This is a genomic window from Caballeronia sp. LjRoot31 (assembly GCF_964253885.1).
GTDB lineage: Bacteria > Pseudomonadota > Gammaproteobacteria > Burkholderiales > Burkholderiaceae > Caballeronia.
Genome location: NZ_CAXURX020000001.1, coordinates 2,063,581 through 2,120,026, shown reverse-complemented (window position 1 = coordinate 2,120,026; position 56,446 = coordinate 2,063,581). Strand labels below are relative to the sequence as shown.

The 56,446-nt window shown below is 61.5% G+C and carries 54 protein-coding genes, 1 tRNA gene and 1 pseudogene (2 of these 56 running past the window's edge); 9 read left to right on the top strand and 47 right to left on the bottom strand.

What is annotated here, in order from left to right:
• The 4 genes from ACSQ8V_RS09390 to ACSQ8V_RS09375 form a co-directional block, all read right to left on the bottom strand.
• On the bottom strand, positions 1-1,770 hold the 5' portion of the coding sequence (locus ACSQ8V_RS09390) for a SurA N-terminal domain-containing protein (RefSeq protein ID WP_436205541.1). Its footprint begins 159 nt before the window's first position; 1,770 of the gene's 1,929 nt are visible here — the first part of the coding sequence; its start codon is at positions 1,768-1,770; its stop codon lies off the left edge, out of view.
• 90 nt (positions 1,771-1,860) lie between these two features.
• Positions 1,861-1,937: transfer RNA gene (locus ACSQ8V_RS09385), tRNA-Asp, on the bottom strand.
• A 393-nt stretch (positions 1,938-2,330) separates the two neighbouring features.
• Entirely contained in the window at positions 2,331-3,623 is a 1,293-nt protein-coding gene (locus ACSQ8V_RS09380; RefSeq protein WP_436205540.1) for an MFS transporter, read from the bottom strand.
• 298 nt (positions 3,624-3,921) lie between these two features.
• Positions 3,922-5,169 carry an NAD(P)/FAD-dependent oxidoreductase gene (locus ACSQ8V_RS09375; protein ID WP_436205539.1) on the bottom strand — a complete coding sequence of 416 codons (1,248 nt, stop codon included), beginning with the start codon at positions 5,167-5,169 and terminating at the stop codon, positions 3,922-3,924.
• Positions 5,170-5,332: 163 nt separating this feature from the next.
• Between ACSQ8V_RS09375 and ACSQ8V_RS09370 the strand changes: the two genes are divergently transcribed.
• The gene (locus ACSQ8V_RS09370; protein ID WP_436181723.1) at positions 5,333-6,070 is read left to right on the top strand and encodes a class I SAM-dependent methyltransferase; all 738 of its coding nucleotides are present in this window, start codon (positions 5,333-5,335) and stop codon (positions 6,068-6,070) included.
• An 84-nt stretch (positions 6,071-6,154) separates the two neighbouring features.
• On the opposite strand, the gene ACSQ8V_RS09365 is transcribed toward ACSQ8V_RS09370, so the two are convergent.
• From ACSQ8V_RS09365 to ACSQ8V_RS09205, 33 genes are all read right to left on the bottom strand, one after another.
• Positions 6,155-7,399 (bottom strand): beta-ketoacyl synthase N-terminal-like domain-containing protein, encoded by a 1,245-nt coding sequence (locus ACSQ8V_RS09365; RefSeq protein WP_436205538.1) that lies wholly within the window; start codon positions 7,397-7,399, stop codon positions 6,155-6,157.
• Entirely contained in the window at positions 7,396-8,622 is a 1,227-nt protein-coding gene (locus ACSQ8V_RS09360) for a beta-ketoacyl-ACP synthase (protein ID WP_213763878.1), read from the bottom strand. Before ACSQ8V_RS09360 ends, ACSQ8V_RS09365 begins: the two co-directional genes overlap by 4 nt.
• Complete coding sequence (locus ACSQ8V_RS09355) at positions 8,622-9,347, bottom strand: 3-ketoacyl-ACP reductase FabG2 (RefSeq protein WP_436205537.1); 726 nt, start codon at positions 9,345-9,347, stop codon at positions 8,622-8,624. The genes ACSQ8V_RS09360 and ACSQ8V_RS09355 overlap by 1 nt, the downstream gene beginning before the upstream one ends.
• A complete protein-coding gene (locus ACSQ8V_RS09350) occupies positions 9,344-9,841 on the bottom strand; it encodes a hotdog family protein (protein ID WP_436205536.1) in 498 nt (165 codons plus the stop codon). The genes ACSQ8V_RS09355 and ACSQ8V_RS09350 overlap by 4 nt, the downstream gene beginning before the upstream one ends.
• Positions 9,842-9,849: 8 nt before the next feature.
• Positions 9,850-11,034: a beta-ketoacyl-[acyl-carrier-protein] synthase family protein gene (locus ACSQ8V_RS09345; protein WP_436205535.1), complete on the bottom strand. Its 1,185-nt coding sequence runs from the start codon at positions 11,032-11,034 to the stop codon at positions 9,850-9,852.
• Positions 11,031-13,439, bottom strand: coding sequence for an MMPL family transporter (locus tag ACSQ8V_RS09340; RefSeq protein ID WP_436206628.1), 2,409 nt, complete (start codon positions 13,437-13,439; stop codon positions 11,031-11,033). The genes ACSQ8V_RS09345 and ACSQ8V_RS09340 overlap by 4 nt, the downstream gene beginning before the upstream one ends.
• Positions 13,439-14,086 carry a LolA family protein gene (locus ACSQ8V_RS09335; protein ID WP_436205534.1) on the bottom strand — a complete coding sequence of 216 codons (648 nt, stop codon included), beginning with the start codon at positions 14,084-14,086 and terminating at the stop codon, positions 13,439-13,441. Before ACSQ8V_RS09335 ends, ACSQ8V_RS09340 begins: the two co-directional genes overlap by 1 nt.
• Positions 14,074-14,511, bottom strand: coding sequence for an acyl-CoA thioesterase (locus tag ACSQ8V_RS09330; RefSeq protein WP_436205533.1), 438 nt, complete (start codon positions 14,509-14,511; stop codon positions 14,074-14,076). The genes ACSQ8V_RS09335 and ACSQ8V_RS09330 overlap by 13 nt, the downstream gene beginning before the upstream one ends.
• Complete coding sequence (locus tag ACSQ8V_RS09325; protein ID WP_436205532.1) at positions 14,504-16,093, bottom strand: HAL/PAL/TAL family ammonia-lyase; 1,590 nt, start codon at positions 16,091-16,093, stop codon at positions 14,504-14,506. The genes ACSQ8V_RS09330 and ACSQ8V_RS09325 overlap by 8 nt, the downstream gene beginning before the upstream one ends.
• Positions 16,080-17,819: a glycosyltransferase family 2 protein gene (locus tag ACSQ8V_RS09320; RefSeq protein ID WP_436205531.1), complete on the bottom strand. Its 1,740-nt coding sequence runs from the start codon at positions 17,817-17,819 to the stop codon at positions 16,080-16,082. The genes ACSQ8V_RS09325 and ACSQ8V_RS09320 overlap by 14 nt, the downstream gene beginning before the upstream one ends.
• Positions 17,816-19,504, bottom strand: coding sequence for an AMP-binding protein (locus tag ACSQ8V_RS09315; protein WP_436206627.1), 1,689 nt, complete (start codon positions 19,502-19,504; stop codon positions 17,816-17,818). The genes ACSQ8V_RS09320 and ACSQ8V_RS09315 overlap by 4 nt, the downstream gene beginning before the upstream one ends.
• The gene (locus ACSQ8V_RS09310) at positions 19,501-20,175 is read right to left on the bottom strand and encodes a hypothetical protein (RefSeq protein ID WP_436205530.1); all 675 of its coding nucleotides are present in this window, start codon (positions 20,173-20,175) and stop codon (positions 19,501-19,503) included. The genes ACSQ8V_RS09315 and ACSQ8V_RS09310 overlap by 4 nt, the downstream gene beginning before the upstream one ends.
• The gene (locus ACSQ8V_RS09305) at positions 20,175-20,426 is read right to left on the bottom strand and encodes an acyl carrier protein (protein ID WP_031359256.1); all 252 of its coding nucleotides are present in this window, start codon (positions 20,424-20,426) and stop codon (positions 20,175-20,177) included. Before ACSQ8V_RS09305 ends, ACSQ8V_RS09310 begins: the two co-directional genes overlap by 1 nt.
• Positions 20,423-20,728, bottom strand: a complete 306-nt coding sequence (locus tag ACSQ8V_RS09300; protein ID WP_436205529.1) for a phosphopantetheine-binding protein — start codon at positions 20,726-20,728, stop codon at positions 20,423-20,425. The genes ACSQ8V_RS09305 and ACSQ8V_RS09300 overlap by 4 nt, the downstream gene beginning before the upstream one ends.
• Entirely contained in the window at positions 20,703-21,512 is an 810-nt protein-coding gene (locus tag ACSQ8V_RS09295; protein WP_436205528.1) for a lysophospholipid acyltransferase family protein, read from the bottom strand. The genes ACSQ8V_RS09300 and ACSQ8V_RS09295 overlap by 26 nt, the downstream gene beginning before the upstream one ends.
• Positions 21,496-22,224 carry a beta-ketoacyl synthase chain length factor gene (locus tag ACSQ8V_RS09290; protein ID WP_436205527.1) on the bottom strand — a complete coding sequence of 243 codons (729 nt, stop codon included), beginning with the start codon at positions 22,222-22,224 and terminating at the stop codon, positions 21,496-21,498. The genes ACSQ8V_RS09295 and ACSQ8V_RS09290 overlap by 17 nt, the downstream gene beginning before the upstream one ends.
• 663 nt (positions 22,225-22,887) lie before the next feature.
• Positions 22,888-23,790, bottom strand: a complete 903-nt coding sequence (locus ACSQ8V_RS09285) for a polysaccharide deacetylase family protein (protein WP_436205526.1) — start codon at positions 23,788-23,790, stop codon at positions 22,888-22,890.
• A 170-nt stretch (positions 23,791-23,960) separates the two neighbouring features.
• Positions 23,961-25,019 carry a HoxN/HupN/NixA family nickel/cobalt transporter gene (locus ACSQ8V_RS09280; RefSeq protein ID WP_436206626.1) on the bottom strand — a complete coding sequence of 353 codons (1,059 nt, stop codon included), beginning with the start codon at positions 25,017-25,019 and terminating at the stop codon, positions 23,961-23,963.
• 57 nt (positions 25,020-25,076) lie between these two features.
• Positions 25,077-26,027 carry a hydrogenase nickel incorporation protein HypB gene (gene hypB / locus ACSQ8V_RS09275; protein WP_436205525.1) on the bottom strand — a complete coding sequence of 317 codons (951 nt, stop codon included), beginning with the start codon at positions 26,025-26,027 and terminating at the stop codon, positions 25,077-25,079.
• Positions 26,028-26,065: 38 nt separating this feature from the next.
• Complete coding sequence (hypA, locus tag ACSQ8V_RS09270; RefSeq protein WP_213763891.1) at positions 26,066-26,395, bottom strand: hydrogenase maturation nickel metallochaperone HypA; 330 nt, start codon at positions 26,393-26,395, stop codon at positions 26,066-26,068.
• A gap of 37 nt (positions 26,396-26,432) precedes the next feature.
• Positions 26,433-27,479, bottom strand: a complete 1,047-nt coding sequence (gene hypE, locus ACSQ8V_RS09265; RefSeq protein WP_436205524.1) for a hydrogenase expression/formation protein HypE — start codon at positions 27,477-27,479, stop codon at positions 26,433-26,435.
• The gene (gene hypD, locus ACSQ8V_RS09260) at positions 27,476-28,660 is read right to left on the bottom strand and encodes a hydrogenase formation protein HypD (RefSeq protein ID WP_436205523.1); all 1,185 of its coding nucleotides are present in this window, start codon (positions 28,658-28,660) and stop codon (positions 27,476-27,478) included. The genes hypE and hypD overlap by 4 nt, the downstream gene beginning before the upstream one ends.
• Positions 28,657-29,364: a D-sedoheptulose-7-phosphate isomerase gene (locus ACSQ8V_RS09255; RefSeq protein ID WP_436205522.1), complete on the bottom strand. Its 708-nt coding sequence runs from the start codon at positions 29,362-29,364 to the stop codon at positions 28,657-28,659. Before ACSQ8V_RS09255 ends, hypD begins: the two co-directional genes overlap by 4 nt.
• Positions 29,357-29,686, bottom strand: a complete 330-nt coding sequence (locus ACSQ8V_RS09250) for a HypC/HybG/HupF family hydrogenase formation chaperone (RefSeq protein ID WP_436205521.1) — start codon at positions 29,684-29,686, stop codon at positions 29,357-29,359. The genes ACSQ8V_RS09255 and ACSQ8V_RS09250 overlap by 8 nt, the downstream gene beginning before the upstream one ends.
• Positions 29,677-32,091 carry a carbamoyltransferase HypF gene (gene hypF / locus ACSQ8V_RS09245; RefSeq protein WP_436205520.1) on the bottom strand — a complete coding sequence of 805 codons (2,415 nt, stop codon included), beginning with the start codon at positions 32,089-32,091 and terminating at the stop codon, positions 29,677-29,679. Before hypF ends, ACSQ8V_RS09250 begins: the two co-directional genes overlap by 10 nt.
• Before the next feature lie 11 nt (positions 32,092-32,102).
• Positions 32,103-32,207, bottom strand: coding sequence for a DUF6893 family small protein (locus ACSQ8V_RS09240; RefSeq protein ID WP_419178007.1), 105 nt, complete (start codon positions 32,205-32,207; stop codon positions 32,103-32,105).
• The gene (locus tag ACSQ8V_RS09235) at positions 32,204-32,767 is read right to left on the bottom strand and encodes a hydrogenase maturation protease (protein WP_436205519.1); all 564 of its coding nucleotides are present in this window, start codon (positions 32,765-32,767) and stop codon (positions 32,204-32,206) included. Before ACSQ8V_RS09235 ends, ACSQ8V_RS09240 begins: the two co-directional genes overlap by 4 nt.
• Positions 32,764-34,170: a hypothetical protein gene (locus tag ACSQ8V_RS09230; RefSeq protein ID WP_436205518.1), complete on the bottom strand. Its 1,407-nt coding sequence runs from the start codon at positions 34,168-34,170 to the stop codon at positions 32,764-32,766. Before ACSQ8V_RS09230 ends, ACSQ8V_RS09235 begins: the two co-directional genes overlap by 4 nt.
• Positions 34,167-34,862 carry a DUF6084 family protein gene (locus tag ACSQ8V_RS09225; protein WP_436181702.1) on the bottom strand — a complete coding sequence of 232 codons (696 nt, stop codon included), beginning with the start codon at positions 34,860-34,862 and terminating at the stop codon, positions 34,167-34,169. The genes ACSQ8V_RS09230 and ACSQ8V_RS09225 overlap by 4 nt, the downstream gene beginning before the upstream one ends.
• Positions 34,855-35,511 (bottom strand): DUF5947 family protein, encoded by a 657-nt coding sequence (locus tag ACSQ8V_RS09220; RefSeq protein WP_436205517.1) that lies wholly within the window; start codon positions 35,509-35,511, stop codon positions 34,855-34,857. The genes ACSQ8V_RS09225 and ACSQ8V_RS09220 overlap by 8 nt, the downstream gene beginning before the upstream one ends.
• Positions 35,508-36,047, bottom strand: coding sequence for a hypothetical protein (locus tag ACSQ8V_RS09215; RefSeq protein ID WP_436205516.1), 540 nt, complete (start codon positions 36,045-36,047; stop codon positions 35,508-35,510). The genes ACSQ8V_RS09220 and ACSQ8V_RS09215 overlap by 4 nt, the downstream gene beginning before the upstream one ends.
• Positions 36,044-37,870: a nickel-dependent hydrogenase large subunit gene (locus ACSQ8V_RS09210; protein ID WP_213763902.1), complete on the bottom strand. Its 1,827-nt coding sequence runs from the start codon at positions 37,868-37,870 to the stop codon at positions 36,044-36,046. The genes ACSQ8V_RS09215 and ACSQ8V_RS09210 overlap by 4 nt, the downstream gene beginning before the upstream one ends.
• Positions 37,871-37,959: 89 nt before the next feature.
• Entirely contained in the window at positions 37,960-39,018 is a 1,059-nt protein-coding gene (locus ACSQ8V_RS09205; protein WP_213763903.1) for a hypothetical protein, read from the bottom strand.
• A 765-nt stretch (positions 39,019-39,783) separates the two neighbouring features.
• On the opposite strand from ACSQ8V_RS09205, the gene ACSQ8V_RS09200 reads away from it, so the two are divergent.
• Together ACSQ8V_RS09200 and ACSQ8V_RS09195 are read left to right on the top strand one after the other, a co-directional pair.
• Complete coding sequence (locus ACSQ8V_RS09200) at positions 39,784-40,692, top strand: glycosyltransferase family 9 protein (protein WP_213763904.1); 909 nt, start codon at positions 39,784-39,786, stop codon at positions 40,690-40,692.
• Between the two features lie 4 nt (positions 40,693-40,696).
• Positions 40,697-41,629: a glycosyltransferase family 9 protein gene (locus ACSQ8V_RS09195; protein ID WP_436205515.1), complete on the top strand. Its 933-nt coding sequence runs from the start codon at positions 40,697-40,699 to the stop codon at positions 41,627-41,629.
• Positions 41,630-41,675: 46 nt separating this feature from the next.
• On the opposite strand, the gene ACSQ8V_RS09190 is transcribed toward ACSQ8V_RS09195, so the two are convergent.
• Positions 41,676-42,476 carry a winged helix-turn-helix domain-containing protein gene (locus ACSQ8V_RS09190; RefSeq protein ID WP_436205514.1) on the bottom strand — a complete coding sequence of 267 codons (801 nt, stop codon included), beginning with the start codon at positions 42,474-42,476 and terminating at the stop codon, positions 41,676-41,678.
• 957 nt (positions 42,477-43,433) lie between these two features.
• Complete coding sequence (locus ACSQ8V_RS09185; protein WP_436205513.1) at positions 43,434-43,799, bottom strand: DUF2866 domain-containing protein; 366 nt, start codon at positions 43,797-43,799, stop codon at positions 43,434-43,436.
• A gap of 200 nt (positions 43,800-43,999) precedes the next feature.
• On the opposite strand from ACSQ8V_RS09185, the gene ACSQ8V_RS09180 reads away from it, so the two are divergent.
• Together ACSQ8V_RS09180 and ACSQ8V_RS09175 are read left to right on the top strand one after the other, a co-directional pair.
• Positions 44,000-45,772 carry an ATP-binding protein gene (locus tag ACSQ8V_RS09180; RefSeq protein WP_436205512.1) on the top strand — a complete coding sequence of 591 codons (1,773 nt, stop codon included), beginning with the start codon at positions 44,000-44,002 and terminating at the stop codon, positions 45,770-45,772.
• A complete protein-coding gene (locus ACSQ8V_RS09175) occupies positions 45,769-46,461 on the top strand; it encodes a response regulator (RefSeq protein WP_436181695.1) in 693 nt (230 codons plus the stop codon). Before ACSQ8V_RS09180 ends, ACSQ8V_RS09175 begins: the two co-directional genes overlap by 4 nt.
• 47 nt (positions 46,462-46,508) lie before the next feature.
• Here the strand turns inward: ACSQ8V_RS09175 and denD are convergent, their stop codons facing one another.
• From denD to ACSQ8V_RS09145, 6 genes are all read right to left on the bottom strand, one after another.
• On the bottom strand, positions 46,509-47,474 hold the full coding sequence (gene denD / locus ACSQ8V_RS09170) for a D-erythronate dehydrogenase (RefSeq protein ID WP_436205511.1): 966 nt from the start codon (positions 47,472-47,474) through the stop codon (positions 46,509-46,511).
• A gap of 7 nt (positions 47,475-47,481) precedes the next feature.
• The gene (gene otnI, locus ACSQ8V_RS09165; protein ID WP_436205510.1) at positions 47,482-48,279 is read right to left on the bottom strand and encodes a 2-oxo-tetronate isomerase; all 798 of its coding nucleotides are present in this window, start codon (positions 48,277-48,279) and stop codon (positions 47,482-47,484) included.
• A 189-nt stretch (positions 48,280-48,468) separates the two neighbouring features.
• Positions 48,469-49,122, bottom strand: coding sequence for a 3-oxo-tetronate 4-phosphate decarboxylase (otnC, locus tag ACSQ8V_RS09160; RefSeq protein WP_436181692.1), 654 nt, complete (start codon positions 49,120-49,122; stop codon positions 48,469-48,471).
• 2 nt (positions 49,123-49,124) lie between these two features.
• Positions 49,125-50,417, bottom strand: a complete 1,293-nt coding sequence (gene otnK / locus ACSQ8V_RS09155; RefSeq protein WP_436205509.1) for a 3-oxo-tetronate kinase — start codon at positions 50,415-50,417, stop codon at positions 49,125-49,127.
• The gene (gene ltnD / locus ACSQ8V_RS09150; RefSeq protein WP_436205508.1) at positions 50,414-51,319 is read right to left on the bottom strand and encodes an L-threonate dehydrogenase; all 906 of its coding nucleotides are present in this window, start codon (positions 51,317-51,319) and stop codon (positions 50,414-50,416) included. The genes otnK and ltnD overlap by 4 nt, the downstream gene beginning before the upstream one ends.
• Positions 51,320-51,343: 24 nt before the next feature.
• The gene (locus tag ACSQ8V_RS09145) at positions 51,344-52,048 is read right to left on the bottom strand and encodes a FadR/GntR family transcriptional regulator (protein WP_213763914.1); all 705 of its coding nucleotides are present in this window, start codon (positions 52,046-52,048) and stop codon (positions 51,344-51,346) included.
• A gap of 321 nt (positions 52,049-52,369) precedes the next feature.
• Here ACSQ8V_RS09145 and ACSQ8V_RS09140 point away from each other — a divergent pair, with 321 nt between their 5' ends.
• On the top strand, positions 52,370-53,308 hold the full coding sequence (locus ACSQ8V_RS09140) for a DMT family transporter (protein WP_436205507.1): 939 nt from the start codon (positions 52,370-52,372) through the stop codon (positions 53,306-53,308).
• A 48-nt stretch (positions 53,309-53,356) separates the two neighbouring features.
• Here ACSQ8V_RS09140 and ACSQ8V_RS09135 read toward each other — a convergent pair whose 3' ends face one another.
• Positions 53,357-53,710 (bottom strand): DUF1428 domain-containing protein, encoded by a 354-nt coding sequence (locus tag ACSQ8V_RS09135; protein ID WP_213763916.1) that lies wholly within the window; start codon positions 53,708-53,710, stop codon positions 53,357-53,359.
• A 552-nt stretch (positions 53,711-54,262) separates the two neighbouring features.
• Here ACSQ8V_RS09135 and ACSQ8V_RS09130 point away from each other — a divergent pair.
• Entirely contained in the window at positions 54,263-55,159 is an 897-nt protein-coding gene (locus tag ACSQ8V_RS09130; protein ID WP_436205506.1) for a hypothetical protein, read from the top strand.
• Between the two features lie 13 nt (positions 55,160-55,172).
• Here ACSQ8V_RS09130 and ACSQ8V_RS09125 read toward each other — a convergent pair.
• Positions 55,173-55,334: pseudogene (locus ACSQ8V_RS09125) on the bottom strand (MFS transporter); the annotation flags it as partial.
• A gap of 20 nt (positions 55,335-55,354) precedes the next feature.
• On the opposite strand from ACSQ8V_RS09125, the gene ACSQ8V_RS09120 reads away from it, so the two are divergent.
• On the top strand, positions 55,355-55,921 hold the full coding sequence (locus tag ACSQ8V_RS09120; protein ID WP_436205505.1) for a LysR substrate-binding domain-containing protein: 567 nt from the start codon (positions 55,355-55,357) through the stop codon (positions 55,919-55,921).
• A gap of 322 nt (positions 55,922-56,243) precedes the next feature.
• Positions 56,244-56,446: the beginning of a glycosyltransferase family 2 protein gene (locus ACSQ8V_RS09115; RefSeq protein WP_436205504.1), read on the top strand. The gene runs 568 nt beyond the window's last position; 203 of the gene's 771 nt are visible here — the first part of the coding sequence; it begins with the start codon at positions 56,244-56,246; its stop codon lies beyond the right edge, outside the window.

Here is a 56,446-nt window from a genome sequence, read left to right as displayed (position 1 = left end):
TTCGATACCATTCACGCGATAGATAGCGTACCCGTCCGCGCCAAGATCGACGCCAACATAAGCCGGCAGCTTCGACGAATCGGCCTTGAAGATAGCGGCAAGCGCGGCGGGCGGCATGCCCTGCGCGTCGTTACGCGACACCTTCGATACCGACGAAAAACCGGCAGTCGAGTTCGACTTCTGCAACTCGGCCAGCTTGGCTTCGCCATCTTTGCGAGCGGCCTGGGCCGCTTCTTCCGCCACAACCTTCGTGCGCACCGCGTCCTTGATGGTGTCGAGTGCGGGCACGGCCGCCGCTTTATAGTCCGTCACACGGCCTGCGATCAGCGTGCTGTTGCCGATATCGATAGCCTGCGTGTTGTTGTGCTGCTTCACCGCGTCCGGCGCGAATATGGCCGCGAGGAACTTCGAATTGTTCAGCGGGCTGTCAGGCGGCAGCTTCGGATCCGGCTTCGATCCAAGCGTCGCGGTCTGGATTTGCAGCTTGTATTTGTCGGCGGCGGGTTGCAGCGACTTCGACTGTTCGTACACCGTCGAGGTGAAGCCTTCCGCGTCGTCAGCCAGGCTTTTCGCCGCTTGCTGCGCGACGACTTCCTTCGTGATTGCGTCCTTCACTTCGTCGAATGGCTGCGTGACGGACGGCTTCACGTCGGTTGCTTCGATGATGTGATAACCGAAATCCGTCTGCACAATCCCGCTGATTTCGCCCTTCTTCAGGCCGAACGCGGCGTCGTCGAATGCCTGGCCGCCAGCGATCATGCCGCGGCTGAAATACCCCAGGTCACCGCCTTTTGCCGCCGATCCCGGGTCCTGCGAATTCTTCTCCGCAATCTCCGCGAACTGGTCCGGATGCGCCTTGACTTGCGCGAGCAGTGTTTCGGCTTGTTGCTTGGCCTTCGCTTTGTCGGCGGCGCTTGCGTCTTTCGGCGCCGTGATCAGGATGTGGCTGACCCGCACTTGCGCCTGCGTCTTGAAGCGCGCGATGTTGTCGTCGTAGTACTTCTTGAGGTCCGCGTCAGACGGCTTGAGCGCTGCCGACAACGTCGCCGGCGACATCACCAGGTACTGGATGGTCGCAGATTCGGGCGTGGCGAACTCCGCACTGTGCGCGTCGTAATACGACTTCACTTGCGCGTCGGTGGGCTGGATCTTTGCGGTGTAGTCGACGGTACGGAGCGCGAGACCTTGAACGTCGCGGCGCTGCTCGGCGATCTCGGTCAGCGTTTGCGCCAAGGTCTTCGACGTGAACGCCGTGGACTGGATACTCGCCGGAATCTGGTCCGAAGCCAGGCCATAACGTACGCGCTCGTCGTACTGCTCAGGCGTCATGCCCTGCATCGCGAGCAATTGCTTGTACTGGTCCACGTCAATGGAGCCGTCAGGCTTGCGCAGCGAAGCGATGGTCGGATCGGCCAGCAATGCGCGGCGTACCGCTGCGTCGGAGGCGGTCAGGTGAAGGCGCTGGGTTTCGTCGGCGAGCATGCGCTGCTGCACGAGGCTGTCGATCAGCGACGCGCGCATTTCCGGCGTTTCGAACATCTTCGGGTCGAACTGGGCGCCGAGCATCTGCCGCGCGCGATCGACTTGCTGACGCATCGCGCCGTCGTACTCGACACGCGTGATCTTGTGGCCGTTGACGCTGGCGACATTGGCGTTTTCGTCGAAGAAACTGCTGAAGCCCTGGATACCCACAATTCCCAATCCTGGCACGACGATCAGGATCAACAGGGCCATCATCAGGCGTTGGTGATTACGGAAAAAGTCGAGCATGCGTGACGATTCTGCCTAATACGAAACGCCCGATGTTACAGCAGCGGGCAATAAAAAAGGCGAACCGGAGTTCGCCTTTCTCGTGAATGCTGGCGGAGTGGACGGGACTCGAACCCGCGACCCCCGGCGTGACAGGCCGGTATTCTAACCAACTGAACTACCACTCCTTTTTTACATCTTTTGCAACGATCCAGGCCCGAGTCCGCGCAGCCGATTATTTCAATCATTTGCAACAACCCGCGGGCCGATTGAACTGGAAAGCGGTGTGCCGGAAGGTTTGATCAACACCCTGCCAGCCTTGTTCCACAACCGTTTGCTCAATCGGGGACGAAGTATACAACGAAAAATCATACGATGCGAAATTTTCTCTCGCGACGCAGCAAAGACCGCTTCCGCGAGAATTGCTCCAGCGGGATTCCACTTGGCCGCGAAGCTAATCACCGTTGGCACCCGCTGAGCCTTTGAAGCCCATAGCGACGGTGAAAAGAGAAGATTCCAATTAGCTCGCGGGGGGGCATTTCATGGCCATCGCGAAATGCACCCCCGGCACGACCGTTGCGTCAACGTCCCCCCACTCCCTGCGATGCGGTTACGTCGAGCGATGGGGCGCCCGGAATCTGAAGCGGCTCGATCTTGCCCACGATCACCAGATAACTGAACGCGCCGAGGAAACAGAAACCGCCCGCGACGATCAGCGGAATGGTGAACGACCCTTTTGTGAGTGCCAGCATGAGGCCGGTGAACGTGGTGATCACGATGCCCGCTAGGTTCGATGCAAAGTTCTGGATGCCACCGATAGACGCGACGTAATCCGGCGTGGGCGCCACGTCGCCGGGAAGCGACCAGATGCTCGCAGCGGCGAATGCGAGGCTGCCATACGCAATTCCAAACGATGCAAGCATCACATACGTGCTGGTCGTGAACGCCGAGAGCGTGATGATCGACGAAAGCAGCATGCCGCCGACCATGCAGGTCTTGCGCGACTTCGTCAGGCTCCAGCCGCGCTTATAGAGCGCGTCCGAAACGATGCCGCCCAGCCAGCCGCCCGGAATGGAAATGAGCGCGGGAATCATGCCAAGGGTGCCGAGCGACTTGAGCGAAAAACCGCGCGTCTGCACGAGATAACTCGGGAACCACGTGATGAAAAAGTAGATCACGAAGTTCAGGCAGAAGAACCCGAGCATCATGCCCCACAGCGTGCGATGCCTGAAGAGCGAGGCCCACGTGACGTTCTGGCCAGACGCTTTTCCACGCGGCGCAGGCGTTGCGTTTTCCGCGCCGGTCAGATCTCCACGCGACGGATTGCGGTAGATCAGGAACCAGCCAAGCACCCACAGCAGGCCGACCGCGCCCGTCGCGACGAACGACACTTCCCAGCCGAAGCCGCTGATGATCAGCGCGACAATCGGGATGGAGAGCGCCGAGCCGACCCGCGAACCGCTATCGAAGATACTGGTGGCGAACGCGCGCTGCGCCGGTTTGAACCATTGCGCGACCAGCTTCGTACACGCGGGATAAGCGCCCGCTTCACCCATGCCGAGCATCAGGCGGCAGCCGAACATGCCCGCCACGCTCGTGGTCGCCGCCGTGAGCGCGGTGAACACCGACCACCAGCCAACCGCAAGCGGCAATGCAATGCGCGCGCCGGCTTTATCGACGAACCAGCCGAACGGCATTTGCATCAGCGCGTAGGTCCAGAAAAAACCGCTCATCACGAGGCCCATTTGCGCCGGGCCAATGTTGAGCGCCTTCTCTATTTGAGGGGCGGCAACTGCGAGGTTCGCGCGATCGACATAGTTGATCGCGATTGCCAGGAAGCATAGAAATATGACCATCCAACGCATCTTGCGCATGCTTTGTCTCCTCCGGTACGGCTCGTTTTTTATCTACGATGCTCGGGTCTTGGCGATGCTGCGAGTAAGCGCAGCATCGGCCCGGTCAAGCATGGTGTGTGCGCTTGGCCGGGGCGTTACATGCTACTCGTTAAATGCGGGTGTTTGCACGGTCGGCGCTAACGGTCAGGGTGTTCCCTGACCGATGCCCGAATTCTTACAACAAGAAAGCTTCATTGCATGGCAATGGCTGTTCGCGCCAACAAGACCCATGCATGGCGACAACGGACGTCCTGATTTCGGTGCGATTTGTGTCCCCTCAGGACCCCTTGCATATCTCATGAAGCGCGTTGAGCCTTCGCACCGGATCGGCCACGTACGGATTCGATTCATCCCATGCGTAACCCGCCAGCACGGCGCTGATAAAACGCTGAATATGCGGTGTTTTATGCGGATAAAAGATGATGTCCTGCAACTCGCCGGTGTACCACCGCTCGACGAATGCACGGAACGTATCAATCCCTTTTCGTAGCGGCACATCGTACGCTGCCTGCCAGTCGGGCGTCTCTCCGTTGAGCTGCCGCTCGAGTGTTTGTACCGCCAGATGCGCGGAGCGCAGCGCGATGGTCACACCCGATGAAAACACCGGGTCAAGGAACTCCCCGGCATTACCGAGCAGCGCGTACCCCGGACCATGCAGCCGCTCGACGTTGGCCGAATACCCGCCGATGTGCCGTACCGGCATCAGGAACGGCGCCTCCCCGATAAGCCTGTTGAGCGTTGGCTCCTGCCGGATCAGCGCGCGCAATTTTGCGTCGCGTTCGTTCTCGGGACAGTCGAGGAAACTTGCTTCGGCTACGCACCCGACCGACGAGCGTCCGCCTGCCAGCGGAATCATCCAGAACCACACATGGTGATGCTCCGGATGCGTCGCAACACAGATCTTGTTGCGGTCCGTCGCGCCTGCCGGGATGCCGTCTTGCACATGCGTAAAGATGGCCGCACGCGTGGGCATGCGCGTGGGCGCCTCGAGATTCAGAAGACGGGGCAATACACGGCCGAAGCCGCTTGCATCGAGTACAAAACGCGCTTGCACCTGGTACTTAACTCCCGCTTCATCGATCACGTCCAGCACGGGCGCGGTGCCGGTTTGCATCGCCTGCACGGTGTGGCCGAAACGTACTTCGGCGCCCTGCTTCGCGGCGCAGCGGATCAGCAGATCGTCGAATACTGCACGTTCGACCTGATACGTCGTGCCCCATCCGGGCGAATGTTTATCGCGGAAATCGAAGGACGACGACTGGTCGCGATAAATAAAATGCGCGCCGTTCTTGTACTGGAACCCGGCCTCGACGACGGCCTGCAGCATGCCGGCCTCCTCAAGGTATGCCATGCTCTGCGGCAACAGGCTCTCGCCGACCGAAAAGCGCGGAAAATGCTGGCGTTCGAGCACGAGCACCGAACGGCCCGCCTTTCTGAGCAGCGCAGCCGCGACCGCCCCCGAGGGGCCTGCGCCGATGATGGCTACATCGACGGTCGTGTCTTGTTTCGAAGAATCAGTATTCAAGTGTGCCTCGCTTAGGCCCTGGGGCTGTCTGTGGAATTTCTTGCGGCGCACGTTGCTGGATCATTTCCGTGGATCAGTTGCCCGCTCTTGCTTCAATGCGTGTCATGCTTGCGATTACAATGACGTGCGCCCTGCTCGCATCCTTTGTTGCCGGAGAGAAATCGTGTCGTTATCCGAAATATCCAGCGTTGCATACGTGCCGGAGACAGCCTTCGGGCTCTGGTTTCTGCGTACCGCCACGTGGGAGCATCACGTGCTGCGCGTAGCGATCAATGATCTCAAGCGCCTGGTCGATACCACCCTGCCCGTGGCTCCGGTGATTGTTGATGTGGGCTGCGGGCAAGGTCAGTCGTTCCGGCTGCTTGGCAACGCGTTCAGGGCCGGCCGGATCATCGGAGTCGATTTCCATGAGCCTTCGCTCGTGGAAGCCCGGAATGCGGCGCAGGCTTGCTCGCAGGACGGCGACTGGGCGACCGAGATCGAGTTGCTGCGCGGCGACTGCGCACGCCTGCCCTTGCCCGATGCAAGCGCCGACATCGTGTTCTGCCATCAGACCTTTCATCATCTCGTGGATCAAGACCGCTCCCTGAGTGAATTTCGCCGGGTACTGAAACCCGGCGGGGTTTTGCTGTTCGCTGAATCCACCGATGCGTATATCAAGTCCTGGGTGATCCGCTTGCTGTTTCGCCATCCCATGCATGTGCAGAAAAGCGCCGACGCTTACCTCGACATGATCCGCAACGCCGGCTTCGCATTCGGTTCACAAAACGTTTCCATGCCCTACCTGTGGTGGAGTCGCGCGGCGGACTTCGGACTCCTTGAACGGCTCGGGTTGCATCGGCCGCTGCCGGGCAAGCGTCGTGAAACGCTGGTCAATGTGGCTGCGATCAAGGCAGGTTGAATCCACTGATCGCAGCTTCCTTCGATTTCAGGGTTGACGCGCGCCAAGCACAACACCATCCCGCACTCGCAAGGCCACCGCTTTTCAAGCACCCTTCCACGCATCGAAGACCAAGCTGGCGCAACTGCCGCCGAACCCGAATGAAATCGACATCGCAGTGTCTATCTTCATCGGCCGCGATGTGCGCACGAGCGGCATGCCACTCACGCATGGATCGGGCGTTTCGATCGGCCCCGTCCCCGCGACAAAACCATCGCGCATCATCAGCAAGGTGTAGATCGCTTCGTGCACGCCACAGGCTCCAAGCGGATGGCCGGACAATCCCTTCGTCGATGAAAACAGCGGGATGTCATCGCCAAATACATCACCCAACGCATTCAGTTCTTCAACGTCGCCAAGCGGCGTGGAGGGCGCGTGCGTGTTGATATACGACGGACGGGTGCCTGCTTCGTCGAGTGCGCCACGCATGGCGCGCGCGATGCCCGATGCATGCGGACTCACCATGCCCGCGCCGTCCGTGCAATGCCCGAAGCCTGTCAGTTCGGCGTAAATGCGTGCGCCCCGCGACAACGCGTGGTCCAGCGACTCGAGCACCAGCACGCCACCGCCCGACGCAATCACGAAACCATCGCGCGTGCTGTCATAGGGACGCGAGGCACGTTCGGGCGCGTCGTTAAAACGCCTCGACAATGCGCCCATTGCATCGAACAACAGGGTCATGTTGTCGTGCAAACCTTCGCTGCCGCCCGCGAGTACGATCTGCTGGCGGCCGGTCTGGATCAGTTGCATCGCCTGGCCGATCGCCAGGGCAGATGTGGTGCAGGCCGACGACGGCGAATAGGTCATGCCCTCCAACCCGAACACCTGAGCCACGTTCGCCGATGTGGTGCTGCCCATCACTTGCGGGACCGCATACGGCGGCACTTTCTCGATACCGCGCGCGTGGGCAATCGTCATGGCTGCGTCATAGGCTGAGATCGTGCCGGTGCCCGAGCCGATCACCGCGCCGGCACGCGGCGAACGCAACAGGGAGAGATCGAGGTTGGCATCGTGTATTGCCTTGCGCGCTGAATGACATGCAAAACGCGCCGTATCGCCCATGAAACGCTCGAGCTTGCGATCGAACGGGGGTTCGTCCGCGATCGATGCCACGCCCGCCACCTGACTTGCCAGACCACGTTCACGCCACGCATCGACTCGCGTAATGCCGCTTCGGCCCGCGCGCAAGGCGGCGGAGACTTCATCGAGCGTATTACCCAGGCACGACACAACGCCCATGCCCGTCACGACCACGCGTGACAGGCCACGGGGGGCAGGCACAACGCTCATGGCACGCGCCTGAAAATCAGCGACGTATTGATGCCGCCGAACGCGAAGTTGTTGCTCATGACATATTCGGCATCGATCGTGCGGCCGCTATCCACAATGTAGTCGAGCGCCGCGCAAGCTGGATCGACCTGTGTCAGGTTCAGCGTCGGCGCATACCAGTTGCGCTTCATCATCTCGATGGTCCACCACGCCTCCAGCGCGCCGCACGCGCCCAGCGTATGGCCGACATAACTCTTCAGCGAACTGATCGGCAAACGCTCGCCGAAGGTCTGCGCGCTCGCGTGGCTTTCGGCTACATCGCCGCGATCCGTCGACGTCCCATGCGCGTTGACGTAGGCAATGGCTTCAGCCGGAAGCTGCGCGTCGCGTAGCGCGAGCTGCATGGCGAAGGCCATGGTCCCGGCCGATGGCTGCGTCATATGCGCGCCGTCCGAGTTGCAACCAAAGCCTACGATCTCCGCATGAATGCGCGCCCCGCGTGCAAGCGCGTGTTCATACTCTTCGAGCACCAGGGTCGCCGCGCCTTCACCGACCACGAGGCCATCACGGGCGACATCGAAGGGGCGCGGCGTCAGGTGCGGCTCGTCGTTGCGCGTGCTGGTGGCATAGAGCGTGTCGAACACGGCGACGGCCGGCCCCGATAACTCCTCAGCGCCGCCCGCGAGCATCAGCGTCTGCTTGCCGGCTGCAATCATCTCGTAGGCGTAGCCAATCGCCTGGCTGCCCGATGCACACGCGCACGATGTCGGCACAATGCGGCCCTTCAGGTCCCAGAACAGGCTGACGTTGACGGCCGTGGTATGCGGCATCATCTGCACGTAGCTATTCGAGGTCACGTCGCTCATCGAACCGGTTTCGACCATCTTGCCGAATGCGCGAATCGGCTGGACCGATCCGGACGACGATCCGTAGGCCACGCCCATGCGGCCGTCCTTGATCGTGAGGTCGTCGGCGAGACCCGCATCGGCCAGCGCCAGTTCGCTCGCGCGCACCGAATACAGGGACACGGGGCCCATCGAACGGGTTTTCTTGCGCGGGTAATGAGCCGGTGCGGTGAAGGCGGGCAAGGGGCACGCGAGCCGCGTATGCAGCAGCTCGAAGTAGTCCCACTCGGGCATCCGGCGCACGGCGTTGCGGCCGCTTCGCAAGTTTGCCTCGATCTCGTCCCAGGCATTGCCGAATGCCGTGACGCCACCCATGCCGGTAATGACGACGCGCTTCATCAGATCATCCCGCCATTGACGCCGATCACCTGCCGCGTGATATACGAGGCCGCATCCGACATCAGGAAGCTGACCACGGACGCCACTTCGGCCGGTTGCCCGACGCGGTTCATCGGCACCGTCTTCAATGCCTGTTCGAGCGGTACACCCTCAAGCATGCCGGTGTCGATCAATCCGGGGGCCACGCAATTGACGGTGATGTTGCGGGTCGCCAGTTCGACGGCGAGCGCCTTCGTGGCGCCGATAAGTCCGGCCTTCGCCGCGCTGTAGTTCACCTGGCCGCGGTTGCCCATCACGCCCGAGACAGAGGCGATTGTCACGATGCGGCCGCCCTGCTTCGCGCGCACAAGCGGCATGGTCAACGGATGCACGACGTTATAGAAAGAGTCGAGACCGGTTTCGATCACGATGTCCCAGTCCTCTTCGGTGAGCGCCGGGAACGCCGCGTCACGCGTCACGCCCGCGCAACAGACGATGCCGTAATACGCGCCGTAGGCGGCCACGTCGGCTTCGAGCACTTCGCGGCATGCGGCGCGGTTTCGTACATCGAATTGCAGAACGCGCGCCGTGCCGCCCTGCGCGGCAATGCCGGTCGCGACCGCTTCGGCTTCGGCGCGGCCGCTGCGGCAATGCACGGAGACCGTGAAGCCGTCTGCCGCGAGTTGATACGCTATCGCACGGCCGATGCCGCGACTTGCGCCCGTTACAAGAACACGCCGGCTCATGATCCGAAACTCCCTTCGATGAATGACTGAAAATCAGCCGGTTGATACACCTTGATGACGGCCTCGGCGCAGCACACGCTGCCGCGATTCTGTTCGTGGTCGTGTTCCTGATCGTGATGGATCGAGCATTCGTACGCGCCGTGGCCTTCGTCGCCGCGCAGCAGTTCTTTCGCTTCGATGCGCAATCGGGCATCGCGCGCGAATAGCGGTACATGCGCCTCGTACCGGCGCGAGCCGAGCAGTACGCCGGGACGTGCCCGACCGCCCGCGCGCATCGCGAGTAAAGCAACGTGCGCGGCGATTGCCTGCGCCATCAGTTCGATGCCGATCCATGCCGGCATCGCGCCGTCGGCATCGGCGTACCAGGCATCCGCGCGAACGCTTGCGTAAGCGGTCAGGGTTTCGTCGGTGCAGGCGCTGACGCCGTCGAGCAGCAGCATCGTGCCCCGGTGCGGCAAGATCGTTTCAATGGGGCCGAAGCCGCTGTCATTCATCTGGGTCGTCATCGGCCGAGAATCAGACTGACATTGCTGCCGCCAAATGCAAACGAGTTGCTCATCACGTATTGCGTGCCCGCCATGCGCGGCAGATAACGCTCGCTTTCGATCAGATCGAGTGGCGGCAACGCCGGGTCGGCCTCCCCGTCCCACAGATGACGCGGTAAAGCGACGTTGTCGCGTGCGAGTGTAAGCCACGCGAACCCCAGCTCAGTCGCGCCCGCTGCGCCGAGTTGATGCCCGGTCAGCGGCTTGGTGCCGCTGACCGCGACGCCATCCTTAAACACCCGCGCCATCAGGTGCGCTTCCATGTCGTCGTTCTTGCGCGTCGCCGTTGCGTGGAGGTTCACATAAGCAATGTCAGCCGGAGCAAGACCGGCGTCCGCCAGTGCTGCGCGCAGCGCAATTTCACCGCCCGCGCCGTGTGGATCGGGTGCGGAAATGTGGTGCGCATCGCTTGATTCACCCACGCCCGCGAGCACGACCGGGCCTTCGTCGCGGCTCATCAGGAACACGGCCGCGCCCTCGCCCACGTTGATCCCGTTGCGATTGCGGCTCATCGGATTGGAGCGGACCGCACTCGTCGATTCGAGCGACGCGAAGCCCTGCACAGTTAATTCGCATAACGAATCTACACCGCCGACTACAACCGCATCGCACAGGTGCAACTGGAGTAACCTGCGCGCGGAGACGAACGCCTTGGCGCTCGATGTGCATGCGGTCGAGATCGTGAATGCCGGGCCATGAAGGTCGAGCGCTGCGGCGGCGAACGGCGCCACCGTACCGATTTCCACTTGCCGGTAGTCGAAGCCCACGGGCAACTTGCCTGCTTGTGCCTGATACACAAACGCAGCCTCGGCCGCTTCAATACCTGATGTACTCGTGCCAAGCACCACGCCAATCCGATGCGCGCCGTAACGCTCGCGAGCGGCTTCTACCGCCGGCGCGATCTGGGCAAGCGCCGCGAGCAGCAGCCGGTTATTGCGGCAGTCATAACGCGCGAGTGATTCCGGGGGCGCGAGATCGAGCGGCACGATAACGCTGCCGGCGAATGCATCGCCGATGCCGGTATGGATCGTTCCCATGCCGGGCGACACGCCGGCCGCGAGCGCCGGCACGATCGAGTCGATGCCGTCTCCTAGTGCATTGATCAAGCCAAGCGCGTGTAGATAAACCCGTGGCCCGTTCATGCGGCCCTCCTTCGTTCCGATGGCATGCCGATAGGCGCAAGCAGCACCGATACCGCGATGCCCAGCGCCAGTGTCGCGCCAAAACTCTTCAGCGCAGGCATCGCGCTCATGGCGAGCAGGCCGAAGGAAAGCAGCGTTGTTGCGGCCGAGAGCAGCACGCCCGTCCACACGGCGCCAAGATCGGCGTCGGCACGCGCGGCGCCTTCGCGCAGGAACACGGCGTAGTTCGCGCCCACGCCGAGTACGAGCATCAATGCCAGCCAGTTGAAGAGATTCAGCGGCACGCCGGCGTAGCCGAATACGGCGAGCGTTACGCCCACCGCCAGCAAGACCGGCAGCGTGACGACAATGCCGCCGAGCGGCCGGTAGCGCGCCATCATCAACAAGAGCACGAGCAGGAGCGCGCCAGCAAGCCAAATGCCGCTATCGACACGATAAGCGCCGAACAGCGTCGATACGCTCGCGGCTTTATCGACGAAGGTGACGCCTGCCAGCATGTGCGCCGTGGCAATCAGCGCGGGCAGGTTCGCCGGCGTAACGCCTTGCGGAATTACGACAGAAGCGTATCCGCCCGACGTCGATGCCGGGTCGACTCTGCCGAGCCACAAGTGACGGAACGGTTGCGACCACGGCGCTGCAAGCCAGCTATCGACACTCAGTACCGCATGGTCCGACTTCGCGTAGGCTGCGAGCCACGCGTCGGCGACTTCATCGCGGAAACCGGCTTGAACAAGTGTCGCGCGCAACGCGGACGGATCGTTGAATACGCGTTGACTGAGCAGGGTACGGTCCTCGCCCTGCCGCTTCGCCGACGGAACGAATGACGTTACTGATTGCCAGCTACTCAGCCTGGCCGCGCCTGTCAAACCGTCGAGCTTCGCGCTCAGTGCTTCAGCGCGCTCCAGCACGATTTCGGGCGTCTCGCCGCGCACGACGAAGAACTGTGTGCTGTTGTCGAAGCCGACCGCGTCGCGGACCTTCTGCTCCTGCGCCATGAGCACAGGATCGCGCTGGATCAGCAGATGGATGTCGTCGTCGCTCGTGAGCCGTAGCCAGCCCGGCACGGCGACGATGAGCAGCAGAGCCGCTACGCCCCATGCTCGCCGTCCGCCGATCACTGCACGCCATGCGCCAAGCAGACGTGCCGCTCCATCGAATACGCGCTGCGGACTACGCTTGGGTGCACGGACCAGCAACGCCGGCAACAGCCACAATACCGACGCAAACGCGGTACATATCCCCACAATCGCAAAACATGCAATTTGCTTGAGCGCAGGAAACGGTACCCACGTGAGGATGGCGTAACCCAGTAGGCTTGTCGTCAATGCGACTGTCAACGCCGGCCGCACGGTGCGCGCGCCGCGCTGCGCATCCCAGTCACCCCCCGCACCGAGATACACCACAAAATACTGGATCGAATAGTCGACCGCCTCGCCGATCAAACTCGCGCCGAACACGAGCGTCAGCAGATGCAGCTTGCCGAATATCAGCATGGTGGCGGCGAGCGCGCAGACAATGCCGAGCGCCGTCGAGACGAAGCCAAGCAGGATCAGCCGCGGCGAACGGAACACCCACAACATCAGCAACGCAATCCCGCAGAGCGATGCAATACCGATTAAATGCACCTCGCGCTCTGAAGCAGCGCGCGCAGCCTCCGCGTAGAAAACGGCGCCGGTGCGGGCTAACGTGACATCGGGAAAACCTTGTTTAAGAGCGCTTTCGCCGCCAGCCACAGCTTCGTGGACCGCATGCTGGACTTTCGATTCGTACGCCGAACCCGGCAACGTCGCCATCACAAGAACACTGGTCGCATTGCCGCGATGCGCCACGAGCAAACCGTCTTCAACCTCCAGGTTCGAGGTCGCAAGCGGCAAGCCCGCAAGCCAGTGTTCGAGCCAGCCGAACGGATCATCGGCGAGTTGGGTCGCGAGGCCGCTGCGCAGCGGGCTATATAGGCGTCGTACAAGTGTGTCGTGCAAGGAGACCGTGCCGTCTGCAAGCGCGGTGCGATCGGCAGGTGCAAGCAAGCCGAATCGATACGGCATGTACAGCCCTGCAATATTCGATAGGTCGAATGGGGGCAGCTCTGCTGTCACCGAGCCGAACGCTTTACTTGCCGACAACGTCGCCCCAAGCTGTTTCGCTGCGGCTTTCGCGTGCGCTGCATCGTTGCTGGTCACAAGGAAAACCGTACGATCACCCAGCGCGGTCGCCAGGGTATCGACCGCCTTTTCAGCGACCGGATCCGCTTCCGTCGCGGGCAATAACGCGAGCAGGTTCGTTTGCAGCGGCGACGGCCCGGCAAATCGCCACACACAATAAAGCGTTGCGACGAGCGCGAGCAGCAGCCAACCGACGCGCACGCCCCACGCCGATTTTGCGACCTGTGACTGCGGCACCTGCATCATGGCGCTCCGAACAGCGTGCGATCGGCTGGCGGCAGTTCACTTACCGCCGCGCTGTTCGCAAAGTCGATGCGCGTAACGTCGCCATTCGCAAGCGTGATGCGCAGCGCCTGCAAATAATCCCCGCCGCTCATCTCAAGGCCCTTGATCGACTGGGCGAGTTGCGGTTGATTCGGCGTCAGTTGCATGCGCCATTGCGCCGGTGTGCCGTCCGCGTGCACGTCGAATTGTGCGTAGAGCGCCGAGAGATCGCCGCCCAGCATCGCGCGCATCATCCGGGAAACCTGTGCCACGCCGCGCACGCCGCTGCCACTATTCGAGTTCGTCCGCTGGCCGCTGGCGTTCACTTCGCTCACGCCAGTATCGGTGATGACGTAGGTCGCTTTGTACGGTGTATCGATCTGCCAGATCACGCCGCGTTCGCGGAAAAAAATCAGCGAGCCCGTGCTGACGAGCGGCTGTTTCATCGCGGACAGCGTTTGAGTTTGCGTGAACTGCGCGCGAACGCCCTTTGCCTGAGCGAGATGCCCCGCTATCTGCGAAACAAGACCCGTATTGCTCGCCGATGCAGGCTGCGCCGCGAAGACCGGTATGGACAACGAGATAAACAAAGACGCAACAGCGCTAAGCCAATTCAACGTGCCCATGCGCGCTCCAGTTTCTCGATCACCACGGGCGGCGACACGAACTGCAGTTCCTGCGTCGCGGCGTGAATGGCAACCTGGATCGTATAACCCTTGGTCAGCCGCTCGCCTGAAGCGGCATCGACAATCTCGTAACCAATCTTCAGGCGGTTTTCATATTCCAGCAATTGCGTGCGTACCTCGATCTTCTGCCCGTAGGTAGCCGGACGCACGTACTTGAGATGCACTTCGACGATGGGCCACAGATAACCCGATTCCTGCATCTCGCGATAGTCGTAGTCGAACACCCGCAGCAGTGCCGCCCGGCCGATCTCGAAGTACTTCAAGTAGTGGCCATGCCAGCAGACGTTCATGGCGTCGACGTCGTGGAACGGTACTTCAACGGGCGCGCTGGCGGTCAGGACTTTGGGGGCGGTAGATTCACTCATGCTGATCCTCTCCACCATAGCCCTCGACCACATCGCACGCCGCGATCCGCGCGGTCAATGCGCGCAGGTCGCTTTCAAGCGCGCGGTCTTCATCGACGAATGGCGATCCGGCTGTCACGCTATCCATAAATTTACGCAACGGCGGGGGGATGGGTGTCATATTGTTGATGCGCAGACGCAAGCGCGCCGCCTGCACAGTAGCGAGCGTATGGGCCGCGGCGACTTGCTCGGTCAGCTCCAGGATCCGCAGGCAATCACGTGCGGCGATCGTGCCCATGCTCACCTTGTCCTGGTTATGCGCTTCGGTCGAGCGCGAGAATACGCTGGCCGGCATGGTCAGTTTGAGCGCTTCCGCGGTCCATGCCGACGACGATATCTGCACCGCCTTGAAGCCGTGATTGATCGATGCCCGCTCGGGCGCCGCGCCCGACAAACTGCGCGGCAGGCCGTTGTTGAATTTATCGTCGACGAGAAGCGCTAGTTGGCGATCCATCAAATCGGCAAGATTCGCGACGGCCACTTTCAGCGCGTCCATCGCGAAGGCAATATGGCCGCCGTAGAAGTTGCCGCCGTGCAGTACGCGTTCACTATCGGGATCGATCAGCGGATTGTCGTTGGCGCTGTTCAGTTCGTTCTCGACATCGCGACGCACCCACGACAGCGCATCGCGCGCAACGCCGATCACGTGCGGCGCACAGCGGATGGAATAGCGATCCTGCAAGCGATGCCCCGGCGTGTCCTCACGGCCGGCGAGATCCTCGCGAATCCATGCCGCGGCTTCGGCCTGCCCCGCGTGTGGTTTGACTTCGAAGAGCATGGGGTCGAAGTGCGCGGCGCGGCCGTCGAGCGCGACGGTGGATAACGCGGTCAGGCGGGCGGCGAGCCGGGTCAGATGACCGGCACGGGCGAATGCGAGGCACGCGAGGCCCGTCATGACCGCTGTGCCGTTCATCAGCGCGAGCCCTTCTTTCGGCGCGAGCGTGAGCGGCGTGTGACCAAGCTTCGCCCAGACGCTTCGGGCATCGCACAACTCGTCGCGGAACCGCACGTCGCGCTCGCCAACCAGCGCGGCCGCCACGTAGGACAGCGGCGTCAGGTCACCGCTCGCCCCCACCGATCCCTCCGATGGAATCCGCGGCAGCACGCGATGATTGATCAGGTCAGCAAGCCGTTCAAGCAGCACGTGCCGTACTCCCGAGAACCCGTATGCCAGCGAATTGAGCCGTGCGGCGATGACGGCGAGCGTCTGCGCGTCGTCGAGATGCTGGCCCATGCCGCAGCCGTGATAACGCAGCAATTGCAGGGGCAGGACTTCGACCAGTTCCATGGGTACATCGACCACGCACGAGTCGCCGTAACCGGTGTTGACCCCATAGACGGTTGCGCCCTGCAAAAGATGGCGGCGCAGGAATTCAGCGCCGCGTTCGATGCGTGCGCGCCACGCCGGATCGGCACTCAAAGCGACAGGCGTTCGCCGATGGGCAATCGATACAACCTCTTCGATCGTCAGCCGCCTGCCGCCGATCACGATGGCTTCCTCGGCTATACAAGCTGGCTCGCCGCCAAGATCATGTTCGGCCATTCGCGTCTCCATGTCCGTTACCCTTGGGACGCGCCCAGAAATCGAAAAAATTGAACCATTGATAAGGCGCCTTGCGGCAATAGTGTTCGAGACGCAACGCATAACGCTGCGCCCAGTCCGCGAGATGCTGCGCACGTTCCCGGCGCGGCAACTCGATGCGCTGCGCGAACGGCTCGAAGTAGAGCCTGTAGCCCTGCTCTTCCTTCAGGCAGAAAAACAGGTACACGGGGCAACCGAGCGCGTGGGCCAGCACGTAAGGACCTTGTGCGAAAGGCGCCGTCGAACCAAGAAACTGCGCCTCGGTCGTGCGGCCGGAATCATGCGCGGGCACGCGGTCGCCGACGATCACCAGCAACTCGCCTGCCTCCACCCGATCCTGCATCATCATCGCCGTCTCGGGGCCGAAGTCGCTGACCTCGACAAGACGTTGCGCGAACGCGCTATTCGCCGATGCCAGCACGCTGTTGAAACGACGCGCGTGCTCCGTATAGACAACCGCGGTGATCTTCGCATGCGCCCCGCGCGTGGCAAGCGCCCGGGTCATCTCGAGGTTGCCGAGATGCGCACCGATCACAAGTGCGCCGCGGCCGCTGGCGTTCAACGCTTCGAACGCGGCCGGGTCGTCGAACTTCACGTCGTCCATGCTGACGCGACCCGACCATGCAGCGAGTTTATCGAAGCCGGAGCGCGCGAACGCCAGCATGTGTTTATACGCGGACCACCATCCTGGCCGAGGCGTTCCATCCTGCGGCGCTGCCTGCTGGAGATGCATGAAATAAGTGTGCGATGCAGCGCGTGCACGGCTCCCGGTCAGCAGAAAATACGCGACGATCGGATGCAGCCACAATGCGGTGAAGCGCGTGCCGAAGAGACGGCAGCTAAGCGCAAGCAAGGACATGCCGAGATGGCTGCCGCGTTCCGCGATATGCCACCAGTGCTGCTCGTTTTCATTCGATGAAGTTTCAGAAGCGCGCGGCATCAGCTTGTGTGCAAGCAGCATTGGCAGCCGCCCCAGCATGCCCACAACGAGCCGTGTGTGGGTCCGGCTGATGCGCACGTTGTCCCACAGCACGTCGAAGTGCGAAACGCCGTCGCTCGCATAGGTGACGCGCGTCGGGATCGAACGGAACACGGTCCGGCGCCAGTACAGCCGCACCAGTATCTCGATGTCGAAATCCATTCGCGTCGGCAACTTGACGTCATCAATCAACGCGCAAACCACGTCGAGTGGATACACGCGAAAGCCGCACATCGAATCGCGGATCGTGAACGAAAGCGTTTCGATCCACACCCACACATGCGTCAGATAACGGCCGTAGAGACGCGACTTTGGCACGGATGCGTCGTAGACGGGACGACCGAGAACCACAGCGTGAGGCTCTGCGCGTGCAGCCTCGATGAAGCGCGGCACATCGGCGCTGTCATGCTGTCCGTCCGCGTCGATCTGCAAGCCATGCGTGAAGCCAGCCTTGCGCGCCGCCAGCAGGCCCGCCATCACCGCTGCGCCCTTGCCGCCGTTGAGTGGCAACCGGATCAGCGTGAGCGTGTCCGCGAACTGTTGGCGAAGCACGCCAAGTACATCCTGGGTAGCCTGGTCACTGCCGTCATCGACGATAAAAAGTGGCAACCCATGCACGCTGAGGTTCGCGACGGTCGCGCTGATCGCGTCCTTGTGGTTGTAGATCGGGATAATGATGCACGGCAGTATGGGCGACCCAAAGCTCATGCGATCCCCCGATAAACAATCACACCGGACGTGCACTCTCTGTGCCCAAGCCGATACGCAAATTGCACCCGCCAGCGCGACGCGTCATGCGTCAACGTGAGATCGAGCAGCGCGCCGGGTGGCACCGGGGCCTTGAACTTCAACTGCTCGATCGATGCCAGCATGCGTACGTCCGGCACTTGCTCGGCGGCCAATCGTATCGCCCAGTCTATCTGTACAACACCCGGCAGGATCGGCAAGCCGGGGAAGTGGCCTGCAAAATGAACCAGAGTCGGGGGCACGCGAAGTTCGTAGTGCAACGCGGTCTCGCTACGCACTTCGGAGAGCACTTCCACGCCGTCCGCGCGTGCATCGAACGCAGCCGCAACGGCGGCCGCCGACAACTTCCCACGCGCGTCAAACGGAAGTGTGAAACGGAAACGCCAGAAACGCGGCAGCACGACGATATCGAAATACGCCGCAAGGTGGCGGCGCAGGATCTTGGCGAGCGCCACGCGTCCTCGTTCCAGCAGCGCTTCACTACCAGCTTCAGTGAGCACCACCACCGCACCGACACGCTCGCGCGACATCCCTTCAAGCGACACAACCGCCCCCTGCGCCACATACGGATGCAGTCCGAGGCGCGCTTCGAGTTCGGGTAGCGACACGCGCTTGCCGTCCAGCTTGATCACGCGATCGAGACGGCCTTGCAGACGAAAGCGCCCGTCCGTATCAAACGCGATGGTGTCGTCGGTACGGTACCAATCGTCATGGCCCAGATGCGGTGAACGCAGGTTGAGCGCACCGTCGTCACCGCGATGAACCTCGATACCATTCAACGCTTGCCACGCGTCCGTCTGATCCTGCCGCCGCCAGGCGATACCACCCGTTTCCGTGCTGCCGTAGATCTCGACGGGCGCCGCGCCGAACGCCGCGGCATATTTGCTCGCCGCGTCTGCCGCAAGCGGACCGCCCGATGAAAAGAACACGCGGGGCGCAGGACTCAAACTGGCGAAACCATCGAGTTCAGGCCAGCGCGATAGTTGCGCCGGCGTGGAGACCACGACCGCGGATTCCGGCCCGCACTGTGCGATCCGCGCCTGCAAATGTTGCGGTTCGATGCTGAGCGCGCGGTCGAATGCACGCCCGGCCGCGAGCGGCCAGAACACGCGAAACAGTAGCCCGTAGATATGATGATGCGCGACGCTGCCGAGCACGGTTGCGTCGCCAACAAGCACGCCCCACTGCGCCTCGAGCGTATGAACTTCGGCGTTGAATTGTGCGAGCGTCTTGCGGATCGGCTTCGGTGTGCCACTGCTGCCGGAGGTGTACAGCGTGAGCGGCGCATGTGGGTCGATCGATGCAAAAGATCCGATGTACTCCGAACTAGACACCAGCGCGGGCATGTCCGCATCGGTTAGTACGGCATCGTAGGCACTCGATAGATCGGCCAGATAACCGGGCGCTGCATGTGCCGGAATGACCGGTTCCTTGCCGCAGGCGAATAACGCAAACAGCGCGCAGGCGAAGTCGAACGGATCGTCAATGCACAGTGCATAGCGCCGCGCCGGCTGCTCGCTTAAACGCGTGGCGATGGCCCGCACTCGCGCAAGGAACGCAGAGAAATCGAGTACGTCGGCGCCGTCGCGGGAAACCGGCGTGTCGGCATCACGCCCGGCCCACAACAGCTCGTGCAACGCGATCATGCCGCCTCCGAGCGCGCGGCGCGCGGCAGCACGGCCACGTAGCGCCATACGATCTCTCCAACCAGCAGCACCCCTATCAGGCCATACGCGATCACGCCGTTGTAGAGCGACCAGGCAGCACGCGTCCAGAACAACGCGGTATAGGCGGAAAACGCACCGTTCAGCGTGAAGAACACGCACCACATTTGCGTGACCCGGCGCGTGTATCGCACGGCATGCGCGCCAAGCGCCGGCTTGCCCATGCGCGCGAATTTTTCGACCATCGATGGCCCGCGCACAAGCGTCGCACCGAACGCTACCAGCAGTCCAAGGTTCACAAACGAGGGATACAGATGCAGCAGCAATTCGCTGCCGGACAATACGATCCCCGCCGATACGCAGCTTAAAAGGCCCGCTACGCACCAGTCGGTCGCGGTAAGCTGGCGCAGCGATGTCGCGAACGTGCCGGTCCCGGCCCAGCGCTGCAGCCAAAGCAAAGCAAATAGCGCGGCGCCGATGTATCGCGGTGAATCCCAGCGCCACGCACACAAGATCATCAACGGGTAGGCGACCTTCAGCGCAACCTGCAGAACCGCGCGCGGCCAGCCAAGGGGCCTCGCGTGCAAACCCGGGCCGCAAGCCTCAGGCGCTGCGGCACCCTGCCCGCCGGCACGTGAATGCTCCGCTTGCATCACCCCTGTTCCGCCAGCAACGACTCCACCGCACCGATCACATCGCCGACCGTGCGTACCGACTTGAACTCTTCCGGCTTGATGCGTCGTCCGGTCATTTCCTGCAGCTTGATAGCGAGATCAACGGCGTCGATGCTATCCAGGTCGAGGTCCTCGTACAGATGCGCTTGTGGCGTCACGCGATCGGGCTCGATCGCGAAGTTCTCTTTGAAGATGGCGCGGATGCGCTCAAGGATCTCTGTCTCGGTCACGATGTGCTCCCCTTTTCTCCGATGTCGTTCGTAGCGCTCAGCCCGCCCTGCTGGCTGGCGACCAGCGCGGCGAGCGTGCTGATCGAACGGAAGTGCTCTCGCGTGCGTTCGTCGTTCGCCGCAATAGTCAATTGATAGTGTTTGCGCAGCACGATGCCGATCTCGAGCGCGTCGATCGAATCGAGCCCGATGCCATCGGTTTCGAACAGCGGCGCATCGTCATCGATGTCCGCAGGCGTCAGGTCTTCCAGATCGAGTGCATCGATCAGAAGCTGCTTAATTTCCAGTTTCAAAGAATCCATAGTCGAACAGCCGCTGGTTAATGTGCGCCTCAATAGCGCTGGTCAAAGTGCGCGCGGCAAGGGCCGGAGAAAAAGACTCATGCGATGCATCATGCGCCATGGGCCGCTCTGCCATGACGGGCTCGAGCACGCTCACGCGGATGCGGAATGCCCGCGACGGCACGTGATACCAGCGCATCTGCTTGGTGAAGGCCGGCGGGTCGCAGACCATCAGCACGGGCAGGATCGGCGTGCCTGCCTTGAGGGCGATGTGCGCAAAACCGCGCGAGAATGCGTGCAACCGGTTCGGCGCGGGACTACGCGTGCCTTCCGGAAAAATGATCATGGTATAGCCCGCAGCGATCTGGCGGGCACTGGCTTCAACCAGTTCGACCGGGTCGACGTTGCTCACGTATTCGGCCGCCCGGACGATGCCCCAGAAGCAGGGATTACCCCAGTGCGCGTTCTTGACCACGCAACAGGCGGAAGGCGTAAGCGCGAGCAGCACCACCACGTCGAGGTAGGTCGGATGATTGGCCACGACAACCACGGGGCCGGCGTCGCGCAAGGCGGCGGCTCCCGAGACTTCCAGTTCCATCACGCCGATCCACTGCAAAACGGCCACCAGCGCCCGGAAGAACCAGTGAATGATGGTCGTCACCATCCGCTGACGCGATGCGCGATGCGGCCACAACCACGCGAGCGGAAACACCAGCATCGAGAACAGCAGTCCGCAGACGCCGAACACGACGAAGCTCATGCCCGTGGCGACCAGCCGCCAGCCGTAGTTAAGCCGCGCCTTCATGCCAGCTCCAATGCCAGGTCGTACCGGCGTTTTTCCATGTAGCGGGCGCCTGTGTGTCGAGGCAGCGTTGGATCGCTTCGCTCTGCGTAAGGAAAGTGTCGGGCACGGCGAAAGGTCTCAATGAAGGTCCCAATGCCGGTTCCGGAGTTCCGGAAAGGCCACCCGTAGCCGATATTGTGCATGCAAGCTGTCCTGCCGCGCGGGTGTCGAGCAGGATCGCGAGCGCACCGCCTTGCACCTCGTCTTCAATCGTGCCGTAGGCGGCATCGGCCGGCTCGTCGGCATAGACCAGCAGCACGGGGGACGACGGGTCCGCTTCGAATTGCGCGTGCGCTTCGAGCAATGCAAACCCCAGCGTTTGCGGCCCGGCGGAAATCGCGCTGGCGGCCGAACGATCGCCGCGGGCGATGCCGAAAATGCCGGTCATCGCGTTGAGGACGGACAGGCTGAAAGCGGTCGGCGAAACCGGCTCGCCCGCGCTGATGGCGCGCAGGATGTCTGTCGTGCGCCGCAGTTCACCATGCCGCGATGCGAACACCACGCGCACGCGGTTCCGCTCAGCCACACAGTCATGGGCGACCTTGAGGGCGCTTCGGGACAGGCTGCTCAGACGACGGCGGACGATCGGCTCGATGAAGCTGATATCGGCGGTCGCCGCGGCAGCGGTGGCTGACCATCGGGCAACGGGCATGGTCCAGCGCAGATCGTGCATACGATGTTTACGGTTTGAAAGACACCAGCACTTCACCAGGATCCGCCTGTGCGGGCAGCACAGGAATGGGCCCGCTTCAACCGGACGATCTTCAACCCGCTGTCCGAAGATGACCGGCGGTTATACCGATGCCTGTACCGACTTAACGGCATTTTGTGCCGATTGTTAAATACCATATGGGGTACATGAAGCGGGTAAATGGATATCTGGATTTGGACCGGCTCCGCGTTGAGGGGCGAATCATACTGAAAATTGCCTGTTAAATCAGCCAGAAAACCCGTTCACGTCTGGATAAGTCCCATATATACGACGCAGAGCCAGAATAGATTCCATGCGCCCCGACCGAAATTCGGGCGCGATACCGCCAATCTAGCCGCCGCACCTTCATTGTCCAAATCAAAAAAGTTACGGAATGTATGTTCCGCCGCGTGCTGGCTATCACTGGCGGTGCCTCCTCTCCTCACCGGTCGTTGATCCGCTCGTCTAGTCAACTCACGCAACAGTCGCGACGAACATCAAGAATGAGGCCTCTCCCGGACCTGTGCGGGGACTGCCGGAGCGTTGCCTATCCTGGCGTCCTCGCAAAAAATAAGTCCGGAAATAGTGACCTGACCGGTACATCGCTCGGCTTCGTACAATGCGTAACGTTTCTTACTTGGTTTCTTACTTGATGGGGCGACAGGACGTACTGCCGGTCTCTGTGTCGCCGTGAGACCCGAATGCCTCTCGTAAGGTAACGAACTGCAGCCCTCGCTTTTTGGCGGCGTCGAAGATCCTCGGCAATACGCAGAGCAAGACGGGTTGACCGTCGTCGGTAATGGCGGCGGCGCCATCGTGGAGCAGCAGGATGTCGCGCGGTGCCAGATCACGCAGCAATCGCCGTGCCACGATTTCGGGGTCGCGCTCGCGGGTATCGAAGCCGCGTCGTGTCCAGGCGGCCAGCCTTAGATCGAGCTTTTGCAAGACTGGCTCCAGCAGGATATTGCGCAAGCCCGCCGGCGCCCGGAAAAACGCCGGCCGCTCGCCCGTCAGTTCCGTCAGCGTGCGTTGCGCCGTATCGATTTCCCGGCTCAGCGCGCCCATGCCCGTGACCGAAAAAGTATGCACATGCTTCTGCGAGTGGTTCTCCACGGCATGTCCTCGCGCGACGATCTCGCGGGTCAACGCGGGATATCGGCGCGCGCGTTCGCCGATCAGGAAAAACGTGGCGCGAACCCGGTGCGCATCGAGCAGGTCGAGGACCTGGGGCGTGACGAGGGGATCAGGACCGTCGTCGAGCGTGAGCGCGATGGCGTTTGCGTTACGCGGGATAGCCGGCAAGCGAGTCCAGTTGGCGCCAAGCAGCGTTGAACGCGGCCATAGTCCCGCGGCCGTCACCGTCGCATGGTTGATCGCCGTGCCGGCCAGCCACCAGGGCCACATCTCCGGCGCGGCGGCGCAGCCCGCTAGTGCCACCGCATGCCACGCCGCCGTGACCTTCAGCGCGAGGGGAGATCCGGTCACAGGCCAGCGACGCTCGGACGCTGCATCCGGATCGAGTTGCAGTCGCGGATGAAGTTTGAGCATGCGTGTTCCTTCTTTGATTCCAATAACGTTTAACCGTTTATACGCTAATAAAAAATGCCCCCGGGCAGGCCGGGTTGAACACGACCCAAGTTTACCTATTTCCTACGGAAGGCATTCGCAGGCGTTGGCACTCATTGTGGCCACATGAATTTTAGCGTTTAGCGGTAGCGTCAGAGCGTTTTCACGGTGATATCGTCGTAACGCCTGAGCTTGTAGATCGCGATGGAGACGATCCAGCTCACAATGAATACGCCAATGACGATGTAGCCCAACAGCCCGAAGTGCTCGTTGACGCTGCCGATAGAATCCCAGAACGGGCCCTTGAGCCCGAAGTTGTCCTGGAGCAAACCCAGCACCTCGATGCCGCCAATCAACACCGCGACCACCACTGAGACAAACGTGATCGTGATGTTGTAGTAGAGCTTGCGCATGGGCCGGACAAAGGCCCAGCGATACGCACCGAGCATCAGGATGCCGTCGGTGGTATCGACCAGCGACATGCCCGCCGTGAACAAGATCGGCAACACGAGCACCGACCAGAACGAGAGGCCATGCGACGCCTGGGCCGCCGATATGCCGAACAACGCAACCTCGGTCGCGGTATCGAATCCGAGCCCGAACAGGAATCCCACCGGATAAAGATGCCAGCTACGCGATACCAGTTTCAACAGCGGCCGAAGCAAACGCGACAGGAAACCGCGATTGTTCAGCAGGAGGTCGAGATCGGTTTCGACCAGCGGTTCGCCACGGCGCACGGCGCGAAATGTCCTGATCACAGAGGCCAGCACAATCAGGTTCGCGATGGCCAGGACGAACAGGAACAGCGCCGAAACACTGGTGCCGATCAGACCACCGATGCCTCTGAGGTCATCGAAGTGAGCCGTCAGCGCGGTCGCAGCGAAGGCTACCCCGACTGTGAGGGCGATGACCACCGTCGAATGGCCGAGCGAGAAAAACAAGCCGGCGCCGAGCGGACTGCGGCCTATCTGGAGCAGCTTGCGCGTGACGTTATCGATAGCGGCGATGTGGTCCGCATCCACCGCGTGGCGCAGCCCGAACGTGTACGCTAAAAGCGCGGTGCCCAGCAACGCAGGCTGCCCGTGAAAAGCCGTCAGTGCCCATGTCCATGCGAGCACATTGAAGACGAGGAGGAGCGCATAGATCCCGGTGATTTTGTGGCGCAGACCCGTTGGGCGGTCATTAAAAAGCTGAGACATTTGTTTTAGCATCATGCGCCTCGCATCCTTCCGTGCCCTTCGCACAATCAACAGCCGCGCCGCTCGCGCTTAACGCACCGTTTCCCCGACCTCTGCCAACGCGGCTGCTTCCAGCCAGGCGTACCACGCCTTCATCCCCGCCCCGGTTTGCGCCGATACCTGCAGTACTTCAATAGAAGGATTCACTTGCCGCGCATACGCAATGCAGCGTTCGACATCGAAACGCAAGTGCGGCAGAAGGTCGACCTTGTTCAACAGCATCAGGCGGCTTGCACGGAACATGTGCGGATACTTGAGCGGCTTGTCTTCGCCCTCGGTCACCGACAGGATCACCACCTTTGCCTGTTCGCCGAGATCGAACAACGCGGGACATACAAGATTGCCGACGTTCTCGATCATCAGCCATGCATGCGAAGGCGGATCGAGTTGCGCCAGCGCGCGCGAGACCATGCTGGCATCGAGATGGCAACCCGTGCCCGTGTTGATCTGTACCACACGGCAACCGGTCGCGCGAATGCGCTCGGCGTCGTTGAGGGTCGCCTGATCGCCTTCGATGACCTGGATCGACTGGGTACTGCGTAACGCCTGGAGATCGCGGATGGTACGTTCAAGCAACGTGGTCTTGCCCGCGCCCGGTGAGCTGACGAGGTTCAGTGCGGTGATATGGCGGCTCGCCAGCCAGCCACGGTTGTGTTCGGCAAGCAACTGGTTCTTCGCCAGAACATCCTGTTCGAGCGCGATTGTTGTGCCGTGGGTTGCTGCGGCAATCGCCACTTCGGATGGGGGTATGGGCGATTGTTCGGTAGCTGGGTGATCGAGGGCTACAGGCGTTTGTGCGTGGTGGTGTTCGTGAACGTGAGTTTCATGCACATGACGATGCGCCCGCGCATGCAGATGCGCGGCCACGCTCACGCCGCCGCCGCTCGCCAGTTGCCGCCACGAACCCGGTTTGCGCGCCGCACCGCTTTCCCCTTCCGCCGACGTCTCAATTCGCTCACCGGTCTCAGGGTCTGTGATCACCGTGCCGGCACCTTTCGAGCAACCGCATGTGGTACACATCAAGCCACCTCCATCTGTTTTATCTTCAGCTCGCTGCCGGCCAGCAGTTCAAGATTGACGCTTCCGCACGCGCAGTGTTCGAGCAGGTCGATCATGTCCACGCTGCCGCCGCAGTCCAGGCATCGCGCCAGGCCTGGCGTCTCGACAATCTCCAGCGCCGCGCCTTCGACCACGGTGTCTTTTGCGCAGACATCGAAGCAAAAACGGATTGCGTCCGGCATCACCGCCGACAACCGCCCGATCTCCAGCGTCACGCGCAGTACCCGCGCGCCCATCGCGCGTTCGGCGCACAACTCGACGACACTATTTGCGATGCTCAGTTCATGCATGAGACTGCGCTCCGTATTCCCTTACGTCTGAAGCTCGCTAACAGATCCGGGGCAGTTGCTCACCCGTCAGCATGTCGACGATTCGCTGTCCACCGAACACCGTATGCAGCACCACGATGCCCGCAGGCTGCGCCACTACCTCGCCGATCACAGCCGCCCGCGTGCCCGCCGGGTGCGTATGCATCGCCGCGAGCACGCTTGATGCGGCGTGTGCGGGGACGATCGCAACCAGCTTGCCTTCGTTCGCCAGATACAGCGGATCCAGGCCGAGGATCTCGCAAGCGCCCTTCACTTCCTCGCGGATCGGCAGCGCGTTTTCCTGGATGCGGATCGCCACGCCCGACGACACCGCGAACTCGTTCAGCACCGTCGCTACGCCGCCGCGTGTTGCGTCACGCATGCAGTGGATGTCCTTGCACGCACCCAGCATTGCATCGACCAGTGACGCGAGCGGCGCGCAATCGCTTTCAATATCGGACTGCAACGCAAGCTGTTTTCGCGCGACCAGAATCGCTACGCCGTGGTCCCCGAGAAACCCGTTCACGATCACCACGTCGCCTGGCTGTGCGCGCCGCGCCGATATATTCACGCCGGGCGGCACGACGCCCACGCCTGCGGTGTTGATGAAGAGCTTGTCCGCGCAACCGCGCTCGACCACCTTGGTGTCGCCCGTAACAATAGACGCACCTGCTTCAATCGCGACACGCTGCATGCTTGCCGCCACGCGACGCAGAACATCAACCGCCAGGCCCTCTTCAATTACCATCCCGCACGATAGAAACAGCGGTTTCGCGCCCGACATGGCGAGGTCGTTGACCGTGCCCGATACCGCCAGCGTGCCTATGTCACCGCCTGGAAAAAACAACGGGTCGACGACGTAGCTATCGGTAGTGAACGCGAGCCGGTCGCCGAGACGCGCGAGGTCCGCAAGCGGAAAAACCGCCTGGTCTTCGAGCGCGGCGAGCGTGGGGTTGTCGAAAGTGGTGACAAATACGTCCTCGATCAGATCACGCATCGCCCGGCCGCCGCCGCCGTGCGCGAGATTGATCGTGACATCGCGTAGCCTGCCGATCCGGTCGTTCATGCTCCCACTCCCGGGTTGACCACTTCCGGCGTGACGCCCTTATGAGCGAACAACGCCGATGTATCGATGCGTGCATAACGGTAATGCGCCGCGCACGCGCCTTCGCTCGATACCATCAACGATCCGAGCGGCGTCTCCGGCGTGCAGGCAGTACCGAATACCTTGCACTGCTGCGGCTTGATCACGCCCTTGAGCACTTCCCCGCACTGGCAGGATTTTGGATCGGCGATCTTCAGGTTCGCGACAGGGAACTTGCGCTCGGCGTCGTAAGCGGCGAAGCGTTCGCGTATCCGAACGCCGGAGTGATCGATCGATCCCAGTCCGCGCCACTCGAAAAACTCGCGCAACTCGAACACTTGCTCGATCGCCGAGAGCGCCTGTGCATTGCCGTCTTCCGGCACGATCCTGCCGTACTGGTTCTCCACTTCGCAGCGACCTTCGGCAATCTGCCGCAGCACCATCCACACCGATTGCAGCACGTCGAGCGGTTCGAATCCGGCAACCGTAATCGGCCGCCGGTAATGCTCAGCGATAAACCGGTACGGCCGCGTGCCGACCACCATGCTCACGTGCCCCGGTCCAAGGAAACCGTCGAGATGCAGGTCGGGGGAATCGAGGATGGCCTTGATCGTCGGAATGATCGTGATGTGATTGCAAAACAGCGAGAAGTTATTGATGTGTTGGACGTGAGCTTCCAGCACGGTCATCGCGGTGCTCGGCATGGTGGTTTCAAAACCAAGCCCGAAGAAGATCACCTCCCGATGCGGATTCGCACGCGCAACAGCCAGCGCGTCGAGCGGGGAATAAACCATCCGTACATCTGCTCCATCGGCCTTCGCTTTCAGCAAGCTCTTGCGCGAACCGGGAACGCGCATCGCGTCGCCGAAGGTCGTGAAGATCACTTCAGGCCGCTCGGCGAGCGCCACGCAGTCATCCACGCGGCCCATCGGCAACACGCAGACCGGGCAACCGGGGCCATGAACGAATTCGACCTCGGGCGGCAGCATCTGGTGAATCCCGTACCTGAAGATGGAATGCGTATGGCCGCCGCAGACTTCCATGATCTGCAACGGCCGTTCAAGGCCTCCACGATCGTGCACGATCCGCTCGACCAGCCGATGGATCTCATGCGTGAGCGTACGGGCTTTCTCCGGATCGCGGAATTCGTCGACGTATTTCATGACACGCGCTCCGCTGCCGCTGTGTCAGGGACACTCAGGCTGCCGCGTTCATCGGCGAGCAGCGTATGAACCAGGTCCCACAGGATGTGGTAAATCGCGACGTGGGTTTCCTGGATCCGATGAATGCTGTCGCTCGGCACCACGAGGCAATGGTCGAGCGCACCCGGCGCTACCATTTTACCGCCGTCATGCCCGGCCAGGCCGATGGTCACCACGCCCATCTCCCGCGCTTTTGCGAATGCGGCAAGCAGGTTGTCCGAGTTGCCGCTGGTGGATATCCCGATCAGCCCGTCGCCGCGACGCGCCTGCGCCACCAGTTGCCGCACATAGATATGCGCGAACCCAACGTCGTTACCGACGGCCGTCATCATGGCGGTATCGGCGACGAGGTTGACTGCGGTGAGCGCCGGACGCCCGGCCGTTACCGGATGCAGGAACTCCACCGCGATGTGTGCAGCGTCGCAACTCGAACCGCCGTTGCCCATCGAAAAGAGCCTGCCGTCACGGCGATAAACATCCGCAATCGCATGCGCTACGGCGACCACGGCAGTGGCGTTATCCGCGAAGAACACGCGCTTCGCGTCGATGCTCGCCTGCGCCTTCTGCGCGACCGATTCGAGCAGCGCTGCGTCGAGTTTCGCCGCGTCCTGATGCTCGCCGTGAAGGAACGGATACAGGCCATGTAGCGCCCTATGTTCAGTCATGGCGCGCCCCGTCGCGGTGGTTGAATGTATCGGGAGGTGGCGGCTCACCACCTCCCTCCATCATCGCGGCCATCTCCGCCTGCGCTTCGCCAAGTTCACGCAACAGGGCAAGCGTGCGCATGGCTTCGGCTTCGTCGAGACGGCTCATCGCGAAGCCGACATGCACCAGCACCCAGTTGCCCACGCACGCGGACGGCGGCCAGTCGTCATCCACGATGAACGCGATGTTGATGATCCGCTGCACCCCGCCTACATCGACTAACGCGAGGTTATTGTCCGCGTCGCTGATCTCGACGATCTGTCCCGGGATGCCTAAGCACATGACCTGCTCCGTGGTTCAACCAATGCGGATGAAAGAGCACGCGCGGCGGTGATCGCCGCTTGCCCGAACGCAATGCCACCGTCATTGGACGGTACCTGGCGATGTGCCAGTACATCAAAGCCGCATGCCGCAAGGCGTGCGGTGAGTTGTTCGAACAGCACACGGTTCTGCATGACACCGCCGGACAGTGCGACGGTACGGACCTCGGTGGACACAAGCAAACGGAGGGTCATATGAACGATCGCTATCGCAAGACCCTTGTGAAAGCGCGTGGCCATGACCGGTACAGATGTGGCGCGCAGCATGTCGTCGAGCAGCGCGATCCACATGGAGGTCGGGTCGATCAACAGCGAAGTATCCTTTTCCGCGATTTCGAACGGATACGCCCGCGCGTCGTCTTCATCGTGGAGCGTGCGAGTATCGATCATCGCTTCGAGTTCGATCGCGGCCTGCCCTTCGTATTGAACGCGTTCGCGGCACACGCCGAGGGCCGCAGCGACTGCATCGAACAGACGTCCTGCCGAGCTTGCAACGGGGCTATTGATCCCGCCGTCGATCATCTGATCGAGCAGCGTCAATGGACGGTCGGAAAGGAAATGGTGGAGATCGAGCTTCGCGTATTGCTTCGCGAAAAGCGGCCATCCGAGACTCGCGCACAGATGCGCGTACGTGTTGCGCCACGGCTCATAGACCGCGTACGCGCCTCCGGGTAGCGCGACCGGTGTGAAGCTCGCCAGACGCTTGAAATTCACGTAGCCGCCGAGCAAAAACTCGCCGCCCCACAGCGCGTTGTCCAGGCCCATGCCGAGCCCGTCGAGCACAATGCCAAGAACGTCGGTGCCCAAGCCGACATCATTTTCCGCAAGACATGCCGCGAAGTGCGCATGATGGTGCTGGATCTCGGCAAGCGGTAAATGCCGCTGCTGTGCGATATCGATACCGAGCTTGCGCGACAGATAGTCGGGATGCAGGTCGACCGCGACGAAACGCGCTTCATGTTCGAACAGATGTTGATAACGCGCAAGCGACAGCGTGTAGTCGCGATATGTCTCGCCGTTCTCCAGTTCGCCGATGTGATGCGACACGACCGCTTCGCCATCGCGCAGCAGGCAGAACGTGTTTTTCTGCTGAGCGCCCATCGCGAGGGCTGGCGGCGCAGCAGCAAAATCACGCGGCAAACGCAGCGGCGCAGGGGCATAACCACGCGAGCGGCGCAGCAAACGCGGTACGCCGCCCATGACCCGCGCGACCGAATCGTCCACGCGACGGGCGATGTCGCGGTCGTGCATCAGCCAGGCGTCGGCCATACCTGCGAGGCGCTGGCGGGCTTCGTCGTTATCGATGCATTGCGGTTCGTCAGCGAGATTGCCGCTGGTCAGCACGACCGGGCCATCAAGCGATTGCATCAGCAGATGATGCAGCGGCGTGGAAGGCAGCATGAAACCTAGCGTCCCGATGCCCGGTGCAACACCCGGAAACGGATCACATATACCTTGATCGATCATCGGCATGATCACGATAGGTCCGGCTGCGCTTTCAAGCAGGACCTCGTCTGCTCCGCTCACCAGGCAATAGCGTTCGATCATCGCCACGTCACGCGCGAGCAGCGCAAACGGCTTGCGCTCGCGATGTTTCAGCGCGCGTAATTTCGCCACTGCAGCGTGATCTGACGCGGCGCATGCAAGCTGAAAACCGCCAAGCCCTTTGATCGCGACTATCTTGCCGCGCTCGATAAAGCAGCGCGTGGTATCCAGCGGATCGCCTTCTGCAACTGAACCGTCGGCCAGCTCCACCCACGGACGCGGCCCGCACGCCGGACACGCAATCGGCTGTGCATGAAAACGGCGGTCGTCCGGATTGTCATATTCACTCGCGCAGGCGTTACATAACGGAAACGCCGCCATCGTCGTGTTCGGGCGGTCATAAGGGATTGCCTGGACTATCGACAAGCGCGGTCCGCAATGCGTGCAGTTCGTGAACGCATAACCATATCGACGGCTCGAGGGGTCGAACGTTTCGTTGATACACGCCCGACACGTGACCGCGTCCGGCACCACGCCGGTATGCGCATGACCGCTTGCACTCGCGACGATCCGAAAGCCACCGGAAGGCGGCGGCGTCTCGCGCAATGGGTAACGTTCGATGACATCAATCCGCCCAAGCGGTGGGCACTCGCTGCGCAAGCGTTCGACAAAATCATCGAGCGTACTTGTGTCGGCCCACGCGTGGATCAGCACACCTTCGCTGTCGTTGCCTACATAGCCGCTCACGCCGCAAGCGTGCGCAAGACGCCATACGGTGGGCCTGAAACCCACGCCCTGAACCAGTCCGCGCACACGAATCACCTCTCCGGCCGGGGATATCACGGACGGCTCGTCGCTAACCGGCGGCAGGCACAGGCTCATGGCCGTACCCTTCACATGTTGCGGATACGGATATAACGGCGGATATCCTTCATGTTCGCCGCAACGCCAACAATCAGCCCGGACAATAACAAGTACTTCAGCAAGAGCTTCATCATGCTCTCCAGTGGCCCTGCGGCATGCTCCCGGCGTTGACCACGGTGGTCTGCGCCTGCATGCTTTCGATCATTGATTCAATGGTGTCTACTGCTTCATCTACCGCCGCCGCAACGGGTGCGCTCAGTCCCATGCGGCCCTCTTGTCCATCCTCCGTGCCGAGACTTTCCGGTTCACAACCGATTAGAACAATACGTCCGACTTCACCGCCCATCGCTTGCACGGCCTGAAAGACTTTCGCCGGATCGAGATCGTGCGGCGACAACAAGACGGGCGAAGCATCGCCTTGAAAACCTTCCCCCGTGTTCGTAACCGATAGCTCGATGACGTACAGCGTGCCCGGCGCTCCGCCCCGATGCGTTGCATCGACGAGAATGGCAAGGTCCACGCCGTCCAGCAGCGCGTAATACAGATCGATCCCCCGGATTCCGTAGTCGATCACCCGTAAATCCGGCGGCCACGCGTCGGTGTGTCTTTCATGCAAACGCCGCACGACTTCAACGCCGAAACCATCGTCGCCGAGGAAGACGTTGCCCACGCCCGCGATCAGGATCGACGTCATGACGGCCGCTCCTCGCGCAGCGGTTCCATCTCGTCGGGCGCGAAAAAGAAGCGATGACCCGGCATGCGCGCCAAGCCGAAGTCACGCCCGGGATCGCAGTCGATCGTCACCGCCACATGGATGTGATCCTCGAAATCGCGCTCGATCGATTCGATGGTCGCTATCTGATCGCGCAAGGCCACGTCGAAGATATCGGCGCGTGCATGGGGATGCAGCACGACGCGCGAGCCGACCTGCAACGCCACGCCGTTGACATTGACACAAGAAAGCCGCGGCTTCGCGTCGAGCGCGGCCCAGGGCGCCGTGTCCTCGGGGGCCTCTCCTGTTTCCTCGGACACGTCGGGACAACCCCGGCCCATCCCGGTACCCGCCCGCACTTCACGCAAGGTCCCATGGAGACGTTGCATGTCGTTCGCGGACAGATTTTCCGTGCGTTCGAGCAGCGCGCGTGAGCGCTCATCGCCTGCGGCCATCTCGCGCTTTTCGGCGTCGGTCATGGTGAGGATTCGCAGCGTCAGGATCTCGTCGATCTCGGTCGCGTCGAAGAGATCGCCCGCGCTTTCCGGCGCGACCTGCGGGTAGTCGTAGAGGATGATCGGTGCCGCGAGCATGGTGTCGTGGCGTTCACCGGAGCCGACCAGCACGGGCCATAAGCCGATGTTCTTGCAAGCCGCGATGGCTTCCGCCAATTCGTCCGGTGGCTCGATCGAGGAGACGAACGCCGCGCCCTCCAAGGCCAGTACCGCATGACACGAAAGCAAAGCGAATGACGAGGCGGCATCGCGATTCAAACGCTGCGGTTCGTCAACCGGCGTCGCGTTGACTATGCGGACCGTAAGCCTGAAGGTGCGTTCATCGATCCGCGTCGCGCAGCATTCCACCCGGCCAACGATGGCCGCCCGCGTGCGCACAAGCGCACCGCGCACGCGGCCATCCGTTTCCACGAGCGGTTCTACAGCGCGGCTTCCGGCCAGAGAAAATGGCAGGCGCAACCCCTCGGTACACAATTCGCCAAGCGTCAACACCGGGACCTCGACATGCTGCTCACCGGCTTCCTGCCATGCGTCGAAACGCCGTCCACCCGCTTCCAGTGAAGTTACCGACCGGGACGACAATTCATCTAGCCCAGTCCACGCCGCCGCGGGCTCGTTCAACTCACGCACGTCGCGCTCGATCAGATGCAGGAAGCATGGGCGCACCGTCACCCGTGCTTCATAGTCGCCTTCGATCACGCATTCGGTCTGCATCATCGATGCATCGCTGCCGGACCAGTCGGCCCACACTTGCGGATATACGCTCCCAAACGTCCAGCGCTGCCGGTTCTTCACCGAGGACGGTCTATACGGGTAAAGCATATATCCCTCGTACAGCACGGCCTGAACGATCCCATCGATGGCGTTCATTGCAAGCCTCCCTGCGCGGGCCACGCCTGTTCGCTGCGGGTCTCGTCCAGCAGGGACGTAAGTGCTTCGTCACAGCCGGTCAAGCCTCGCTCGATCCGATAACGCTCCAGCCGCTCGAACACGCCTCGCTGCACGCACATCCATGCGGTGTTCGGGTAGTAATAGTCCCGCATCGCGCGCCAGGTTGCGACCGGCAGGCGGAACGCGGTTTCCTTGTGCCACGGGACACGCGCGACTTGCAGTGTGCCGTCGCTCTCGCGATAAAAAATCGTGCCGCTGAATTGCAGCATCAAAGGAATCTCTCCCTTTCCATCTGCCAGCGCATCGAAATATTTTGCCGCCGCGACATTGAAGTCGAACGTGCACGGCACCGAAAGATCGACCGTGCAGGACTCGGTGAAAGAAGGAACAGCCGCATTCGCGTGGGTCCACAGAAGGGTCCGCAACGTCTGCGACCAGCGCTGCGGTACGCCGAACAAGTCGCTAAGCCGCGCCTGATCGACCGGCTCGTAGGTGCGCCGGGTCGCTTCTATCTGGATCTGGCAGTGCAGCGCGAGGCTCGCGATTTCCTCCTCGGCAGCCGACCCGTTCGGCGTGCTCTTATTGGTCACGCGCAGCTTGAACAACAGCAACGGCGAAACCGAATGCAGCGCGACCTCAGCACCCTCGACGACGAAGTCAAGATCAGGCATTCGGCACTCCCTCGGGCAAACGCTCGCCCGCTTTCAGCGCCGCAAAACACACGTGGATCGCGCGCCATGCATCCACGCCGCCCGACAATCCGCGCCAGCGCGCCCGGATCACGCCGGTCAGCGCATAACACTGGTCGATAGGCACGCGGTAATGCTCACGCGCGCCTTCCACGCGATTCACCAATAGCGCTTCGACATCGGGTTCGAGGGTATCGAGGATAGGGTTGTCGGCAACCAGACGGTCCCACGCGCCCAGATCAAGCGATGACTGCATCGCGCCGGCAGCGCCCGGGTACATCGCGATCACGTGTTGCGCCGCCGAGTCCCTATAAAAAAACGCAATGCCGATCGGGATCGCCAATGCGTCCCATTGTTCATCGCTCAGATGAAACTCCCTGAGCCAGCGAACGTTTTCCGGCACCCGCTTATAACGCGCGTTTTGCTGGTTCCCGAACAGCAACGCGCATGCGCGGCAGCAGCAACGCAGCGCGCGCTGTTCCAGTTCGACCACATGAGGATGAGTCCCGTCGAGCGGTTCGCCGCACAGTTCGCAGAGAACAATCTGCGGCGGCCGGGCGAACGTGCGCAGCGCAGCTACCCAGCCACGTTGCCCGTGTTCCCGAGGTCGCCCATCCCCGCGCGCATTCATGATGTTGGCAGCGTTGCGACAAACCGCAGCTCGTGGACATTGACGTCCGGCATCCCGTCAATTTCAATGCGCGCCACATCCGGCGCCTGTTCAAAAATCGCCCGCTCGATATCGTTCTGCACATCGGCAGGGGTGACGTGCTTGCCAGTCAGCACGCCCGCCAGACGAATGCGCACCAGGTCCTCCCGCGCATCGGCCAGTTCGATCCTTACGCCTTGCGCACCAAGCGGCGCCCGCAGTCCTTCGACCGCATGCGCGACGCGGCTACCCAGATCCTGTGGATGCAACCCATGCAGCAACAACAATGCGCTGACCTGTTTGTCCTGCATCAGCCGGGCGACGATCGGACCATCAGCGCCATCCGCCTCGGTCACGATCTCGGCCAGTCGCGCAAGACCGCTTGCATGCAACTCGAGCACCACCTGCAACAAGGCCTGCGCAATATCGCGCGCACGCGTGTCGTCCAGTGTCGCCAGTGCTGCAATCAGTTCGTCGATGCGCCGTTGTTGTTCTTCAAGCACGCGCGCGTCGCTCATGAGTGCCCTCCCGGCTTCATGCCCGGCGGAACGCCGAAGGTGGGCGAATGCGCGACATCGACGGTCTTGCCATCTCCGACATACATATGGACACCGCACGGCAGGCACGGATCGAAGCTGCGTACCGCCCGCATGATGTCGATACCCTTGAACTTGTCCGGCCCGTTCTCTTCGAAGATAGGCGTGTTTTGCACCGCGTCTTCATACGGTCCGGGCGTGCCGTAGATATCGCGCGGATTCGCATTCCACGGGGTCGGCGGATATGGATGATAGTTCGCTATCTTGCCGCCCTTGATCACCAGGTGATGCGACAACACCCCACGCACCGCTTCATGAAAACCGCATCCGATGGCTTCGTCGGGCACCTCGAACGGCGTAAATGTACGTGTATGGCCCGCGTGCAATTCGGCCAGGGCCTTCTCCGCGAAATGCAGCGCGCACGCGGCCGCATAGGCCTGGAAATAGGTCCGCGCGCGGTCACGTTCAATCGCGTTGCTCCACTTCGGGATCTTCCATTCGAACTCGACTTCGGGTTTGAGCGCCGTCTTCGGCAAATAGATCTTCACGCTGTGACCCGTCGACTTCACATAGCCGATATCCACCAGGCCCGCGAGCGCGGTCGTCCACAGGCGTGCGATCGGCCCACCGCCGGTATCGAGCGCGAGGTAATCGCCCGTGCGTTTGTCGTACCAGCGCGGCGACATGACCCACGTGTAGTTGCCATCGAACTTGCGTTTCTGCGGTCGCGGCAAGGTGGTCTGGTTCCACGGATGCTTGCGATCGATAGGATTGCCCAGCGGGTCTTGCCGGACAAAGGTTTCCTCATGATCCCAATCTTCGTAGAACGAGCTGCCGAGCAAAATGCGGATGTTCAGGTTGATCTCGACCAGATCTGTGGTCACGAGTTCGCCGTCGACCACCACGCCCGGTGTGACGAACATGCTGCGGCCCCAGTCGGTCATCGACTTGTAGTTGTAGTCGCATACATCCGGGTCCTGGAACGAACCCCAGCAGCCCAGCAGGATGCGCCGGCGGCCGACTTCCTCGTAACCCGGCAGCGCTTCATAAAAGAAATCGAACAGGTCGTCATGCAGCGGCACGACCTTCTTCATGAACTCCACATACTTCATCAGCCGCGTGATGTAGTCGGTGAAAAGCTGCACGGTCGGTACCGTCCCCACTCCACCGGGATACAGCGTTGACGGATGCACGTGCCGCCCTTCCATCAGGCAGAACATCTCGCGCGTATAACGGCTTACATGCAGCGTCTCGCGATAGAACTCGCCGGTGAACGGATTCAGCGCGGTCATGATGTCCGCGATGGTCTTGTAGCCGTGAATCTCCGCGTGCGGCGAGGCGGTCTTCTGCGCTTTCGCCCAGACGCCGGGGTTGGTTTCCTTGACCATCTGCTCGCAGAAATCCACGCCGACCAGATTGTCCTGGAAGATGTTGTGATCGAACATGTACTCGGCCGCTTCGCCGAGATTGACGATCCATTCCGCGATGTTCGGCGGTTTCACGCCATAGGCCATGTTCTGCGCATACACCGAGCAGGTTGCGTGATTGTCACCGCAGATGCCGCAGATACGGCTGGTAATGAAGTGCGAGTCGCGCGGGTCCTTGCCCTTCATGAAGATGCTGTAGCCGCGAAAGATCGACGACGTGCTGTAGCACTCGGCGACCTTGCGCTGCTCGAAATCGATCTTCGTATAAATGCCGAGACTGCCGACAATCCGCGTGATCGGGTCCCAGTTCATCTCGACCAGTTTGGACGGCTGTGACGCCGTCCCCGACTTCAATTCAGGTGCTGCAATGTCCGCCATGACCCCCTCCTGGATACTTCTGTCTCTCACGCAAACCGCTGCGATGCCAGCCATCAACCGCGGTTTCCATACGTGTTCCGCGAAGCCGTTCAGCGACGATAGCCAGTCGTCAGCGTGGGACGGTTATGCCGCCATTTCGGTTCCTGATTGACGGTCGAATTGGTCAGCTTGCGCAGGCTGCGGATAAGTCCGCCGTAAGACTTGATGAGATTCGACGAGAGGACCGCACCCGGGGGCTCGTCCATGAACGGCATGAACTTGTCAGGGAACCCGGGCATCGTGCAGCCGATACAGATTCCGCCGACGTTCGGGCACCCGCCCACGCCGTTGATCCAGCCGCGTTTGGGAACGTTGCAGTTGACCACCGGCCCCCAGCATCCGAGCTTGACGATACAGTTCGGACTCCCATATTCCTTCGCGAACAGAGCCTGCTCGTAGGAACCCGCGCGGTCGCAGCCATCGTGCACGGTGCGCTGGAACAGCCACTTGGGACGAAGCGCGGCGTCCAGCGGAATCATGGGAGCGAGGCCCGCCAGTTGATACAGCAGGTATAGCAGCGTCTCCATGAAGTTGTCGGGTTGAACCGGACAACCCGGGACGTTCACAATAGGCAGGCCTGCCTTCGACTTCCAGTCCCATCCAAGGTAGTCCGCGAGGCCCATGCAACCCGTGGGGTTGCCTTCCATTGCATGAATGCCGCCGTAGGTCGCACATGTGCCCGCACCGACCACGGCCAGCGCTTTAGGCGCTAGGCGATCGAGCCATTGTGGAATCGTGATGGGTTCATGCGTGTCGGGATCTGTTCCCATGGCCGCCCAGTACCCTTCTCGATTGATCTTCTCGTTCGGGATCGAGCCTTCCATGACCAGTACGAAGTTATCCATCTCACCCCGCGCCGCAGCATGAAACGGCGCCATGAATTCCGCGCCGTTTTCATAAGCCAGCACTGGATTGTGCAGATGAACCTTCGGTAGTCCGGGAATTGCGCCGAGCAGCACGTCTTCAATGCTGGGCTGCGTAGCGGCGGTAATCGATACGGAATCGCCGTCGCAACCGAGGCCCGCAGTGATCCACAGGACATGTACTTCTTTCAGTGCCGGGGCGTGTTGAGTCTTGCGGCCATAGGGGATGGCGCTTACCGGATCCATGATGGAACCTCCTCGCCTGCTGGCGAATGTGTGACTCCCCCGCGAATTGCAACGTGTTGGTTGCCGGCCGTGGCGGGGAACCGCCTTTGGCGAACAAGGGGCGCGGCGATCAATGAACTGTCGCCATCGGCTGTCTGTTCGCTCGTCTCTCCGGTTTGCGTTGGGGCGATAGTTCGACCGTAATTAACCCTATCGCCTGCATGGCCGTGTTTTTTTATTCCCTTAAATATAGTTCGTAACGCCGGTCAATCAACCGGTTTCTGCAAAGGTTTTCCCGGATCGGGTTGCCGGAATGCATCGTTTTAACAGGCGATGCGTCTGTTCAATGGTTTGTCTCAGCAACTATTGCATTCGAAGGCTTTTAACGTTTGCGCGGCAGCGGCATTATTTGCCGCTGCCGGTGGTGCTAGTGCTATCTCGACTCAGGCGAGTGCCGGTGTATGGAATCATGCGCGGGTGGGTCCATCCGGTTACGGCTATTTTGTGAGCCGATCAAGCCGCCCGACAGGCGACAGCAGCCACGATCGAAACGACGATAGACATACGGCGGTCACGTGGATATCGCATGATCCGACTCGCCATCGATCCGGGACAATGCGCGCGCCACGGGTGTTTTTTGCCGCGACACATCCCGCTTCCTAAAGTATTGGTAAGTTGTGCCGTAACCCACGTAATGGAGTGTGATCTTAGACTGCCTCCGGCTCCGGGATCCATCCTGAGCGGAAAGCGCTCCCCCGACAGCGGAGCGCCTCGCCGGAAGCATGTATGCCGTACGCAATCCAGCCACTATCGAGTGTGGCATTGATCCTCTCATCGGCGCTCGGCGACTCGCTGCTGATGATGACCGTGGCACGCAATCTCGGATTGAACGGCGTGTCGGTCACGGTGTTCGGCCAGCAAATCAATAACATGCGGAGCTGGTTTCCCGGCGTGGATATTGAACCCGAACTGAAACCGGACGACTGCGCGGGGAAACTGGCCCGCTTCGACACCGTGATCCAGCTCCACGCCAACAAGCCGTTTGTGAACCTCGATCAGTTGCACCCCAGAGTCATCGTCCTGGCCCATCTGTGCAGCGCCAATTCGACGGAGTCCATGGCCGAACGCCTGACCCGCTTCTGCCGGGATGGACTGCGTCTCGCCCTCGTCGACAAGGGCAACGGCATCACGCCTGTGCCTGGCCTGACGCATCGCCAGCGGTCGCTGCGCGTCGCGATCCATCCCATGGCGAGCACGACCGATAAATGCTGGCTGGCGTCGCGCTTCATCGGGCTTGCGATCAAGCTGCGGGACAGCGGCTTTGACCCGCAATTCGTCGTGGCGCCCGAGGAACGCGCGCACTGGACCCATATTGAACAACTCGGACTTACGCTCGCCGATCTCGGACCGCTCGATCAGGTCGCCGCGTGGCTCTACGAGTGCGGCTGGTTCATCGGCAATGATTCGGGTGTGGGCCATCTTGCGTCGAGCCTCCAGATCCCCACGCTATCGCTTTTCATGCGCCGCGGCACCGCTCGCACATGGCGTCCGGGCTGGGGCGTGGGCCAGGTGCTGATCGGCAGCGCGTATCTGCCGACCGGACGGCTCAAGGAGCGTTACTGGAAATACATGCTGTCGGTCAACAAGGTGTCGAATGCGTTCGACCGGCTGCGCGCACTCACTGCCAACGCATGAACGCATGACCAACCCCACCCGTCCCTCGTCACTTCCGCTTGGCCCCTTCGGGCGGGTCGCGTTCGTCACGTCCAACGCGATAGGCGACACGCTGGTATCGATGGTGATCGTCAGGAACCTGATCGACAACGGTATCGATGTCACCGTGTACGGCACGCCCGCCCATGCGCTTCGGAACTGGTTTCCCGGCGTCACTATCCTTGCGCTGCCGCAGGACAACCTCGCCACTGCGTTCGCTCAGTACGACACGGTCTTTCAGATGCAATGGAACCAGCCGCTGCGCGATCTTGTCGATGTCCATCCTCACGTGATTACGCTGCATGACGTCGAGTTCGGCGACCGTCCGGGCTGCATGGCGCAGCGCTTCGCTGACTTCTGCCGGGACGATCTGGCGTTGAATGCACCGGTGCTGGATAACGGGATTACAGCGCCTGCGAGCCTCGAGCATCGCAGGAACGGCAAGCGCGTGATGATTCATCCCGAGGCCAGCACCGAGGACAAACGCTGGTTCTCGCACCGCTTCGTGAGGCTCGCTCAGCGCCTGCGCAAGCGCGGTTATGACGTGCAGTTCGTGATCGCGCCGCATGAGCGCGAACGCTGGCGCGATCTCGCGACGCTGGATATTCCGGTGCCCCATTTTGAGAACCTGCACGAGCTTGCTTGCTGCGTGTACGAGTCGGGATGGTTTATCGGCAACGACTCGGGCATCGGCCATCTCGCGTCGAATCTCGGCATTCCGAGCCTGAGCCTGTTCCGGCGTCGGCGGGTAGCCGAGCGGTGGCGGCCCGCGTGGGGCCTGGTCGATGTGGTGTTGCCGTGGCAGTGGGTGCCGAGCGCGTATCTGAAAGAGAAACTATGGCGGCAAACGCTGACGTGCAACCGCGTGCTGGCGGCATTCGCGCGGCTGACCCGGCAGGCAGCGCGCACGCACGGCTAGAGGGAGTGGTTGGGGGAGTGGTTAGAGGAAGTGGACAACGCAGTGTCTAAGCGTAGCGGCTCACCGCAGAGAGTTGCTTCCACGGTGGCTCCGGCGGCATGACATCGAGTTCGTCGCGATCCATGGGAGCGGCGCTCATCCCGGACGGGGTGAAGACATAACCGCGCCCGCGGATGGTCTGGATCAGGCGAGGCGTCGACGGGTCGGGTTCGACAATCCGTCGCAACCGGCAGACCAGCACGTCCAGCGAACGGTCGCAATGCCCTTCGCCGGCGCCGCGCAATTTGTCGGCGATGGTGCGTCGGGACAGCACCTCGAGCGGGTGTTCCGCGAAGAGGCGCAGCAACGCGAACGTGCTCGAATGGAGGGCAACGGGCACGCCGTGGCGGGTCAGAATGCGGGCCCGGAAATCGAAGACAAAATCGCCGATGTTGCACTGTCCTGTGGCATTCGCGGGCGTCTTGGATTTATGCGGTGCGCGGCGCAGCACGTTCTCGACTCGCGACAGCAGTTCGCGTGGATTGCAAGGCATCCTTACGTAATCATCGGCGCCCAGTTCAAGGCATACGATCAGTTCCACCGAGTCGAGCGTGCTCACCGAGTCGCCGATCACGATCACGGGCGTGTCGTGGCCCGCCTGTTGCAGGGCTCGCAGGACGGCCGACGCTCGCATGTCGGGCAAGCCGTCCCGCAACACGATCAGCGCCGGGGCGTCGTGCTCCATGCGCTTGATTAAGGTGCTGCCGCTGGTTAGCGTATGGACGTCGATGTAGCGGCTTTCCAGGGCATCGCGAAGGTTGCCGTGGATCGACGGATTTGTCTCGACAAAAAAGATGCGTGTTTTCATTTGTGTGTTGCTCAGCGGTGGGAGGGGTTCGGGGAGGGGTGAGTGCCCGGGTGTATGTTCCGGGGTTAGTGGTTGGGGTTGATGCCGGGTTGCTGCTTTCAGCGTTAGCGGTCTGCGAGAGTCGGATTTTCTCTTTATCACTATTAGCCACTGTGCGTGGCGGCACGTCATTTCTTTGTCCAAAGCGACAAAGAAACGAAGCAAAGAAAACGCTTTAACCGCTCTACCCTAAGTGTCCACAGCGTGCAGTTTTCATTCATGGGTGCCCCAAAAGCACGGTGCTCGCCAGAGCCACGGATGTGTGAACCCCTCCTTCTCCGAACACCGATACCCACACGCTTCGCCACCAGTGATTGAACCTGCCCAAGGAGCACCCCGCGCTATCCGCGTGAACCACCCACCGAATTTTTACGCATAACGAACCATGTAGCCAACCCGGCAAGAAACAATGCGGCACAATGCGTAAGGCCGTAACCGACGAAAATAGCTGTACAGAACGCGCAGCCAATTCACAAAAACTGAAGCAGTAAACACAAACACGCATGAAACTGTGGCGGACGAATACGGTCGCACAGACCAGGTACCTAACCTGTCAAAAAGCCGCAGCCGTAAATACCTGTAAGACCGTATGGGTTCCTTAGCAATTGTGCTTGCCCGAGAGCGTACGGGGCGAAGCGTGTTCGTGTCGGGATTCGCGAGAAGGAGGGGTTCACACATCCTTCGCTCTGGCGAGCACCGTGCTTTTGGGGCACCTATGAATAGAAACTGCACGCTGTGGACACTTAGGGTAGCGTGGTTGAAAGCGTTTTCTTTGCTTCGTTTCTTTGTCGCTTTGGACAAAGAAATGACGTGCCGCCACGCACAGTGGCTAATAGTGATAAAGAGAAAATCCGACTCTCGCAGACCACTACCGCCGAAAGCACCAACCCGGCACCGACCACCCCACCCCTGCCCCCCCTACCCCCTCGGCAATACCACCCGCACCGGCAACTCCCGATCATCCATCACGAGGTACTGCTGTCCGTTCCTGTGCGAACGCATACGCTGACGAATTTCATCCTCCGACGCGTCGCCCGGCACCGCCATACACGAGTATTGCCCTTCGCGATTGACCCATTCCACAATCCTGCAGCATTCGCCCCACGCCAGCGGCAGCGTCTCCGACACCCGTGCACCACGCAGCTTGATGACCCGTTGCGCAGCGCTCGCGGAAGCGCCCTCCGGTGCCTTCACCACCGGCCGGTAACCATCATCACGAGACGGCGACGCGATGCGCCCGAATACCTTCGACGAGGTACGCTGAACGCTCGAAGCGGTTTGCATGTGTTCTCTCCAGAATCGACAATGAATCGGCAGTTGAATCGGCAACTGAGGGAATCGGTTCGAATGACCCCATTGGCAGGATCGAATACTAGTCAGGCATCACGCACTGACAATGAACAAAAGAAGGAGAAATCGTGGAGGTTGCGCGGGAACGTCGCACGAACGTGAGTCAGCTTCCCTGTTTCCACTAGAATCCGCGAATGCACAGCGAAACACATAGCGAACCACTCGGCACGACGGCAGGCTCCATCACCCGCCCAACACCACGCCGCAGCTCGCGTAACATTTTGAAAGCACTTGGAACCCGCTCCCGCGCGCGGGCAGGCAAGATTCGCTTCGGCATTACGTGGAAGATGTTCCTCGCGGTGCTGATCGCCTGCCTGACGATTTCCCTCACCATGGGATACGCGCTGCGCCTGAGTTTCGAGAACGGCTTCCTGCATTACGTCCGCGCGCGCGACGCCGGGCGGCTCAACGCCGTCATGGCGAAGGTGACGGCCGAATACGCCGCCCACGGCAGTTGGAATTTCCTGCGTCAGCATCCCGAAGAATGGATAACGCTGCTCGACGCCGCACATGATCAGGCCCTCAGGCAGGAAATGGTCGAGGCGCAAACGAACAAACTGCCAAGCTGGCGCACCTTCCCCGGCAGCGCCAGCGTGCAGCAAATGCTCGGGCCGCTCTCGGGCAACGAAGAAGGTTCGCACTGGGGCATGCGCCTGCCTGTCCCCGCGTTCGCCGACTCGGGTGTGGCGGCAAGCCGCGACCGCAGCGCCGGACGGGACGTGCCATTCGATGAACCGTCCTACGAACGCCCGCCGCGCCCCCTGATGGGTCGCGGAGGACGCGGCGCTCCCCAACCCGCCACGCTCTACGACGCCAACCATGACCTGGTGGCCACGACTGACTCCGAGCCGCCGCCCGACGCCGCCCTCAAGCCAGTGGTCTACAACGGCAAGATAGTCGGCTGGGTCGCGGCCAACGCGCCCAATACGCTCTCCGATGCCGCCGATATCGCGTTCCAGGCCCAGCAGGCCCGTGCGACCTGGGAAATCGCCGGCGTGGCTGTGATCGTGGCTGCACTGGTTGCCATGCTGCTTGCGCGGATCGTGCTGGCGCCGGTCAAGCGCCTGATGATCGCGACGCACCGGCTGGCAGGCGGCGACTACACCACGCGTGTTGCCGCCGGGCGCCGGGATGAACTGGACCGGCTCGCGGGCGACTTCAATGTGCTCGCGGATTCGCTGCAGCGCGCGGAACGCTCGCGCCGGGATTTCATCGCCGATATCTCGCACGAGTTACGCACGCCCCTGGCGGTATTGCGCGGCGAACTGGAAGCGATCGAGGACGGCGTACATGCGTTTGATCGCCATTCGCTGGCCTCGCTGCAAACCGAAGTCGGGATGCTGAACAAATTGATCGAAGACCTGTACGAGTTGTCGTTGAGCGATGTCGGTGCGTTGAGCTACCGGAAGGTGCCGGCTGACATCGGACAGTTGGTGCACGCATCGGTCGAAGCGATGCGGGAATCATTCAGGGCCAAGCAAATCGCATTGAGCCTGACGCTGCCGGAGCCGTCGGCGCAAGAGTCGGCTAATGGCGCGGCCGGCATGATCTTCCAGGTCGATCCCGCGCGCTTTGTGCAGTTGCTTAAAAACCTGCTGCTCAATTCGTTGCGTTATACCGACCCGGGCGGAAGCGCGTGCGTCTCGGTGACGGTCGGCCCTCGCGGCTGGCAACTCGATATCCAGGACTCTCTGCCGGGCGTACCCGCCGAAGCGTTGCCGCATTTGTTCGAACGCTTATATCGAGTCGATGAATCGCGTAGTCGCCAAAGCGGTGGCGCGGGCCTCGGTCTGGCACTGTGCCGCGCCATTGTGACCGCCCACGGCGGGACCACGATTGCCCGGCCATCACCGCTTGGCGGCGTCTGGATCACCGCGCATTTTGAACCCGAAGGAGGCGTGGCATGAGTACCGAGCGACGCGGCGTTCGAATCCTGATCGTCGAGGATGAGCCGAAGCTGGCGGCGGTCATGGCGGACTATCTGCATATCGAAGGATTCGAAACAACATCGATCAGCGACGGCGCCGAAGTGATCCCGTTCATTCGCACCACCCCGCCCTCGCTGATGCTGCTCGACCTGATGCTGCCCGGGCGCAACGGCATGGATATATGCCGTGAGGTGCGGCAGTTCTCGACGCTCCCGGTGATCATCCTGACGGCGCGCGTGGATGAGGCCGATCGTCTGCGCGGCCTCGAAATTGGCGCCGATGACTACGTCTGCAAACCCTTCAGTCCACGCGAGGTTGTTGCGCGAGTGAAGGCTATCCTGAGACGCGCAGCCCCGCCCGCAGCGACAGCCGTACCCGTTGCAACCGGCCTTGAGGTGGACCAGCAATTTCATACCGCACGGCTCGACGGCGAGGAGCTCAAGCTCACGCCGGTTGAACTGCGCATGCTGGCATTGCTGATGAAATCGCCGGGCAGGATCTTCCCGCGTGATTACCTGCTCAACCAGCTTTACGACGATCATCGGGTCGTGACCGACCGCACCATCGACAGTCACATCAAGAACCTGCGCCGCAAACTGCAAGTCGTGCGTCCTGACAGCGAGCCGATTGTTTCGGTCTACGGCGTGGGGTATCGGCTCGAACTTTAGCGGGCGCTGTTCAACGCCCGCTCCGACCCGGTATGCGTCGTAAGCATTCAAGCACCAGCGGATTTGCTCTCTTCAATGAACGCGCGAATGACGTCGCTGAAGTTGCGATCGGCCGCCAGTCCCAGCTTTTCGCCTCGCTCCGTGTCCCAAGCGCCCGGCCAGCTCCCGACAATTTTTTCGATCTTCGGATCCGGTTGCCAGTCGATCAGCGCGGCCACCTGTTCTCCCGCCACTTCTTCCAGTGCATCGACCATTTCCGTCACGCTGACCGAGAGTCCCGGCATGTTGACGACCGGCCACGTGCCGAGCTCGGCCTGCTCAAGCTCACAACCAGCGATCAGTGATTCGATGGCCCGCTTCGGCGACAGCAGCCACAAACGCACATCGCCGTCTACCGGACACACTGCGCGTTCGCCATTCAGCGGCTCGCGAATGATGCCGCTCGCAAATGACGATGCCGCTGCATTCGGCCGTCCCGGACGCACGCTGATGGTCGGCAGGCGCAGCACGCGGCCATCGACAAAACCGCGTCGCGAGTAATCGCACAGCAGCAACTCCGCGATCGCCTTCTGCGTCCCATAGGATGACTTAGGATTCAGTGCGGTATCGTCGCGGACGACCTCGGGCAGCGTGCCGCCATACACCGCGACCGAACTGGTGAACAACACGCGCGGCGCGTGTCCAAGCGCGCGGCACACATCGAGCAGCAGGCGCGATGCATCCAGATTAATGCGCATACCCAGTTCGAAATCCGCTTCCGCCTGGCCGCTCACGATCGCGGCGAGATGGAAGATCGCGTGAGTGTCCACGCCGATGCACCGTTCCAGCACGCTGCGATCCGCAATATCGCCAGTCTCGGCTCGCACACGCTGGTCGCCCAGATCCGGCGGACGCACGACGTCCAGCAGCGTGAGCCCGGTGATCGGCTTACCCATCAGCGTGCCGCGTTCGAGAAGACGGCGCGCGAGCCGTTGTCCGAGAAAACCAGCACCGCCGGTAATGAGAATGTTCATGTCGCCCTCAAGCACGTTGCAGATAAGGTTTGATCCAGCCGAGCCCGTCGGACGTCGCCGCTTTCGGCCGGTATTCACAGCCGATCCAGCCGTCGTAACCGAGCGAATCGATCAGGTCGAACAGGTACGGATAATTCAATTCGCCCATGTCCGGTTCATGCCGCTCCGGTACACCTGCAACCTGGATATGTCCGATGCCCGCATGTGGGCGTTTCATGTCGCGCCGGAGTTTGACCGCGAGGTCGCCCTCCACGATCTGGCAGTGGTAACAATCGAATTGCACCTTGAGGTTCGGCGCGCCGATCTCCTCGCAGATCGCTTGCGCGTCGTCCTGGCGGTTGAGGAAAAAGCCAGGGATGTCACGGGTATTGATCGGTTCGATAACGACCGTGATACCGGCTGCGCGAGCGGCGTTCGCCGCCAGTTCAAGGCTCTTCACATACACCGCACGATGTTTTTCACGCGACTGTTCCGGCGTGATCAGCCCCGCCATTACATGCAGGGTCTTGTTGCCGAGTATGGCGGTATATTCCAGCGCTTTATCGAGTGCACGCGCGAACTCTTCCTCGCGCCCCGGCAGCGAAGCGATCCCGCGCTCGCCCGCCGCCCAGTCGCCCGGCGGTGCGTTGAACAAGGCCTGCGTGAGGCCATGTTCGTCGAGCCGCGCCTTGATGTCGGCTGCGGCGAAGTCATAGGGGAACAGGAACTCCACGGCCTTGAATCCGTCCTTCGCTGCAGCGGCGAAACGGTCGAGGAACGCGTGCTCGGTGTACATCATCGTGAGGTTGGCGGCGAAACGCGGCATAACATCGACTCCTAAAATGAGTTCAGCAATTCATGAGCTTGGGCAGGCACGAGCCATGTTGAGATATCAACGATTACAAGCATGCCCGTCAACATGCTGTGCGTCAGATCCTTCAGATCCCTTAGGTAACCTTCATGTAAGATCTCGCAAAGCCCGCCAGATTGCGGATCGACCTGGGGGCCGTAAGCACTACCACCGCACGTTGAAGGTCTTGCGCAGATCTTCGATGGCCGGCTCGTCGAGCGGCTCAGGAGGCGGTGCGTTGGTCGAGCGCGCGAGCAGCCAAAGCCGTGCGGTTTCCTCAAGCTCTTCCAGCGCGTACGACGCATGGCTGACCGATTTTTCCCAGACCACAGGCCCCAGCCTTTCCAGCAGCACGGCACGCACCTTCGACGCCAGCGCCGCGACTTGTTCCGCGACAATGGGGTCGCCCGGACGCCGGTAAGCGATCAAGGGCACATGGCCGACCTTCATCACGAAGTACGGGGTGATCGGCGGCAAGACGTCGTCGCGGCGCCAGATACCGGCAAGCGTCAAAGCGACCAGATGCGTGGAGTGCGTATGGACAATACCGTGCGCGTTGCTATTGCTCTCGTAGATCCTTCGATGCAGCGCCAGCGTCTTCGATGGCTTACCGCCGGACACGTGATTCCCCGCTGTATCGACCTTGGCGATATCGGCCGGATCAAGGCGGCCGAGGCAGGCGTCGGTCGGCGTGATCAGCCAGCCGTCGTCGAGCCGTGCGCTGATGTTCCCGGCCGTGCCAACGGTATAACGGCGCTCATAAAGACTCGCGCCCGTCTCGCAGATTTCCTCGCGAATGCGGTTCTCGTTCGTCGTCATGGTCACGCGGCTCCATCGAGAGACTTCAGCGCCTTCACGAAGAAATCCTTCGTGCCGAAATTGCCCGACTTCAATGCGAGCGCCAGCGGTTCTTCGCCGATAGACTGCGTCGCCGGCACGCCGGGATCGATCTGTGCGCCAATCCGCAGCGACTTCACGCCAAGCGCCTGCACGACCGCACCGGAGGTCTCGCCGCCCGCAACAACAAACTTGCGCACGCCTGCATCGCGAAGCCCGCTTGCAATCGATGCCAACGCTTGTTCAACGAGATGCCCGGCTTTCTCGACGCCCAGTTCCTTCTGCACGACCTTGACTTCGTCGGGCGTGGATGTGGCATAGATCAACACGGCTTCATCGGCATGTTTCGCCGCGAATTCCATGGCCTGTTCAACCACCGGTTCGCCGCGCGAAAGCGCTAGCGGATCGATACGAAAGCTCGGCTTCGTCGCGCGCCACTCCGCCACCTGCTCGTTGGTCGCCTTCGACGCGCTGCCCGCTAGTACGACGGATTTACCTTCGATCCTGGGCAGATCCGATGCACGGCCCGCTTCAGTCAGCAAGTTCGCCGAGCGGAAGTTCTTCGGCAAGCCGAGCGCGATGCCTGAGCCGCCTGTAATCAGCTTCAGATCCGCGCACGCTTCACCGAGCACGTAGAGATCGGCATCCGAGATTGCGTCTGCAATAGCCATACGCACGCCATCATTGCGCAACACCGCGATCCTGTCGCGCACGGCTTTCGGCCCTTTCGCGATCACGTCGTAAGCGATCAATCCGACCTTCGATTTCGTCTGGCGTTGCAGCACACGCACAAGGTTAGGATCGGTCATGGGCGTGAGCGGATGGTTCTGCATGCCCGACTCATTCAGCAGCACATCACCCACGAACAGGTTGCCTCGAAAGATCGTGCGGCCGTTCTCCGGAAACGCGGGACACGCGAGCGTGAAGTCCTCGCCCAGCGCGTCGAGCAGTGCATCGGCGACCGGGCCGATGTTGCCTTTATCGGTGGAGTCGAAGGTCGAGCAGTACTTGAACAGGAACTGACGGCAGCCTTGTGCGCGCAGCCATTCGAGCGCCGCCAGCGATTGCGCGACCGCTTCTTCCGCGGGGATGGTGCGCGATTTCAACGCGACGATCAGCGCGTCCGCTTCAATCTTCGTGTCCGATGCGTCCGATGCGTCCGATGCCGGCACGCCAATGGTCTGCACCGCGCGCATGCCGCCGCGCACGAGCATGTTGGCGAGATCGGTCGCGCCGGTGAAGTCGTCGGCAATGCAGCCAAGCAGCGCTTTGGTCATTGTTTGGCCCCCTTCGGTAAATCGATGCCCGGGAAAATCTTGATCACCGCCGAGTCGTCTTCGCCACCGTGTCCGGCCGTCGACGCCATCATGAACATCTGGTGCGCCGCAGCCGACAACGGCAGCGGAAACTTCGATGCGCGCGCGGTATCGAGTACGAGGCCCAGATCCTTCACGAAGATATCGACGGCTGACAACGGCGTGTAGTCTCCTGCAAGAATGTGCGGGACGCGATTCTCGAACATCCACGAGTTACCCGCGCTATGCGTGATGACGTCGTAGAGTGCGTCCGGGTCCACGCCTTCGCGCAGGCCAAGCGCCATGGCCTCGGCCGCCGCCGCTATGTGCACGCCGGCCAGAAGCTGGTTGATGACCTTCACCTTCGAGCCTGCGCCATGCTCGTCGCCTAGCCGATACACCTTGCCCGCAATCGCTTCGAGCACGTCCTCGCAGGCCTCATAGGCGGACGCGGGGCCGGAGGTCATCATCGTCATCTCGCCGGATGCCGCGCGTGCCGCGCCACCGGATAGCGGTGCATCGAGCATATGCAGGCCAGCCGCTTCCACGCGCTTGCCAAGTTCGATGGCAAACGCGGGAGATACCGTCGCGCAGGCCAGAACGACACCGCCTGGTTTCATCGTGGAAACAGCGCCGGGTTGAGTCTCTGAGCCGAACAGCACGGTCTCCGTTTGCGCCGCATTGACGACAACGGTCACCACGACGTCGCACTGCGCGCCCAACTCAGCCGGCGTAGCGCAGGCAACGCCGCCCTCGCCCGCGAACGCATCGAGCACTTGCGTACGCACGTCGCAAGCATGAACCTTGAAGCCCGCGCGCAACAACGAACGCGCGACGCCCAGGCCCATTGCGCCCAAGCCGATCACTCCCACGTTTCTGGACATTTCGTTATCCTTCCAATTAACTGGTCAGCAAATGCCGGCTTCTGCGAGGCGGCGGGCGGCGTTGTAAAGGTGGGTCTGCGCGGCATTGCGCGCAGCCATGGGGTCGCCTGCGCGAATGGCAGCCGCGATCCGCGCGTGTTCCTCGCGGACCTGCCGCGAAAAGTCTTCTCGCAGCGATTCGTTGCGGCGCGTAACGAGCGTGCCGGCCTCGAGATACTGGTTCAGGAATGCAAGCGTCGTCAGGAAATACGGGTTGCCGGTGGCACTGGCAATCGCCCGATGAAACTCGACGTCTTCAGTCACGCCGTCCTCGCCTTGCGCGACGGCGACATCGATCTGCGCCAGCTTCGCTTCGATCACGTCCATCTGCGCGTCGGTCCGGCGCATGGCTGCCTCTGATGCGACTTCTGCTTCGATCGCCCGGCGCAGCGCCAGAATCTGCACGACCGCGCCGGGTTCGACCGCTTGCGCGTAATCGATCCGCAGGGGCCTGATCCCCGCCCGCTCGACGATAAACACGCCGCTGCCCTGGCGCGGCTCGACCATACCTTCGTTTTTCAGCCGCGAAATCGCCTCGCGAATCACCGTGCGGCTCACCCCGAACTCCTGCGCGAGCACGGCCTCGGTGGGCAACTTGCCGCTTTTTACGAAGCTGCCCTTTTCGATTTGCAACTGAATTTGCTGCGCGACCGTGTCGCTCAAGGCTTGCGCAGGAATCTTGTCGAACATGCGGCCTCGGATTTGTTGGGTGATGTGGTCATCATACAAATTTCCACACTTATTGAGGCACTAGAGATAACCCTGAGGACGCGCTGTGGCGTTAGCCGATACACCTCGCCGTGTGGGCCGATCGTAATCTTTCTCACATACGCGTGAGAATTGTTCGTTTGGAGGTCGCATGACCACAGCCTACGATGGCAGCCATACAGCGAACCAAGACGGTTGCTCAATTGTCCTCATTTGTCATTTCACGCCGGACTGAAGCATCTCGCGCTGCGGCGCCTATACGATGGCTCCGCGTCGCGACTCCACTGCGCTCGACGCCCTAAAATGAATCCTATAAACATCGTCCAGTTGCTTGTCCTCGCCGCGTTATGGGGCGGGTCGTTCCTTTTTATCCGCGTCGGCGTCACCGACTTTGGCGTCGCGCCGCTAATGGCGCTGCGGGTGGGTATCGGCGCGTTGTTCCTGCTGATTGTGCTGGTCACGCGCAGGTCCGCGAGCGGCTCTTTTCGGCTACTGCGCATCCACGCGTGGCCGCTGTTTGTGGTTGGCATCCTGAACTCGGCCGCGCCGTTCTGCCTGTTCGCTTACGCGGAACTCACGCTGTCAGCGGGCGTGACGTCGGTGATCAATGCGACGACGCCGCTGTGGGGCGCGATCGTTGCGTTCCTGTGGCTGAAGGATCGGCTGAGCGGGCTACGCATCGCCGGGCTCGTGATTGGTTTCGCAGGCGTGGTCGCGCTGGTCTGGAATCAAATGGACGTGGGAACGAGTGCAGCGGCGACCGTGACGCCGGCAACCACCGCACTTGCCGCGGCCGCTGCGCTCGGCGCCACGCTGCTGTATGGGATCGCGGCGAGCTATACCAAGCGCCACCTTACCGGTGTCGATTCGCTCGCCGTCGCCGCCGGCACGATGACCGCCGCGACCGTCGTGCTGCTGCCGTTCGCCGTGTTCTGGTGGCCGGCGACGCCCATCTCGACGCAGTCCTGGGGAGCGGTCATCGCGCTTGGCGTAGCGTGTACCGGTATCGCTTATATGCTGTTCTTCCGGCTCATCGCGGCAACCGGCCCCGCGCGTACGATCAGCGTTACGTTCGTTATCCCGATCTTCGGCATCCTGTGGGGCGCGCTGTTTCTCTCGGAACACGTATCACCTGGAATGATCAAGGCGTGTGCCACTATTCTTGTGGGGACGGCCCTGGCTACGGGTGTGATCAAGCGGCTTCCAGGCATGGGTGCGCGACGCGAGGCTCCGGTGAAGTAAGCGCGGGCGGAGGGGGGTTTCCTGGCGACCGCGTCGCCCGGTAGGTACTCACGCGTTCACGATCACCTCGAAACCGCCGTAGATCATGCGCTTGCCGTCGAAAGGCATCGCATTGGTGTCGGGCTGCAACCGAGGGTCGGCCATCACGGCTTTCATTCCCTCATCCCTCACCTGACGCGACGGCCAGACGATCCATGAGAACACCACCGTCTCGTCGTCCTTGCGTTTGACCGCCATTGGAAACGACGTCAACTTCCCTTCCGGCACGTCATCACCCCAGCACTCGACTACATTCAACGCGCCGTTCTCCTTGAAGACGGCCGCCGCCAGTTCAGCATGTTTCCTGTATGTCTCGCGATTCGTCGTTGGCACCGCGACGACAAATCCATCTACGTAAGTCATGAACGCTCTCCGTTTCGTTGTGAATAATTGGGAGGTGAATAGGGACATTGTTCGATCAGATCGCATTGCAACGCCAGGTCACCGCCCTATCCACACGACGTGCAGCGCGTTAGGGAATCGACATGGCTCGCCCACTATTTTCTGAAACGTCGGGGACGTACGTGTTCCAAGATCCGGCGGCGTATGCTTTCCCGGATGCCGTTTGCTCAGAATCGGCTGGTCGAGCGTGACGGCACGCGCGGCATACACAACATCGCTGCGCGCGCCGAACAACGTATCCCAGACAGGAAACGTCAGGAATGGTCAAACCCGTTCGAAACAGCGAATTCGCTAGCCGATGAAGCGGACGTGCCGCGTTAAAGTAACGCTTTAGAGCGAAAATAGGCGTGGAGTCGCAGGCAAGCCATTACGGATACGACCCTGTATTCCCAATCGCTGCGAGGCAAGCTCAATCTAGGGCGATCGCTTCAACATCGATCTGCACCCGCGCAGCCAAGAAAACACCATGACCTGCATAATGCTTTTCCAAGCCTTTTGATGACCGAGTTAAACGTGCGTACCCAAGAAACCGCCAGCGATTGTCCCGTATGCGGCAACCTGCTGGCATCGCGTGATGCGGTGTGTCCGCGATGCAAAACGAAACCCGCAGCCGCAAGCGCAGCCGAGTCACCCTTGCCCGAAGCCATGCCGAAAGCGGTATTGCTCGACCGGTACGACGAAAAGCGGACCCCGGTGGATTCGCCCTATCCGAGCGTGTCTGAACCGGAAACTTCTACTTTCACCTCACAAAGCCAGTCGCACCGGCGCGTCAAATTTGCCGGGGCCGCCGTCATAGCCCTGACTGCATTGATTGCAGGCGCTTCGTATCTGTATAGCGGGTCCGCGCATGACAACCACGACAACCAGGAAGCGAAGCCCGGGACCGGGCCGCTCGCTGAGAGCGGCTCGGCTGTTGCCGGTCAGTCGGGCAGCATCAATGTCCCGGTCACCGCAAAACACGCCTCGATCGATGTGATGGGAACCATCGATGCGGTGCGTTCAGCCATGGTGCGAGGCGAGCTGAACATCGCTCGGCAGCAACTGGCGATGCTTCCACAAGGTGAGGATCAACGTGCCGATGTCCATCGGATCACCGACGAACTGGTCCAGCGCGAACACGCAAGAGATTCGGCCCTGGGCCTCGCCCGGGCCTGCGAGCAAGCAGGTGACGTGCCATGCGTCTTGCGATCGGCAGGCGACGCGCTGGCGAGCGACATCTCCAATTCCGAAGCGCGCGACATGCTTCTACGTGCCGTGACGGAGACGGGTTCAACCCAAGCCACTGCCATGAAGGTCAACCAACGGGGCGATTCTCCGATCGTGGCGCATCGGCAATCGTTCGAAAAACGCAAGATCCGACGCGAACCGCAGATAGCCGCGAACGACAACGACATCTACGGGAAGCATTGAATCACGCACCGTCCGATGCGAGCTGAATGCAAAGCTGCACGATCGCGACAATGAACAGACAACCAAACACCATCGCCCGGTCGAAATGAAGTGTCTGCGTGGTGTAGCTCAACATGAAGATGTTCACGAACCACGCACCCGCCACGTCAATAACGTTCGCTCCCAGACACAGCAACTCAGCGCAAGTGTTGCCCGGTGAAGCGCTTCGAAGCCGATCATCCGGCGCTCGAGATTGTCCTGACCGAGATGAACACGAACGAACAGGTCCCCGCCATCCAGCGAATGCAGATCGACGTCGGGTGCGCCTACTGGTGCGATCTGCCGGAGGGCGTTGTCTCGGTCCCTATCGTCACTGAACCGTTTGTCTGCTGCTTACCGGAACATCACCGGTTGGCGTCGAACAGGATCATCGATCTGCGCAAGCTGTCGCGGGACGACTTCATCCTTTTCCCGCGTCAGGTCTCACCTCATTACCACGACCTGATCATCGCGCTTTGCGTTGAAGCTGGCTTCAGTCCGCGCATACGTCACGAGGTCCGGCTTTGGCAGACCGTTGTGACCATGGTGGATCGCGCGATGGGCGTCGCGCTGGTTCCTCGGGCGTTGCGCAGTTCTCCGGACAAGGGCGTAGTCTTCAGGCCGATGAAAAGCAATCGCCTTGTCTCCGACGTACTCGCACTGAAACGCGGTGACAAGCCGGAGCCCGGGCCTGCTTTGTTTATTGACTATGTCAAAGCGGCAGCGCTGCGCGCGGCTACCTGAATAATCTAATCGCGGATCGACCTATGAATGCGTGCGATTGAGATGATCACGTCCCCGCAAACGCAAGCTTGATACTCGTAGGTCAGCAGTGTTTATTGGGTTGCGAATAGGGTTGCGAATAGCCATCCTGTATCTCCGCGCCCGGAGTAACACACCTGCGCTAAAGGCGTCCGTCAGCGCCTCACCACGATTTCTTAGGCTTGCGGAGCGGAGCGCGCTGCCGCTGCGTAGGGTACGATGCCAGATCGCAAACCGCGCTCAGCAACGGCGCGCTGCGGCACCTTAGCGCCGCTTCTCTCCAATCGTTCATCTGCCGTCTCGCATGACTGCCCTTTCCACATCGTCCAATATCCACCGTGTTTCATGCATCATTTGCGCATTTAACGAGGCCCCGCGGATCGGCGCGGTGCTGGCCGTTGCAACGGTGCATCCGCTGCTGGACGAGGTTATCGTGGTCGATGACGGCTCAACCGACGGCACCGCCGACATCGTCAAGCGCTTCCCCTCTGTCAGGCTGATTACGTG

Bases quoted from the DNA above. Each gene is read 5' to 3' on its own strand.
- ACSQ8V_RS09140 (WP_436205507.1), top strand. From the start codon at position 52,370: ATGAATCCTATAAACATCGTCCAGTTGCTTGTCCTCGCCGCGTTATGG.
- ACSQ8V_RS09300 (WP_436205529.1), bottom strand. From the start codon at position 20,728: ATGGATTCTTTGAAACTGGAAATTAAGCAGCTTCTGATCGATGCACTC.
- ACSQ8V_RS09315 (WP_436206627.1), bottom strand. From the start codon at position 19,504: ATGATCGCGTTGCACGAGCTGTTGTGGGCCGGGCGTGATGCCGACACG.
- ACSQ8V_RS09320 (WP_436205531.1), bottom strand. From the start codon at position 17,819: ATGAGCTTTGGGTCGCCCATACTGCCGTGCATCATTATCCCGATCTAC.
- denD (WP_436205511.1), bottom strand. From the start codon at position 47,474: ATGAACATTCTCATTACCGGCGGTGCTGGTTTTCTCGGACAACGGCTC.
- ACSQ8V_RS09195 (WP_436205515.1), top strand. From the start codon at position 40,697: ATGACCAACCCCACCCGTCCCTCGTCACTTCCGCTTGGCCCCTTCGGG.
- ACSQ8V_RS09350 (WP_436205536.1), bottom strand. From the start codon at position 9,841: ATGAATGACAGCGGCTTCGGCCCCATTGAAACGATCTTGCCGCACCGG.
- hypA (WP_213763891.1), bottom strand. From the start codon at position 26,395: ATGCATGAACTGAGCATCGCAAATAGTGTCGTCGAGTTGTGCGCCGAA.
- ACSQ8V_RS09285 (WP_436205526.1), bottom strand. From the start codon at position 23,790: ATGCTCAAACTTCATCCGCGACTGCAACTCGATCCGGATGCAGCGTCC.
- ACSQ8V_RS09310 (WP_436205530.1), bottom strand. From the start codon at position 20,175: ATGCAAGCGGAGCATTCACGTGCCGGCGGGCAGGGTGCCGCAGCGCCT.
- ACSQ8V_RS09145 (WP_213763914.1), bottom strand. From the start codon at position 52,048: ATGTTCGACAAGATTCCTGCGCAAGCCTTGAGCGACACGGTCGCGCAG.
- ACSQ8V_RS09355 (WP_436205537.1), bottom strand. From the start codon at position 9,347: ATGAGCCGGCGTGTTCTTGTAACGGGCGCAAGTCGCGGCATCGGCCGT.
- ACSQ8V_RS09200 (WP_213763904.1), top strand. From the start codon at position 39,784: ATGCCGTACGCAATCCAGCCACTATCGAGTGTGGCATTGATCCTCTCA.
- ACSQ8V_RS09340 (WP_436206628.1), bottom strand. From the start codon at position 13,439: ATGCAGGTGCCGCAGTCACAGGTCGCAAAATCGGCGTGGGGCGTGCGC.
- ACSQ8V_RS09255 (WP_436205522.1), bottom strand. From the start codon at position 29,364: ATGACTGAACATAGGGCGCTACATGGCCTGTATCCGTTCCTTCACGGC.
- ACSQ8V_RS09230 (WP_436205518.1), bottom strand. From the start codon at position 34,170: ATGAACGCCATCGATGGGATCGTTCAGGCCGTGCTGTACGAGGGATAT.
- otnK (WP_436205509.1), bottom strand. From the start codon at position 50,417: ATGACCAAAGCGCTGCTTGGCTGCATTGCCGACGACTTCACCGGCGCG.
- ACSQ8V_RS09325 (WP_436205532.1), bottom strand. From the start codon at position 16,093: ATGGCCGAACATGATCTTGGCGGCGAGCCAGCTTGTATAGCCGAGGAA.
- hypF (WP_436205520.1), bottom strand. From the start codon at position 32,091: ATGAGCCTGTGCCTGCCGCCGGTTAGCGACGAGCCGTCCGTGATATCC.
- ACSQ8V_RS09185 (WP_436205513.1), bottom strand. From the start codon at position 43,799: ATGCAAACCGCTTCGAGCGTTCAGCGTACCTCGTCGAAGGTATTCGGG.
- ACSQ8V_RS09295 (WP_436205528.1), bottom strand. From the start codon at position 21,512: ATGAAGGCGCGGCTTAACTACGGCTGGCGGCTGGTCGCCACGGGCATG.
- otnC (WP_436181692.1), bottom strand. From the start codon at position 49,122: ATGACGACGAACGAGAACCGCATTCGCGAGGAAATCTGCGAGACGGGC.
- ACSQ8V_RS09215 (WP_436205516.1), bottom strand. From the start codon at position 36,047: ATGAGCGACGCGCGCGTGCTTGAAGAACAACAACGGCGCATCGACGAA.
- ACSQ8V_RS09330 (WP_436205533.1), bottom strand. From the start codon at position 14,511: ATGAGTGAATCTACCGCCCCCAAAGTCCTGACCGCCAGCGCGCCCGTT.
- ACSQ8V_RS09220 (WP_436205517.1), bottom strand. From the start codon at position 35,511: ATGAATGCGCGCGGGGATGGGCGACCTCGGGAACACGGGCAACGTGGC.
- ACSQ8V_RS09345 (WP_436205535.1), bottom strand. From the start codon at position 11,034: ATGAACGGGCCACGGGTTTATCTACACGCGCTTGGCTTGATCAATGCA.
- ACSQ8V_RS09210 (WP_213763902.1), bottom strand. From the start codon at position 37,870: ATGGCGGACATTGCAGCACCTGAATTGAAGTCGGGGACGGCGTCACAG.
- ACSQ8V_RS09205 (WP_213763903.1), bottom strand. From the start codon at position 39,018: ATGGATCCGGTAAGCGCCATCCCCTATGGCCGCAAGACTCAACACGCC.
- ACSQ8V_RS09365 (WP_436205538.1), bottom strand. From the start codon at position 7,399: ATGAGCGTTGTGCCTGCCCCCCGTGGCCTGTCACGCGTGGTCGTGACG.
- ACSQ8V_RS09240 (WP_419178007.1), bottom strand. From the start codon at position 32,207: ATGATGAAGCTCTTGCTGAAGTACTTGTTATTGTCCGGGCTGATTGTT.
- ACSQ8V_RS09250 (WP_436205521.1), bottom strand. From the start codon at position 29,686: ATGTGCTTAGGCATCCCGGGACAGATCGTCGAGATCAGCGACGCGGAC.
- ACSQ8V_RS09190 (WP_436205514.1), bottom strand. From the start codon at position 42,476: ATGAAAACACGCATCTTTTTTGTCGAGACAAATCCGTCGATCCACGGC.
- ACSQ8V_RS09360 (WP_213763878.1), bottom strand. From the start codon at position 8,622: ATGAAGCGCGTCGTCATTACCGGCATGGGTGGCGTCACGGCATTCGGC.
- ACSQ8V_RS09235 (WP_436205519.1), bottom strand. From the start codon at position 32,767: ATGACGTCGATCCTGATCGCGGGCGTGGGCAACGTCTTCCTCGGCGAC.
- ACSQ8V_RS09290 (WP_436205527.1), bottom strand. From the start codon at position 22,224: ATGCACGATCTGCGCTGGACCATGCCCGTTGCCCGATGGTCAGCCACC.
- ACSQ8V_RS09175 (WP_436181695.1), top strand. From the start codon at position 45,769: ATGAGTACCGAGCGACGCGGCGTTCGAATCCTGATCGTCGAGGATGAG.
- hypE (WP_436205524.1), bottom strand. From the start codon at position 27,479: ATGAACGACCGGATCGGCAGGCTACGCGATGTCACGATCAATCTCGCG.
- otnI (WP_436205510.1), bottom strand. From the start codon at position 48,279: ATGCCGCGTTTCGCCGCCAACCTCACGATGATGTACACCGAGCACGCG.
- ltnD (WP_436205508.1), bottom strand. From the start codon at position 51,319: ATGTCCAGAAACGTGGGAGTGATCGGCTTGGGCGCAATGGGCCTGGGC.
- ACSQ8V_RS09180 (WP_436205512.1), top strand. From the start codon at position 44,000: ATGCACAGCGAAACACATAGCGAACCACTCGGCACGACGGCAGGCTCC.
- ACSQ8V_RS09280 (WP_436206626.1), bottom strand. From the start codon at position 25,019: ATGCTAAAACAAATGTCTCAGCTTTTTAATGACCGCCCAACGGGTCTG.
- ACSQ8V_RS09380 (WP_436205540.1), bottom strand. From the start codon at position 3,623: ATGCGCAAGATGCGTTGGATGGTCATATTTCTATGCTTCCTGGCAATC.
- ACSQ8V_RS09225 (WP_436181702.1), bottom strand. From the start codon at position 34,862: ATGCCTGATCTTGACTTCGTCGTCGAGGGTGCTGAGGTCGCGCTGCAT.
- ACSQ8V_RS09135 (WP_213763916.1), bottom strand. From the start codon at position 53,710: ATGACTTACGTAGATGGATTTGTCGTCGCGGTGCCAACGACGAATCGC.
- ACSQ8V_RS09335 (WP_436205534.1), bottom strand. From the start codon at position 14,086: ATGGGCACGTTGAATTGGCTTAGCGCTGTTGCGTCTTTGTTTATCTCG.
- hypD (WP_436205523.1), bottom strand. From the start codon at position 28,660: ATGAAATACGTCGACGAATTCCGCGATCCGGAGAAAGCCCGTACGCTC.